The 40,632-nt window shown below is 62.8% G+C and carries 40 protein-coding genes; 19 read left to right on the top strand and 21 right to left on the bottom strand.

From position 1 onward, the window contains the following. The 4 genes from QMX85_RS17610 to yacG all read left to right on the top strand — a co-directional run. Positions 1 to 477: type II secretion system F family protein (locus QMX85_RS17610; protein ID WP_282343025.1), on the top strand; the 477-nt coding region annotated here is incomplete at its 5' end. Then, positions 477 to 1,349, top strand: a complete 873-nt coding sequence (locus tag QMX85_RS17605) for an A24 family peptidase (RefSeq protein WP_282343024.1) — start codon at positions 477 to 479, stop codon at positions 1,347 to 1,349. The genes QMX85_RS17610 and QMX85_RS17605, both read left to right, overlap by 1 nt. A 115-nt stretch (positions 1,350 to 1,464) precedes the next feature. Continuing rightward, positions 1,465 to 2,073: a dephospho-CoA kinase gene (gene coaE / locus QMX85_RS17600; protein WP_282343023.1), complete on the top strand. Its 609-nt coding sequence runs from the start codon at positions 1,465 to 1,467 to the stop codon at positions 2,071 to 2,073. Further along, positions 2,070 to 2,270 carry a DNA gyrase inhibitor YacG gene (gene yacG, locus QMX85_RS17595; protein WP_282343022.1) on the top strand — a complete coding sequence of 67 codons (201 nt, stop codon included), beginning with the start codon at positions 2,070 to 2,072 and terminating at the stop codon, positions 2,268 to 2,270. The genes coaE and yacG overlap by 4 nt, the downstream gene beginning before the upstream one ends. Positions 2,271 to 2,339: 69 nt before the next feature. Here the strand turns inward: yacG and pgeF are convergent, their stop codons facing one another. Both pgeF and rluD read right to left on the bottom strand, forming a co-directional pair. Next, entirely contained in the window at positions 2,340 to 3,062 is a 723-nt protein-coding gene (pgeF, locus tag QMX85_RS17590) for a peptidoglycan editing factor PgeF (RefSeq protein WP_282343029.1), read from the bottom strand. Further along, the gene (gene rluD / locus QMX85_RS17585; protein WP_282343021.1) at positions 3,059 to 4,030 is read right to left on the bottom strand and encodes a 23S rRNA pseudouridine(1911/1915/1917) synthase RluD; all 972 of its coding nucleotides are present in this window, start codon (positions 4,028 to 4,030) and stop codon (positions 3,059 to 3,061) included. Before rluD ends, pgeF begins: the two co-directional genes overlap by 4 nt. Before the next feature lie 144 nt (positions 4,031 to 4,174). Between rluD and QMX85_RS17580 the strand changes: the two genes are divergently transcribed. Beyond that, a complete protein-coding gene (locus QMX85_RS17580) occupies positions 4,175 to 5,185 on the top strand; it encodes an outer membrane protein assembly factor BamD (RefSeq protein ID WP_282343019.1) in 1,011 nt (336 codons plus the stop codon). A 145-nt stretch (positions 5,186 to 5,330) separates the two neighbouring features. Here QMX85_RS17580 and QMX85_RS17575 read toward each other — a convergent pair whose 3' ends face one another. After that, positions 5,331 to 6,623 (bottom strand): MFS family transporter, encoded by a 1,293-nt coding sequence (locus QMX85_RS17575; protein WP_282343017.1) that lies wholly within the window; start codon positions 6,621 to 6,623, stop codon positions 5,331 to 5,333. Between the two features lie 124 nt (positions 6,624 to 6,747). After that, on the bottom strand, positions 6,748 to 8,379 hold the full coding sequence (locus QMX85_RS17570; RefSeq protein WP_282343015.1) for an NAD+ synthase: 1,632 nt from the start codon (positions 8,377 to 8,379) through the stop codon (positions 6,748 to 6,750). 192 nt (positions 8,380 to 8,571) lie between these two features. On the opposite strand from QMX85_RS17570, the gene QMX85_RS17565 reads away from it, so the two are divergent. The 3 genes from QMX85_RS17565 to QMX85_RS17555 are packed head-to-tail and all read left to right on the top strand — an operon-like array spanning position 8,572 to position 11,718. After that, positions 8,572 to 8,799: a PP0621 family protein gene (locus QMX85_RS17565; RefSeq protein WP_090226272.1), complete on the top strand. Its 228-nt coding sequence runs from the start codon at positions 8,572 to 8,574 to the stop codon at positions 8,797 to 8,799. Between the two features lie 34 nt (positions 8,800 to 8,833). After that, a complete protein-coding gene (locus QMX85_RS17560; protein ID WP_282343027.1) occupies positions 8,834 to 10,381 on the top strand; it encodes an ATP-binding protein in 1,548 nt (515 codons plus the stop codon). 2 nt (positions 10,382 to 10,383) lie between these two features. Continuing rightward, positions 10,384 to 11,718 carry a sigma-54 dependent transcriptional regulator gene (locus QMX85_RS17555; RefSeq protein ID WP_282343012.1) on the top strand — a complete coding sequence of 445 codons (1,335 nt, stop codon included), beginning with the start codon at positions 10,384 to 10,386 and terminating at the stop codon, positions 11,716 to 11,718. Positions 11,719 to 11,755: 37 nt separating this feature from the next. On the opposite strand, the gene thiO is transcribed toward QMX85_RS17555, so the two are convergent. Beyond that, positions 11,756 to 12,853 (bottom strand): glycine oxidase ThiO, encoded by a 1,098-nt coding sequence (gene thiO / locus QMX85_RS17550; RefSeq protein ID WP_282343011.1) that lies wholly within the window; start codon positions 12,851 to 12,853, stop codon positions 11,756 to 11,758. 110 nt (positions 12,854 to 12,963) lie between these two features. Between thiO and QMX85_RS17545 the strand changes: the two genes are divergently transcribed. The 7 genes from QMX85_RS17545 (at position 12,964) to QMX85_RS17515 (ending at position 21,524) form a co-directional block, all read left to right on the top strand. Continuing rightward, positions 12,964 to 13,479 carry a GspH/FimT family pseudopilin gene (locus tag QMX85_RS17545; RefSeq protein ID WP_282343010.1) on the top strand — a complete coding sequence of 172 codons (516 nt, stop codon included), beginning with the start codon at positions 12,964 to 12,966 and terminating at the stop codon, positions 13,477 to 13,479. Between the two features lie 107 nt (positions 13,480 to 13,586). Next, a complete protein-coding gene (locus QMX85_RS17540; RefSeq protein ID WP_282343009.1) occupies positions 13,587 to 14,075 on the top strand; it encodes a GspH/FimT family pseudopilin in 489 nt (162 codons plus the stop codon). Further along, positions 14,072 to 14,620 carry a type IV pilus modification protein PilV gene (gene pilV / locus QMX85_RS17535; RefSeq protein ID WP_282343008.1) on the top strand — a complete coding sequence of 183 codons (549 nt, stop codon included), beginning with the start codon at positions 14,072 to 14,074 and terminating at the stop codon, positions 14,618 to 14,620. Before QMX85_RS17540 ends, pilV begins: the two co-directional genes overlap by 4 nt. Then, positions 14,610 to 15,422, top strand: coding sequence for a PilW family protein (locus QMX85_RS17530; RefSeq protein ID WP_282343007.1), 813 nt, complete (start codon positions 14,610 to 14,612; stop codon positions 15,420 to 15,422). The genes pilV and QMX85_RS17530 overlap by 11 nt, the downstream gene beginning before the upstream one ends. Continuing rightward, positions 15,419 to 15,970 carry a PilX N-terminal domain-containing pilus assembly protein gene (locus tag QMX85_RS17525; protein WP_090226255.1) on the top strand — a complete coding sequence of 184 codons (552 nt, stop codon included), beginning with the start codon at positions 15,419 to 15,421 and terminating at the stop codon, positions 15,968 to 15,970. The genes QMX85_RS17530 and QMX85_RS17525 overlap by 4 nt, the downstream gene beginning before the upstream one ends. 23 nt (positions 15,971 to 15,993) lie before the next feature. Beyond that, entirely contained in the window at positions 15,994 to 21,057 is a 5,064-nt protein-coding gene (locus QMX85_RS17520) for a PilC/PilY family type IV pilus protein (RefSeq protein WP_282343004.1), read from the top strand. Further along, positions 21,057 to 21,524: a type IV pilin protein gene (locus QMX85_RS17515; RefSeq protein ID WP_282343002.1), complete on the top strand. Its 468-nt coding sequence runs from the start codon at positions 21,057 to 21,059 to the stop codon at positions 21,522 to 21,524. Before QMX85_RS17520 ends, QMX85_RS17515 begins: the two co-directional genes overlap by 1 nt. A gap of 21 nt (positions 21,525 to 21,545) precedes the next feature. On the opposite strand, the gene ispH is transcribed toward QMX85_RS17515, so the two are convergent. The 6 genes from ispH to murJ form a co-directional block, all read right to left on the bottom strand. Then, on the bottom strand, positions 21,546 to 22,490 hold the full coding sequence (gene ispH, locus QMX85_RS17510; RefSeq protein WP_282343001.1) for a 4-hydroxy-3-methylbut-2-enyl diphosphate reductase: 945 nt from the start codon (positions 22,488 to 22,490) through the stop codon (positions 21,546 to 21,548). A 107-nt stretch (positions 22,491 to 22,597) separates the two neighbouring features. Then, entirely contained in the window at positions 22,598 to 23,035 is a 438-nt protein-coding gene (locus QMX85_RS17505; protein WP_282342999.1) for a peptidylprolyl isomerase, read from the bottom strand. Next, complete coding sequence (gene lspA, locus QMX85_RS17500; RefSeq protein ID WP_282342997.1) at positions 23,028 to 23,531, bottom strand: signal peptidase II; 504 nt, start codon at positions 23,529 to 23,531, stop codon at positions 23,028 to 23,030. The genes QMX85_RS17505 and lspA overlap by 8 nt, the downstream gene beginning before the upstream one ends. A 68-nt stretch (positions 23,532 to 23,599) precedes the next feature. After that, positions 23,600 to 26,434 carry an isoleucine--tRNA ligase gene (gene ileS / locus QMX85_RS17495; RefSeq protein WP_282342995.1) on the bottom strand — a complete coding sequence of 945 codons (2,835 nt, stop codon included), beginning with the start codon at positions 26,432 to 26,434 and terminating at the stop codon, positions 23,600 to 23,602. A 90-nt stretch (positions 26,435 to 26,524) separates the two neighbouring features. Next, positions 26,525 to 27,463, bottom strand: coding sequence for a bifunctional riboflavin kinase/FAD synthetase (ribF, locus tag QMX85_RS17490; protein ID WP_282342994.1), 939 nt, complete (start codon positions 27,461 to 27,463; stop codon positions 26,525 to 26,527). Between the two features lie 105 nt (positions 27,464 to 27,568). Then, the gene (murJ, locus tag QMX85_RS17485; RefSeq protein ID WP_282342993.1) at positions 27,569 to 29,107 is read right to left on the bottom strand and encodes a murein biosynthesis integral membrane protein MurJ; all 1,539 of its coding nucleotides are present in this window, start codon (positions 29,105 to 29,107) and stop codon (positions 27,569 to 27,571) included. Positions 29,108 to 29,390: 283 nt separating this feature from the next. On the opposite strand from murJ, the gene rpsT reads away from it, so the two are divergent. Then, positions 29,391 to 29,669: a 30S ribosomal protein S20 gene (gene rpsT / locus QMX85_RS17480; protein WP_090226234.1), complete on the top strand. Its 279-nt coding sequence runs from the start codon at positions 29,391 to 29,393 to the stop codon at positions 29,667 to 29,669. A 182-nt stretch (positions 29,670 to 29,851) separates the two neighbouring features. On the opposite strand, the gene QMX85_RS17475 is transcribed toward rpsT, so the two are convergent. The 5 genes from QMX85_RS17475 to rplU form a co-directional block, all read right to left on the bottom strand. Next, entirely contained in the window at positions 29,852 to 30,301 is a 450-nt protein-coding gene (locus QMX85_RS17475; RefSeq protein ID WP_282342992.1) for a CreA family protein, read from the bottom strand. Beyond that, on the bottom strand, positions 30,298 to 31,428 hold the full coding sequence (gene proB / locus QMX85_RS17470) for a glutamate 5-kinase (protein WP_282342990.1): 1,131 nt from the start codon (positions 31,426 to 31,428) through the stop codon (positions 30,298 to 30,300). The genes QMX85_RS17475 and proB overlap by 4 nt, the downstream gene beginning before the upstream one ends. A 62-nt stretch (positions 31,429 to 31,490) precedes the next feature. Continuing rightward, positions 31,491 to 32,711 carry an Obg family GTPase CgtA gene (gene cgtA, locus QMX85_RS17465; RefSeq protein ID WP_282342988.1) on the bottom strand — a complete coding sequence of 407 codons (1,221 nt, stop codon included), beginning with the start codon at positions 32,709 to 32,711 and terminating at the stop codon, positions 31,491 to 31,493. A gap of 97 nt (positions 32,712 to 32,808) precedes the next feature. Then, the gene (gene rpmA / locus QMX85_RS17460) at positions 32,809 to 33,066 is read right to left on the bottom strand and encodes a 50S ribosomal protein L27 (RefSeq protein WP_090226226.1); all 258 of its coding nucleotides are present in this window, start codon (positions 33,064 to 33,066) and stop codon (positions 32,809 to 32,811) included. A 23-nt stretch (positions 33,067 to 33,089) separates the two neighbouring features. Continuing rightward, positions 33,090 to 33,401: a 50S ribosomal protein L21 gene (gene rplU, locus QMX85_RS17455; RefSeq protein WP_090226225.1), complete on the bottom strand. Its 312-nt coding sequence runs from the start codon at positions 33,399 to 33,401 to the stop codon at positions 33,090 to 33,092. Positions 33,402 to 33,642: 241 nt separating this feature from the next. Here rplU and QMX85_RS17450 point away from each other — a divergent pair, with 241 nt between their 5' ends. Beyond that, a complete protein-coding gene (locus QMX85_RS17450; RefSeq protein ID WP_282342986.1) occupies positions 33,643 to 34,611 on the top strand; it encodes a polyprenyl synthetase family protein in 969 nt (322 codons plus the stop codon). A 192-nt stretch (positions 34,612 to 34,803) separates the two neighbouring features. After that, complete coding sequence (locus QMX85_RS17445) at positions 34,804 to 35,112, top strand: hypothetical protein (RefSeq protein ID WP_282342984.1); 309 nt, start codon at positions 34,804 to 34,806, stop codon at positions 35,110 to 35,112. 38 nt (positions 35,113 to 35,150) lie between these two features. On the opposite strand, the gene QMX85_RS17440 is transcribed toward QMX85_RS17445, so the two are convergent. From QMX85_RS17440 to QMX85_RS17420, 5 genes are all read right to left on the bottom strand, one after another. Further along, positions 35,151 to 35,768: an FKBP-type peptidyl-prolyl cis-trans isomerase gene (locus QMX85_RS17440; RefSeq protein ID WP_282342981.1), complete on the bottom strand. Its 618-nt coding sequence runs from the start codon at positions 35,766 to 35,768 to the stop codon at positions 35,151 to 35,153. Positions 35,769 to 35,820: 52 nt separating this feature from the next. Then, entirely contained in the window at positions 35,821 to 36,129 is a 309-nt protein-coding gene (locus tag QMX85_RS17435) for a DUF6482 family protein (protein ID WP_282342980.1), read from the bottom strand. 45 nt (positions 36,130 to 36,174) lie between these two features. After that, complete coding sequence (locus QMX85_RS17430) at positions 36,175 to 36,663, bottom strand: TIGR00645 family protein (RefSeq protein ID WP_282342959.1); 489 nt, start codon at positions 36,661 to 36,663, stop codon at positions 36,175 to 36,177. Positions 36,664 to 36,817: 154 nt separating this feature from the next. Next, a complete protein-coding gene (locus QMX85_RS17425; protein ID WP_282342957.1) occupies positions 36,818 to 37,159 on the bottom strand; it encodes a hypothetical protein in 342 nt (113 codons plus the stop codon). A gap of 181 nt (positions 37,160 to 37,340) precedes the next feature. Then, positions 37,341 to 39,761, bottom strand: coding sequence for an ATP-binding protein (locus tag QMX85_RS17420; protein ID WP_282342955.1), 2,421 nt, complete (start codon positions 39,759 to 39,761; stop codon positions 37,341 to 37,343). Positions 39,762 to 40,040: 279 nt separating this feature from the next. Here QMX85_RS17420 and QMX85_RS17415 point away from each other — a divergent pair, with 279 nt between their 5' ends. Continuing rightward, positions 40,041 to 40,532, top strand: a complete 492-nt coding sequence (locus QMX85_RS17415; RefSeq protein ID WP_090226208.1) for a DUF3015 domain-containing protein — start codon at positions 40,041 to 40,043, stop codon at positions 40,530 to 40,532. Positions 40,533 to 40,632 lie beyond the last annotated feature (100 nt).

The following is a 40,632-nucleotide window of genomic DNA, read 5'->3' as shown; positions in this document are numbered from 1 at the left end:
TGCGGGTCTGCTTGCGCTTGCCGGCGTACTCGGCGTCGGCGAAGGTCATTTGCTTCATCGGGAAACTCGGGCAACGGGATCGGCGTATTTCACCAGATTCGGGAAGTCTTTTTCAGACCATCCCTAGTGGACGCCCTGGACTCCGTATCCGGCGCAACCGGCAACGTGGTGTTCAAAAATGCGGTGAACAAGGTAAAAGCCGACGTCTCTACCGGCATGCAGCTCAACTTCGCCATGCGTACCACAGGTGTGTTTCCGGCGATGGCTGTTCAGATGACCGCCATTGGCGAAGAGTCCGGCGCGCTTGATTCGATGCTGGACAAGGTTGCGACCTTCTACGAAGAGGAGGTCGACAACAAGGTCGACGGCCTGACGGCGCTCATGGAACCCATGATCATGGCCGTGCTGGGCGTGCTGGTAGGTGGCTTGATCATTGCGATGTATTTGCCGATCTTCCAACTGGGCTCCGTCGTCTGATGCCGTTGCTCGACTTCCTGGCCAGCCATGCGCTGGCCTTTGTTTTGTGTGCCGGGGTGTTGGGGCTGCTGGTGGGCAGCTTTCTCAACGTAGTGGTTTATCGCCTGCCCGTGATGCTGGAGCGGGAGTGGAAGGCACAGGCCCGGGAAATCCTGGAATTGCCCACCGAAACGCCACAAAAACCCTTCAACCTCGTGCTGCCGAACTCCCACTGCCCTCACTGCGCGCATGAAATAAAGGCCTGGGAAAACATTCCGCTGCTCAGTTATCTGGCGCTGGGCGGAAAGTGTTCCAGCTGCAAATCGCCGATCAGCAAGCGCTACCCCCTGGTGGAGTTGGCTTGCGGTCTACTGTCGGGCTACGTGGCGTGGCACTTCGGACTGTCCTGGCAAACCGGCGGGATGTTGCTGCTGACCTGGGGCCTGCTGGCGATGAGCCTGATCGATGCCGATCACCAACTCCTTCCGGACGTGATCGTTCTGCCCTTGCTATGGCTGGGCCTCATCGCGAACAGCTATGGGCTCTTCGCGAACGCAACGGACGCGCTCTGGGGCGCCATTGCCGGGTACCTGAGCCTGTGGTCGGTGTACTGGCTGTTCAAGCTCGTCACCGGCAAGGAAGGCATGGGCTACGGAGACTTCAAACTGCTGGCGATGCTGGGCGCCTGGGGTGGCTGGCAGATACTGCCGTTGACCATTCTGCTGTCGTCGCTGGTGGGCGCCATTCTTGGCATCATCACGCTGCGCCTGCGCAAGTCCGAGGCCAGTACACCGATTCCCTTTGGTCCGTATCTCGCGATTGCCGGTTGGATTGCCCTGCTCTGGGGTGATCAAATAACGGCCTCCTATCTGCAATTCGCCGGGTTCCGATGACTTCCCCGCTCTCCCTGGTTCTCTTCAAGGCCATGTCCACCTACGATGACGAAGTACGCCACGCAAAGGCGCCCGCCCTTGCCCTACGTGCCTTCGACCACGCCACGGCAGCCCGATGAAACCCTGGATCCTCGGACTTACCGGCGGAATCGGTAGCGGCAAGAGTGCGGTGGCCGAGCATTTCGTCGACCTGGGCGTCCACCTGATCGACGCCGACCACGTCGCACGCTGGGTCGTGGAGCCTGGGCGCCCCGCGCTGGCACGAATCGCCGAGCATTTTGGCCCGACCGTTCTGCAGGCCGACGGAACACTGGACCGCGGCGCGCTGCGCTCAAGGGTTTTCCAGGACGCCGAGCAGCGACGCTGGCTGGAGAGCCTGTTGCATCCGCTGATCGGCGAGGAGATCGTCAGCTATCTCGCGCAGGCCAAGTCGCCCTACGCGATCCTGGTTTCGCCCCTGCTGATCGAGTCCGGCCAACACCGTCTTACCCAACGGGTGCTGGTCGTGGATGCGCCCGAACAGCTGCAACTGCAGCGCACCATGAGCCGGGACAAGGCGTCCGAGGAGCAGGTCCGCGCCATTCTTCAGGCCCAGGCTCATCGCGAAGAGCGACTGCGCCACGCGGACGACGTACTGATCAACGACAGAGATCTGCCCTGGCTGCGCTCGGAAGTCGAGCGTCTGCACCATTTTTACCTGACATTGCGCGGAGGCCAGCCATGAGCAACCCGATGACCGTCGAATGCCCCACCTGCGGAGCGTCCGTCGAGTGGAGTGCGAAGAGCCCGTCGCGCCCGTTCTGCTCGGAGCGCTGCAAGCTCATCGACTTGGGCGCATGGGCATCCGAGGAGCATGCGATCCCCGGAGACCAGGTGGATGACGAGCTGTTTTCCGGGGAATTGCCGCCGAGAGCGCATTGAGTCCCGCGGGATACCGCCGAAAGGCAGCCGTCGATCGCAAGCGGAAACCTCTCGGGCAGCGGGTCTCCCCTAGTCCAGCCAGACCAGGCTGGCGAAGCGACCGGTAGGGTTGGCGCGGCGGTAGGAGTAGAAGCGCGGATCGCTGAAGGTACAGAAGCCGCCGCCATACACCGCGGTCACGCCACGGGCAGCCAGGCGGATACGCGCCAACTGGTAGATGTCGGCGATGTAGCGCCCGGCGTTGGCGCTCGGCACGAAGGCCCGCTCGGCCTCGCCGTGAGTCCCGATGAACGCGTCGCGAACTTCGGCCCCCACTTCGAATACCTGCGCGCCGATCGCAGGACCGAGCCAGACCAGCAACTCGTCCCCGTCCACCTCAAGCGCATCCAGCGTCGCCTCCAGCACGCCGCCAGCCAGGCCTCGCCAGCCGGCATGAGCCGCCGCCACGCGGGTGCCCGCGCGGTCGCAGAAGAGCGCGGGCAGGCAGTCGGCGGTAAGCACGGCGCAGGCGACACCGCGGCGGGCGGTCCAGCTGGCGTCGGCACGGTGGACGGTCTGCAGGTCGGCCTCCACCGCACGCACCGAATGCACCTGGGACAACCAGGCCGGCGCGCAGCCCAACGTTTGGTTCAAAACACCGCGGTTCGCGGCGACCGCGGACGGATCGTCGCCGACGTGATCGCCGAGGTTGAAGCCGTCATACGGGGGAAGACTGAAGCCGCCGGAGCGGGTGGTGACGCAGGCACGAACGCCGGCGGGCGCCGGCCAGTCGGGGGTCAGCCAGTCGTTCAGACGAACGCCTCGTTGTCCTGGCGCAGCAGGGTCAGCAGCCAGACCAGATCGTCGGGCAGTGGCGACTCCCACTTCATGCGCTTGCCGGTGACCGGATGGTCCAGCTCGAGAAAGCGCGCGTGCAGGGCCTGACGGGGAAACTGCTTGAGGGTTTCCACCAGGGTGGCGCTGGCGGCCGGCGGAATGCGGAAGCGGCCGGCGTACACCGGATCGCCCACCAGCGGGAAACCGACGTGGGTCATGTGCACACGGATCTGGTGAGTGCGCCCGGTTTCCAGCTTGATGCGGGCATGCGTGTGCGAGCGGAAGCGTTCCAGCACGCGGTAGTGGCTGACCGCCGGCTTGCCACCGTCGATCACCGCCATGCGCTGACGCTGCGCGGAGCTGCGTCCGATCGGAGCATCGATCTTCCCGCCGGAAGTGATCACGCCGATGACGATGGCCTCGTAGATGCGGCTGACGCTGCGCGCCTGCAGCTGCGCGACCAGTTTGGTCTGCGCCTCGAGCGTCTTGGCGACCACCATCAGGCCGGTGGTGTCCTTGTCCAGGCGATGGACGATGCCGGCACGCGGTACGTTCACCAGGTCCGGCGCATGGTGCAGCAGCGCATTGAGCAGCGTGCCATCGGCGTGCCCGGCCGCCGGGTGAACGACCAGGCCGGAGGGCTTGTCCAGCACCAGCAGATGCTCATCCTCGTAGACGATGTTCAGCGCGATGTCCTGCGCCACCCAGTCGCCCTGAGCTTCCTGCTCGGCGTTGAGTTCGAGCACGGCGCCGCCGTAAACGATGTCCCGCGGACGCAGCACACCGCCGTCTACGGTGAGCGAGCCGTCCTTGATCCACGCGGAAAGGCGCGAACGCGAATGTTCGGGAAAGACCTGGGCCGCGACCTGATCGAGACGTTGCCCGCCGAGTTCGGTGGGGACCGAAGCGTGCAGTTGGATGGCTTGCTTGCTGATAGGAGACATGCTCGGAAAGGCAGGGCGTAGCCTTTGGTTCGGCTGCGCGCTTGTGGTTAAATACGGCGTCTTTGCCCCGGCACAACCGGGGCGTCCACTATAACAGGACGGCCGCGCACGAGACAGCCAGCCGTCACAGGGACGCAAGCCGATATGCAAGTGAAACACCTGCTGCTGATCGCCACCCTCGCCCTCACCGCAGCCTGTTCCTCGAACAAGGAAGTGGTCGACGAGAATCTGAGCGAGGCCGAGCTGTACCAGCAGGCCCAGGAAGCCCTCAGCGATAACAGCTACAACAGCGCAATCGCCAAACTCAAGGCCCTGGAGTCACGCTACCCGTTCGGCCGCTATGCCGAGCAGGCGCAGTTGGAGCTGATCTACGCCAACTACAAGAACGTCGAGCCGGAAGCCGCCAAGTCCTCGGCGGAGCGCTTCATTCGTCTGCACCCGCAGCACCCGAACGTCGACTACGCCTATTACCTCAAGGGCCTGGCCTCGTTCGACCAGGATCGCGGCCTGCTGGCGCGCTTCCTGCCGCTGGACATGACCAAGCGTGACCCCGGCGCCGCGCGCGATTCGTACAACGAGTTCGCCCAGCTGACCAGCCGCTACCCGAACAGCCGCTACGCGCCCGACGCCAAGCAGCGCATGATTTACCTGCGCAACCTGCTGGCCGCTTACGAAGTGCACGTCGCCCACTATTACCTGACCCGCGAGGCCTATGTGGCCGCCGCCAACCGCGGCCGTTACGTGGTGGAGAACTTCCAGGAAACCCCGTCGGTAGGCGATGGCCTGGCGATCATGGTCGAGTCCTACCAGCGCCTCGGCCTGGACGACCTGGCTGCCACCAGCCTGGAAACCCTGAAGCTGAACTATCCGGACAACGCCAGCCTGGTCGATGGCAAGTTCGTGCCGCGCGAAGAGGAGGCCGACAACCGCTCCTGGCTGGCCAAGGCCACCCTCGGCTTCATCGAAAGCGACACGCCGCTGCCGCCGGGCGAGACCCGCGCCAGCCAGGACGTGATCAAGCAGTACGAGGACGCCCAGGAATCGATTCCGCAGGAACTGATCAACCAGGACGGTGCCGATGCACAAGCCCCTGAAGCCGAGGCGCCGAAGAAGCGCTCCTGGTTAAGCCGCCTGACCTTCGGCCTGTTCGACTGAGTCGACTGCGCTGAGAGAAAAAAGGGCCCGCGAGGGCCCTTTTTCTTTTCCTGTCATTAGCGCCCGGACTGCCGGACGCAGACTCTCGCGGAGCAGCGGTGCCCTGGGTTTTCCCGCCGGCGAGATCGCCCGTGCCCCCTCGGCCTCAGTGATCGTGGTGCAGGTAACTCGCCTGCTTCGGCAGGCGCAGGCTGACGAAGAAGGTCAGTACCAGCATGCCCGACACGTACCAGTAGAACGTCTCCTCCATGCCGATGCTCTTCAGGCCGAGGGCGACGTATTCCGCCGAACCACCGAACAGGGCGTTGGCCACCGCGTAGGACAGGCCGACGCCGAGCGCGCGGATTTCCGCAGGGAACATCTCGGCCTTCACCAGACCGGCGATCGAGGTGTACAGGCTGACGATGGCCATCGCCAGGATGATCAGGCCGAACGCCGCGAACGGGCTGCTGACTTCCTTAAGCGCGGTCAGGATCGGATAGGTGCAGAGCGCTCCGAGGGCGCCGAACCAGAGCATCGAGGCGCGCCGACCGATCCTGTCCGACAGCATGCCGAACAGCGGTTGCATCAGCATGTAGACGAACAATGCGAAGGTCATCACGGCGCTGGCGGTCTTCGCGCTCATGCCGCTGGTATTGACCAGGTACTTCTGCATGTAGGTGGTGAACGTGTAGAAGATCAGCGAGCCCCCGGCGGTGTAGCCAAGCACGGTGAAGAACGCTGCCTTGTGGTGCCGGAACAATTCGCCGAGGGTGCCGGCCTCCTTGCGCCCCAGGTCTTCGGTCTTCGCCGTTTCATTCAGCGAGCGGCGGAGGTACAGCGAGATCAGTGCCGCCAGCGCGCCAACCACGAAGGGGATCCGCCAGCCCCAGGCCCGCAGTTCGTCCTCGCTCAGCACCTGCTGCAGGATCACCACCACCAGCACGGCGAGCAACTGGCCGCCGATCAGGGTGACGTACTGGAACGAGGAGAAGAAACCACGTTGCCCGCGCAGCGCCACCTCGCTCATATAGGTTGCGGTGGTGCCGTACTCGCCGCCTACCGACAGCCCCTGGAACAGACGCGCGAGCAGCAGCAGCAAAGGCGCGAGCGCGCCGATGGTCTCGTAGGTCGGCAGGCAGGCGACCACCAGCGAGCCGCCGCACATCATCAGCACCGAGATCATCATCGAGGTCTTGCGCCCGCGCTTGTCGGCGATGCGGCCGAACAGCCAGCCGCCGATGGGGCGCATCAGGAAGCCCGCGGCGAACACCCCGGCGGTATTCAGCAACTGGACTGTGGGGTCGTCCTTGGGAAAGAACGCCTGGGCGAAGTAGATCGCGCAGAAGGCGTAGACGTAGAAATCGAACCATTCGACCAGGTTGCCGGAGGAGGCGCCGACGATGGCGAAGATGCGCTTGCGGCGCTCCTCCGACGAGTAATGCGGGGTGTCGGTCATCGGGAAGTCCCTTTAAGAGGCTGTTCTTACCCTGACCTGTAACGGGATATGTCGTTCAACGCAGACATGGATGTGCGGTCCGCAGCGGCGGATATCTTCCGTCGCCATGGACCGCTCCGAGGGCTCAGTCGCCGATCTGCCAGCCCGAGGTGATCGGGTAACGGCGGTCGCGGCCGAAGCCGCGCTGGGTCACGCGCACGCCAACGGCCGCCTGGCGCCGCTTGTACTCGTTGAGATCGACCAGGCGCAGCACCCGGCGCACCGTCTGCTCGTCGAAACCCTCGGCGATGATCGCGTTGGCCGACAGGTCATGCTCGACGTACAGACGCAGGATCTCGTCGAGCACCGGATACGGCGGCAGCGAATCCTCGTCCTTCTGGTCCGGCGCCAGTTCGGCGGACGGCGGACGGTCGATGACCCGCTGCGGGATCACCGGGCCGAGCGTGTTGCGGTACTCGCAGAGGCGGAACACCAGGGTCTTCGGCACATCCTTGAGCACGTCGAAGCCGCCGGCCATGTCGCCATAGAGCGTCGCATAACCGACTGCCATCTCGCTCTTGTTGCCGGTGGTCAGCACCAGATAGCCCTTCTTGTTGGAGATCGCCATCAGCAAGGTGCCGCGGCAACGCGCCTGCAGGTTCTCTTCCGTGGTGTCGCGACCGAGGCCTTCGAACACCGGCGCCAGGGTGGCGAGGAACGATTCCACCATCGGCGCGATGGGCAGCACGCTGTACTTCACGCCAAGCGCGTCGGCCTCTTCCTCGGCATCTTCCAGGCTCATCTGCGCGGTGTAGTGATACGGCATCATCACCGCCTCGACCTGCGCCGCACCGAGCGCATCCACCGCCACCGCCAGCGTCAGCGCCGAATCGATGCCGCCGGAGAGGCCGAGCACCACGCCCTTGAAGCCGTTCTTGCGCACATAGTCGCGCACCCCGACGACCAGCGCCTGGTAGACGCTGGCTTCGATGCCGGGCAACGCCGCGCAGGCGGCCGGCAGCGGCTGCAGGCGCTCGCCATCGAACGTCAGTTCGACCGGCAGCAGCACGTCGGCGAAGGGCTCGGCGCGCTGGGTCACCTGCCCGTCGGCGGAAATCACGCAACTGCCGCCGTCGAACACCAGCTCGTCCTGCCCGCCGACCTGGTTCACGTAGATGATCGGCATGCAGCAGTCGGTGGCGCGACCGGCCAGCAGGCGCTCGCGTTCGGCCTGTTTGTCGAGGTGGAAAGGCGAAGCGTTGAGACTGAGCATCAGCTTGGCACCCGCTGCCCTGGCCTGGGCGATCGGCTCGGGGAACCAGATGTCCTCGCAGATCGTCACCGCCACTGGCACGCCCTTCACTTCGATCACACAGGGCCGCGCGCCGGATTCGAAATAGCGTTTCTCGTCGAAGACCCGGTAGTTGGGCAGCTTCTGCTTGTAGTAACGCGCCAGCAGCACGCCATCGGCGAGCACCCCGCAGGCGTTGTAGCGGGTTTCGCCCACCTGCCAGGGGTAACCGACCACCAGGTAGATGCCGCTGACCTCGTCCTTGATGCGCTGCAGGCCCTGCTCGATGCGTGCCTGCATGCTCGAGCGCAGCAGCAGGTCTTCCGGCGGATAGCCGCACATGGCCAGCTCGGGGAAGACGATCAGATCGGCCTTCATCCGGTCGCGCGCATCGAGCGCGGCGGCGATGATCCGCTCGACATTGCCGTGTATGTCGCCCACCGGCAGATTCATCTGGGCCATCACGACCCGCAGGGTTTGGCTCATGCCGCCTCCACGATTCCATTGATCTTGCATGCCGCTGCGAAAAGAGGCACCCGCTGGGCGTATTCTCCCGTATCCCGCCAGCCGGTAACAGCGCTTCGGCCACAACCTCCGCCGGCGATGCGTTCATCGCTGTGCTCGCCCCGCGGGCTTGGCTAAACTGCCTGCCTTTCCTCACCAAGCGAGCGTCATCGCATGTTTCGTCTGCTGCTATGGGCCGCGCTGATCGCGGCGGCTTACTGGTTGTGGCGACGGGCCACACGCCCTGCCCGTCCGGTTGAAAAGCCGGAAAGCGCCACGCCGATGGTCCGTTGCGCGCACTGCGACATCCACCTTCCGCGCGAACATGCACTGGCACAGGGCGAACGCTGGTACTGCAGCCAGAAACACCTGGAACAAGGCGCCAAGCCCGGTGCCCGATAGTTCCCTGCCGCTGAGCAGCGCCGCCAGCCCACGGATGCTGCGCCTCTATCACCTGTACCGGCTGACCATCGGCCTGGTCCTGGTGCTGCTCATCTCCAGCGACCTCGACGACCAGTTGCTCGACCTGGCCCAGGGGCCGCTGTTCCGCTACGGCAGTTGGCTGTACCTGATCGTCAACATCGTCATTGCGGTACTGCTGCAACGCCCGCGCCACCTGCTGCAAGTGTTCAGCCTGGCGATGTTCGACGTGACCATGCTGTCGGCGCTGTTCTATGCAGCCGGCGGTACGCCAAGCGGCATCGGCAACCTGATGATCGTCGCCGTGGCGATCGCCAACATCCTGTTGCGCGGGCGCATCGGCCTGCTGATCGCGGCCGTGGCCTCGATCGGCATGATCTACCTGACCTTCTACCTGAGCCTCGCCCGCCCCGCGGCAGCCTCGCAGTTCGTCCAGGTAGGCGCACTCGGCGCGCTGTGCTTCGCCGCCGCGCTGTTCGTCCAGACCCTGAGCAAGCGCCTGCGCCATTCCGAAACCCTGGCCGAACAACGCGCCAGCGACGTCGCCAGCCTGGAGACGCTCAATGCCCTGATCCTGCAGCGCATGCGTACCGGCATTCTGGTGCTCGACGAACAGCGCCAGGTGCTGCTGGCCAACCAGGGCGCGCTGAACCTGCTCGGCAGCGACCACCTCGCCGGCGAATCCCTGGCGGCACGCTGCCCGACGCTGGTCGAGCGCCTCCAGCAATGGCGCGACAACCCGACGATGCTGCCGCGCAGCATCGTCGCGGTGCCCGGCGGGCCGATCCTGCAACCCAGCTTCATCGCCCTGCAGCGCGGCGAGGAGCAGCAGGTGCTGGTGTTCCTCGAGGACATTTCGCAGATCGCCCAGCAGGCGCAGCAGCTCAAGCTGGCATCGCTCGGCCGCCTGACCGCCGGCATCGCCCACGAGATCCGCAACCCGCTCGGCGCCGTCAGCCATGCCGCGCAGTTGCTGCAGGAGTCGGAAGGCCTGGAGGCGCCGGACAAGCGCCTGGCGCAGATCATCCAGGACCATTCGCGGCGGATGAACCTGGTGATCGAGAACGTGCTGCAACTGTCCCGCCGACGCCAGGCCGAGCCGCAACTGCTCGACCTGAAGTACTGGCTGCACCGTTTCGTCGGCGAATACCGCAGCGCGTCCGGACCGAACCAGACGCTGCACATCGAGACCCACGGCAGCAGCCTGCAAACGCGCATGGACCCTCACCAGCTGAGCCAGGTGCTGACCAACCTGATCGAGAACGGACTGCGCTACAGTGCACAGAACAACGATCGGGGCCAGGTCTGGCTGCGGCTGTTCCGCGATGCCGACAGCGACCTGCCCGTCCTCGAAGTGCTGGACGACGGGCCAGGCGTGCCCCAGGAGCAGATCGAGCATATTTTCGAGCCGTTCTACACCACCGAAAACAAGGGCACCGGCCTGGGCCTGTATATTTCCCGTGAGCTGTGCGAGAGCAACCAGGCGCGCCTCGACTACAAACCCCGCGAAGAGGGCGGCAGCTGCTTCCGCGTCACCTTCGCCCACCCGCGCAAACTGAGCTGACCATGACCGCTCGACAGAGAGCCCTGATCGTCGACGACGAGCCCGATATCCGCGAACTCCTGGAGATCACCCTGGGGCGGATGAAACTCGATACGCGCAGCGCCCGCAATGTCAAGGAGGCGCGCGAATGGCTGGCGCGCGAGCCCTTCGACCTGTGCCTCACCGACATGCGCCTGGCCGACGGCACCGGCCAGGATCTGGTGCACTACATCCAGCAGCGCCACCCGCAGGTCCCGGTGGCGATGATCACTGCCTACGGCAGCCTGGATACCGCGATCAATGCGCTGAAGGCCGGCGCCTTCGACTTCCTCACCAAACCCGTGGACCTCGCCCGCCTGCGCGAACTGGTCGCCACCGCGCTGCGCCTGCATGCACCGGGCAACGACCCGGCCAGCGTCGACGAGCGACTGATCGGCGACTCGCCGCCGATGCGCACCTTGCGCAAGCAGATCGAGAAGCTCGCGCGCAGTCAGGCGCCGGTCTATATCAGCGGCGAATCCGGCACCGGCAAGGAGCTGGTCGCACGGCTGATCCACGAACGCGGCCCGCGCGGCGAGCAGCCATTCGTCCCGGTGAACTGCGGCGCAATCCCCTCCGAGCTGATGGAAAGCGAATTCTTCGGCCACAGGAAAGGCAGCTTCACCGGCGCCATCGAGGACAAGCTGGGGCTCTTCCAGGCGGCCAACGGCGGAACGCTGTTCCTCGACGAGGTGGCCGACCTGCCGCTACCGATGCAGGTCAAGCTGCTGCGCGCGATCCAGGAAAAAGCCGTGCGCGCCGTGGGTGGCCAGCAGGAAGTAGTGCTCGACGTGCGCGTGCTCTGCGCCACCCACAAGGACCTCGCCGCCGAGGTCGCCGCCGGACGTTTCCGCCAGGACCTGTACTACCGGCTGAACGTCATCGAACTGCGCGTGCCGTCCTTGCGCGAACGCCGCGAGGACATTCCGCAGTTGGCGACGAACATGCTCAGCCAACTGGCGGCGGGCAGCCAGCCCGCCACGCTGCACGGCGAAGCCCTGGAGAAGCTCAAGAGCTACCGCTTCCCCGGCAACGTCCGTGAGCTGGAGAACATGCTCGAGCGCGCCTACACGCTGTGTGAGGACGATCAGATCAGGCCGGAGGACCTTCGCCTCGCCGATGCCCCGGGCGCGGGCGATACGGCCGACGGCAACCTGGCGCAGGTGGACAACCTCGAGGACCATCTGGAGGAGATCGAGCGCAAGCTGATCATGCAGGCACTCGAGGAAACGCGCTGGAATCGCACCGCCGCGGCGCAACGCCTCGGCCTGACCTTCCGTTCGATGCGCTATCGGCTGAAGAAGCTGGGGCTGGACTGAAGCGATCGATGGGCTCGCGCCCATCGATCGGCTGTCCTCAGATGCGCCCGGCAGGCATGTAGGGCGTGGGATCGATGATCGGCTCGCGCCCAGCCATCAGATCCGCCAATAGCTGACACGAGGCCGGGGCCAGCACCAGACCGTTGCGGAAATGCCCGCAGTTCAGCCAGAGCCCGTCGTGCCCCGGCAGCGGACCGATGAACGGAATGCCCTCCGGCGAACCGGGACGCAAACCCGCCCAGTGCCCCACCACCTCGGCATCGGCCAGCGCCGGCAGCAGCTCGATGGCCGACGCCTTCAGGCTCGCCAGCGCCTCGTCGGTGGGCGTCTTGTCGAAGCCTTCGTACTCCAGCGTGCTGCCGATCAGGACGTGCCCGTCACGGCGCGGAATCGCGTAGCGCCCCTTGGCCAGGACCATGCTCGGCAGGAAGTCCTCGGCGCACTTGAACAGGATCATCTGCCCCTTGACCGGCTCGACGGGCAACTCGATGCCGAGGGTCGCCAGCAACTCGGCACTCCAGGCCCCCGCGGCGAGCACGACCTGGTCCGCGCGAATCTCGCCCTGCTCGGTCAGCACGCCGCGAATCCTGGCGTTCTCGCGGATGAACCCCGTCACAGGGCAATGCTCAAGCAGTGTCACGTTGGGCATCCCCAGCACGGCCGCCCGCAGCGAGCGCACCAGACGCGGGTTGCGGATGTTTGCCACGCCGCTCATGTGAATCGCGCTGGAGAAGCCCGAGCCCAAGGGCGGGACGGCGTCGTGCACCGCCGCGATGTCCACCGACTGCAGCGGCCGACCCTGCTCCCGCGCCCAGGCCAGCGCCAGCGGCTCGTCATCAAGGTCCAGCCAGTAGAGCCCGGTAACGTGCACTTCGGGATCGATCGCTGTCTCCTCGAAGAGCCGTTCGGCCAGATGCGGGTAATAGTCCTGCGACCAGTGCGCCAGCGCCGTCACCGCCGCGCTGTAGCGCCACGGATAGAGCGGCGAAACGATCCCGCCGCCGGCCCATGAAGACTCGCGCCCGACATCGCCCTTCTCTAGCAGGCTCACGTCATAACCCTGCTCGGCCAACAACCGCGCGCTGAGCAAGCCGATTGCGCCGCCACCTACCACCAGAACCTTGTTCAAAACCATCCTCCACGCGTCAACGGGTCACCCCCGCGCCGATTGAAATCGCTCCGTCGCGAACTACAAAAACAGAGCAGCCAGGAGTGCTGCGAAATTTTCTCAAGGAAGAACACGATATGAACAGCACTGATTCGCTCGGCTTCACATTAATAGAGCTGCTGATAACCCTCAGCGTCCTTTCAGTCGCCGCGAGTATCGGCGTGCCGTCGTTCATCCATTTGATCGAAAGCAACCAACAGCAAACATTACGCAACACCCTGCTCGCCCAGTTGCAAACGGCGCGTGGGCAGGCCGTGTTCAGGGGAAGGAACATCGAGCTTTGCGGATCCGGCCAAGCCAACGACTGCGACAACGCCTGGGCGAGCGGGTTGATGGTACGAGATGCAGATACGGGCGAGGTCCTCGTGTTCCAACCGCTGAAGGCAACCGGCACCCTGAAGTGGACGGGTTCGATCAACCACCAAAGCGTCGTCTACAACAGCAGCGGTGCCAGCCCGGCGAGCAATGGCCGGTTCGTTTACTGCAGCAAGGATTCAAAAGCGCTCTGGCAAATCGTGATCAACAGACAAGGGCGCTTCCGCCAGGCAGAGGGGCTGGAAAGCGGACAGAGCCACAGCACCCTGTGTGGCTGATATCAACGCGTTACCAGTCATCCCTCTGGCTGTCCCGCCTGTCCCGACGAGTACGACAGGCCGCGCCTCCCAGGCAAGAATATCCAATCGTAACTTGGAGATTTTTCATGCCGAAGCGCGCCCGTCTGTCAGGCTTCACCTTGATAGAGCTCATGGTGGTAGTGACACTACTCGGCATCTTCGCAGCTATAGCGGTGCCCAGCTTCACCACCCTGATCAATAACAACCGCGTGCAGGGAGCCAGCGCAGAATTCCATGCACTTCTGCAGTTCGCTCGGAGCACCGCCGTCAGCAGACGCACGCCAGTGACTGTCAGCGCCTCCAGCGGCACCTGGTCAGCCACCATCGGCAGTTCGACGGTCACCAGCTTGCGCACCTTCACTCCCACCTACGTGGCGGTATCGGCGAATCCGGCAAGCATCGAATTCAAGCCCGACGGCACCGCGGCCAACGCGACCTACACGATCTGCGCGAACGATGAAGCGGCCAACGGCTTTCAGATCATCGTTCAAACCACAGGCATGAGCCGAATGTCCGCCAGAGGCAAGAGCGCCTCCAACTCCTCGACCGCCCTCACGAGTTGCACATCATCATGAATGACATATCTCGCCAGTCTGGTTTCAGCATGATCGAGGTGTTGGTGACCTTTCTTCTGATAACCATCGGGATTCTCGGGATGGTCGCGTTGCAGGGAAAGACGATCGCCTACACGAAAGACTCCTCCCAGCGAAACACTGCGGCGATGCTCGCTGACGATCTATTCGAACTCATACGCGCTAATCCCGACGCCATACTATCGGCCGACGGAAATCTGAAGGCGAGCACTGGCGATTACTACAAGGCCAAAGGAAGCGATTTCCCCAGCGCTCCAAGTTCCTGCGCCACGACGCCCTCTTCGGCCTCGCAGCAACTCGCCTGCTGGGCGCAAGAGGCCAGCAAGCTGCTTCCGGGTGCCGCCGACTTACTGAACAGCGAATTCTACGTCTGCCGCTCTACATCCCCGGGACCCTCGGGATGTGGCTCCGCCGGTTCGGCTATTGAGATCCAACTGGCGTGGAAAGTTAAAAACGGTGAATGCCTTGAGGAAACGCCGTCAGAAGACACAACCATTTGCTACTACCGACTGCGTAGTGAGCCATGAGGACGCCGAAATGAGAGGACATGGCCAGGACGGTTTATCTTTGGTGGAGCTGATGGTGGCGTTGGCGATCAGCAGCTTCCTGATTCTTGGCGTAACCCAGATTTATCTGGATAACAAACGCAACTACCTCTTCCAGCAGGGGCAGTCAGAAAACCAGGAAAATGGCCGCTTCACACTTCAGTTGCTTGAACAGCAACTGGCGAAAGCAGGTTTTCGACGCCGACCGGATGATCAGCTCGACTTTGCCTTCCCCGCAGTCACGGCCTCCCAAACCGGGATAACGGACTGCGCTTTCGCTGCAGGTGAAGTCGTGAAAAGCGTGAACGCGAAAACGCTATGCATCCGATATCAACCCCGAGATACCGCCGAAGTAGATTGTCTGGGTAACGGCCGCTCCGCAAACAACGCCGCCATCGCGCAGCCCTACACCTCCCCTGTAGAAAACTTCGTCGAAAAAATTGGCGTGAATGATAGCGGCCAGCTCATCTGCACCAGTAAGAACGCTTCAGGCGAAACCTCGGGTGTTCTTGTCGATGGAATAACCGACATACGTTTCGACTACGGGGTAAATACAACCGAGGACAGAGAGGTAACGAGCTTCAAAGTTACCCCTGCCGGCGGAGACTTCATTCGAGTCGTTCGCTACTCCGCACTGATGTCCACATCCCAGGGAAATATCAGCCAGGACGTGCAGTTCAAAACCTATAAAGAGTGGTATGGCGAAGACGCTACAGCGCCGAACGATGGGAAGATTTACCAGATTGCGAAAAGCACCATGACATTACGGAATCAGATGCCATGAAAACACCATCAAGCATAAAGAATAACCAGAACGGCGCCGCGCTTTTTATCGCGCTGATCATGCTCCTGGTTATCACGTTGCTCGCCGTTTCCAGCATGCGAGAAACGACGCTGGAGGCCCGAATCACCGCGAACCGACTCGAGAGCAAACGGCTCATGGGCAGCGCGGAAGCAGGATTGAGAGAAGGTGAAAGGAGACTATCAGCCACGATCGCTCCTCCGGAAACCTGCGGCTCCATTCCCTGCATACAAGGAATCGTGACCAACTACAGCACCGACTTCTCCAGCGCTCACGCCTACAGCGGGCTCAAAGGAAATACGTCAATGAACAGGAATGTCCATTGGTACATGAAAAACATCAATGCTGGCGGGGCCAACAACGAAGCAGAGGATCCGGAATACGGCGCCTATGCACAAGGGATTGGAAAGTATTACTACGAAATAAACAGCCAGGCCTATAACGCTCCCTCCGGCACGACCTCGGCCACTACCTGTACTGCGGATGTCGTGTGCTTACGCTCCGTTGTAGCGCGCGTCTACAACAAATGACCATCACTCCAACGGAGAGCAAAATGAAAGCACTTTTCTCTGCAGTTGCAGTCATGGGCATCTTTTCTTTGACGCCGAATGCCCATGCAAATATCGACATTGCCCAAAGCCCGGTTTTTGTAAGCGCTGCCGTACCTCCGCTCAACATGCTCGTCATGGGTCGCGACCACAAGCTGTATTACGAAGCCTACAACGACGCTTCCGATCTCAATGGAGACGGAAAGCTGGATGTTGGATATCGGGGCTACCTGACGAAAGCAAATGGCGGAATCGACTATTACGGCTACTTCAATTCAAAAGTATGTTACACCCATAACGGTACGTACTTCGCACCGGCGCAACTGGGAAGCGGCGATAACGGCAAAGAATGTTCGGGGCAATGGAGTGGAGATTTCCTGAACTATCTGACCACTTCGCGCATGGATGCACTTAGAAAGGTTCTTTATGGCGGCTATCGCTCCACCGACAGCAGCAGCCAGACAATCCTCCAAGGCGCCTTCATTCCTCAGGATGCGCACAGTTGGGGTAAGGAATACCAGAGTGTAGCCAGGGATGGTTACGATATCAGGCGCTATACAAACCTGGCTCTCCCCAGCAACGGGTTCTACCACCTGTTTGCCGTAACCTCCACAACCGACAACACCGCCCCCAAGTTACGGGTCTTGAATAACACCTCCTTCCGAATCTGGAACTGGGTTTCCAAGGAGCGCACCGTTGCGGACAGCACATGCGTGAGCAGCACTCGCGCGACAGTTTCTTGCACCACCGGGGGGCCGGCGACGGGTTGGGCAGTAGTGCCGAGCAGCGAATTCGTAACCAGCACAAGCTCAGGAACAGGGACGGGCGCCGAAGTGAGTCGGCCGCTAACATTGACGACTTGGAAGGACGATATTGGAAGCCCCAACAACACAGCTGATATGAACGCCTTATTTAATTCGACAAACTCCAGCGATAGTAATAAGTGCGGCACACAAGAAGTAACAACCATAAAGTCCTCGGGAACCAAAAACAGCAACCCATTTAACGGCATAAAGGGATGCACACAAGATAAATATCACACACTTATCGAGGGAACACTTAGACCCACCGTAAGCGGAAGCTACTTATTTTCAATTGACGGGGACGATGCTGTCGACGTCTATATAAACGGAACGCTTAAAGCAAGCTGGTATGGCGGCCATGGCGCTAACCATAACGGCAGCGACACCTATTTCTTCACAATGGACTTGGTAGCCAACCAGAACTACACAATCAAGTTCCGCCACGAGGAAGGCAGCGGCGACGACGAGTGGGGTTTCTACTGGAAGCCCGCCGATGCCGTAGCTTCACGAATGGTCGATTACGACATCAGGGTTGAAGCTTGCCCTAGCAACGAAACACTTAGAGAGTCGAACTGCAAAGCGTATCCAAGTGGCGCATACAAGCCTACGGGAATACTCCACGACTACGGCGAAACCAACAGGATGTATTTCGGGCTCCTTTCCGGCTCCTACAAGAAAAACATGAGTGGCGGGACATTGCGCAGCAACATTCAGAGCTTCGCCAACGAGTTGGACCTGCAGAACGGCCAATTCAGAAGCAATGTATCTGGTATCGTCGACACCATAAACAAGTTTAGAACCTATGACTTTCGATATAGTGATCACTTATATGGCTGCGGCTTCATAAGCGACCGAGCGATGACTCAGAGTGACACCTGCTATATGTGGGGAAACCCCATAGGCGAAATGATGTATGAAACCATGCGCTATTTCGCAGGCGCCACGACACCCACCAGCGCTTATGACTATACGAACAGTGGAAGCCCAGACGAGGCCATTGGCCTGCCCAAGCCCAACTGGACCCCGCCATACGCCAATATAAATGGCGGTCGAAATGCGTATCCGGGCTGCGCCGTTCCCGCCATGACGGTTATCAGTGACATCAACCCCTCCTACGATGTCAAACTGCCGGGCGCGAAACAAAGCTGGCAAGCAGGGAATACCGCGTTTTCCAGCACGGGCAATCCGACCGGGATCAGCACGCTCAATGTTTCCGAAGAAGTCGACGCGATCTGGGAGGCAGAGGGCGGCGGAACGCGGTCGATCTTCATCGGAGAATCGAATGGTGTAAGCGACGGTGCACCCACGGAGAAAGAGGTCAGCAACCTCTCCACCGTTAGAGGGCTTGCTCCTGAGGAGCCTACGAAAAGCGGCACATACTACTCGGCCGGGGTATCTCGATTTGGCGCCAGGCATAACATTGGTGGCGATAAAAAACTTTTGACGTATTCCGTCGCTCTCGCCTCACCACTGCCGAAGATCGAATTCCCCGTAGATGGGAAAAAAGTCACGGTCGTTCCGTTCGCAAAATCCGTGCAAACTTCCTATGCACCCACCAACCAAATCGTAGATTTTTATGTTGAACAAATAGCCAATACCGACACACAGAATGCAAACATATCGGTCAATAGCGGCCGCCCCTACGCAAAATTCAGGATCAACTACGAAGACGTAGAGCAGGGTGCCGACCATGATATGGATGCCATCGCGCTCTATACGCTGTCCGTCAACTCACAAGGTACGTTGGATATACGCTTGGATTCGGAGTACGCCGCAGGCAGCGCATTGCAGAACATGGGATATGTCATTTCGGGAACGACGCACGACGGCGTCTACCTCGAGATATGTGACCTGCAGAATGACAGCATCACTACCTGCAACAGCACCACGACATTCTACAAACTCAACACCCCTCCCGGCAGGGCTCCCAATTACTGCGTTGGACGAACGAATGATAATGAATGCAAGAACTTGCCGATAAGTACAACCCGAAATTTTTCAGCATCCAGCACGCCAAGTGCTTCTTTGCTCAAAGATCCGCTGTGGTACGCCGCCAAATACGGAACGACCGCAACCAACTGGGACTCGGATTCCGATGGGACACCGGACAACTATTTCCTCGTGACCAACGCGTTGACGCTCAAGGCTCAACTCGACAAGGCCTTCGGAGACTTGGATCAACGGCAGAAGTCCATTACTCGCCCTGCCGCGGGACGAGAGCCGCAATCCAACAGCACTGCGACCACGCAGGCAACTTACCGCACCGAGTTCGACACGGACGACTGGAGCGGCGACCTGATAAAGGAAACTCGCACCTCAGCAAATACTATTACCAGCGTATGGAAGGCAAGCGCCAACATACCGGCCACTCGCAACATATACATGAACAATGGAAGTAATACAGGCTCGAAGCTCAGCGACTTTAGCTGGGCAACGCTGGACGGAAAGTCCTTTGCCGGAGTTCCCCTGAGGGATTCGCTTAATATAAACCCCGTCACCAATCAGACGGACAGCGATAATGCCGGTGCATACGGCCAAGCTAGAGTGAAATTCATCAGGGGCGAAAGCTGTACCGGGCTTTCAGGCTGCGGCACCTTCCGCATACGCAACAAAAAGATCGGTGACATCGTAGGCTCCAGCCCTGTTCTGGTCAGCGGAGCCCAGTATCTGAACTATGTCGCAGACAGTTTGGACGGGGCTGCAGGGACTTATGCGTCATTCAAGACGGCACAGGCTGCGCGCACCCCGATGGTTTATGTCGGCTCGAATGACGGAATGCTGCATGGCTTCAATGCCAATACGGGTGCGGAAACCTTTGCATTCATACCCACCCCTGTTATTCCGACATTGAATCAACTGACCCGCAGCGACTACACGAGCCAGACCAACGACAACCACCGTTACTATGTGGATGGTTCAATAAGCGTGACGGATGTTTACTTTGGAAGCGCCTGGCACACCGTTCTTGTGGGCACACTTGGGGCCGGCGGCCGCGGCGTATTTGCTTTGGATGTGACGGACCCCGAGTCGATCAAACTGTTGTGGGAGTTCACCAGCGACACGGCGGCAAGCAAAAGCTGCGATGCGTCCAACAACTGCGTAAGCGATCTGGGGCAAACCCTGGCTACACCGGTGGTAGCGAGATTGCACTCCAACTCATGGGCAGCGGTCATTCCGAATGGCTACAACAGCCCCAACAACGGTTCAGGCAAGGCGGTCCTGTTTGTTCTCGATATTCAGACCGGAGCCCTCCTGAAAAAACTGGATGCGTTCGCAGCCACCGGGACCAACGGTTTGTCGACGCCGAAACTGGCGGACAACAATAGCGATGGCGTAGCGGACTATGCCTATGCAGGGGATCTGCAGGGCAACATGTGGCGATTCGATCTGTTAAAAGCCCCCTCAACTTCCACCCCCACCCCGTCGGCTCCATTCGCTCGAACAGAAGACGCAACCAGCATTGCGGAACAATTCAGAGTTTCCTTCGGTGGGGCTCCTCTTTATAGCGCCAAAGACTCGGACTCGAACGCACAGCCGATAACTTCGGCTCCTGCGCTGATTCGTCACCCGTCTCGACTGGGCTACATCGTGGCGTTCGGCACCGGCCGCTATCTGGGCACCACCGACAAGGTCAGCCCCTTCAAGATGCAGACGCTCTACGGCGTGTGGGATCGCCAGACAAAAGGCGAAGAGGCCGGAAGCACACCCACGCTGACGCGCTCGGATCTACAGGTACAAACCATTACCTCCGAGAGCCTGGGCGCGACTTTCGGTAGTGAAACCCAAGACGTGCGCATCCTGAGCAACACCGGAGTCAGTTGGTATTCGGCAACCAATACGTCAGGTAAATACGGCTGGAGACTGGATCTCTCGACCTCCACCAGTTCCAATGGGGAGAGGATCGTCGATGATCCGATCAAGCGCGGCGATGTCCTGATCGTTGGCAGCCGCACGCCAAACTCGGACCCCTGCGAATCGGGGATGGACGGTTTCTACTACGGAATCAACCCGGCGACGGGCGGCCGTACGACATTCAACGTGTTCGACTTGAACGGAGATGGCGTGGTGAATAGTCTGGACTCGTCCGGCACGCCTATTAGCGGCGTGGGAGCCTCCAACGTGGGCGGGAACACGCTCATTTCCGGCCCCAACATAACGGATGCTCCATGTTTGCTCGACTCAACGGGCAAATGCACCAATATCAATTTGGGTAGCGGGTCCAGCGGCCGTCAAAGCTGGCGTGTATTACCCGGGAGCGCACTCTGATGCTGATCACCGAACAAAACAAACGCCGTAGTGCGGGCTTCACGCTAATAGAGATGATGATCACAGTAGCGATCGTCGCCATCCTGGCGGCCATCGCCTATCCGAGTTATCAGCAATATGTATTGAGGGCCAACCGGACGGAGGCACAGGCTCTGCTGAACGATGCCGCCGCACGCCAGGAGCGTTATTTCGCACAGAACAATACGTACGTAACGGCGCAATCCGATATTGGAAAGCTACAACTCAAGAATACGACTGGTTCGGGGAACGACACCGTCGTCAAGTCCGAAACGGACAAGTACAAGCTCACCGTGAGCAACCCCAACGGCAGCGGTGGCTATCTGTTGACCGCCACCCCGCAGGGCTCCCAAACCGCGGACACCGCATGCGGGAACCTCACCCTAAATGCAATCGGCACCCGTGGCGTCAGTGCCTCCGGTGCCGACCCGAAGAACTGCTGGAAATAATCTGCGAGGCGGGTAAAGCGCTTAGATAGCCTTCACCCGCAACTCCTTAGGCATGGAGAACGTGATGTTCTCCGGCCTGCCGAGCAATTCCTCGGCGCCGCTGGCGCCCCACGCATGGAGCTGCTCGATTACCCCGCGCACAAGCACTTCCGGGGCCGAGGCGCCGGCGGTGATGCCGATCTTCTGGCAACCTTCGAACCACTCGCGCTTGAGGTCTTCGGCACCATCGATGAGATAGGCCGGAGTGCTCATGCGTTCTGCCAGCTCGCGCAGGCGGTTGGAGTTGGAGCTGTTGGGGCTACCCACCACCAGCACCAGGTCGCAGTCGGCAGCGAGCTGCTTGACCGCATCCTGGCGGTTTTGCGTGGCGTAGCAGATGTCGTCCTTGCGCGGGCCGCCGATGGCGGGAAACTTCTTCCGCAGGGCGTCGATCACTCGGCTGGTGTCATCCATCGACAGCGTGGTCTGGGTGACGAACGCCAGCGACTCGGGATCGCGCACGGTCAGGGAGGCGACGTCCTCCTCGTCTTCCACCAGGTAGATCGAGCCGCCGTTAGCGGTGTCGTACTGGCCCATGGTGCCCTCCACTTCCGGGTGCCCCTCGTGACCGATGAGGATGCACTCGCGGCCGTCGCGACTGTAGCGGGCGACCTCAAGATGCACCTTGGTCACCAGCGGGCAGGTCGCATCGAACACCTTCAGGCCGCGTCTTTCGGCTTCCTGGCGCACCGCCTGGGATACGCCGTGGGCGCTGAAGATGACGATGACGTTGTCTGGCACCTGATCCAGCTCGTCGACGAAGATTGCCCCGCGCGAACGCAGATCCTCCACCACGAACTTGTTGTGCACGACTTCATGGCGCACGTAGATCGGCGGACCGAACACCTCGAGGGCACGATTGACGATCTCGATGGCGCGGTCGACACCGGCACAGAAGCCACGGGGATTGGCGAGTTTGATGAGCATGACGAATCTCGGCGCGCGGGGCTTGGACGGGCAGTTTAACTGCCTCTGCTCCCCCTGGGTTCAAAGGGGCTGCGGCGGGACGATCGCCCCACCGTCTCGTAAAGGTGTTACAGGGCGACGACGTCGATGATCTCGACATCGAAGGTCAGCTGCTTGCCGGCCAGGGGGTGGTTGAAATCGACGGTCACCTGCCTGTCGTCGAAGGCTTTGACCACGCCCGGCAGTTCGGTATTGGCGGCGTCGTTGAAAATCACCAGCAGTCCCTCGGACAGCTCCATGCCCTCGAACTGCCCGCGCGGCATGACCTGCACGTTCTGCACGTTGGGCTGGCCGAAGCCATGCTCGGGCTCCACGGTCAGGCTGCGCTTGTCGCCCGCCTTGAGGCCGTAGAGCGCCTGCTCGAATCCCGGCAACAGGTTGCCGTCGCCGACGCTGAAGGTGGCGGGCTGCTTGTCGAAGGTCGTGTCGACCACATCGCCGCTCGCCAGCTTGAGGGCGAAATGCAGGGTGACGCGGGTGTCCGAGCCGATACGCTGCTCAGTCATGTACGGTTTCTCCAGACTTCTTGGTCTTGAACATGTCCAGCGCCAGCATGAGGGCGCCTACGGTGATCCCGCTATCGGCGAGGTTGAAGGCCGGGAAGTACCAACGGTTCTGCCAGTGCACCAGGATGAAGTCGACCACGTGGCCGAGCAGCATGCGATCGAGCAGGTTGCCCAGCGCGCCGCCCAGCACCAGCGCGAGCGCGATCGCCAGCCAGGTTTCGTCGTGCTTCAGGCGTTTCATCCAGACCACCAGCACGGCGCTGACGCCGACCGCGATCAGCGCGAACAGCCAGCGCTGCCAACCGGACTCGTCGGCCAGGAAACTGAACGCGGCGCCGGTGTTGTAGGCCAGGGTCCAGCTGAAATAGTCAGGGATCACCACGACCTGCTGATACAGCCGCAGGGTTCCCTCGAAGTAGAACTTCGTCGCCTGGTCCAGAACGAACACCAGCACGCTGATCCATAGCCAGGGGAGTTTGCCGAAGCGGGACGTCATACAGTCTCCAGATGCAACCAAGGGTCCTGGGGCACGCGTGCGCGCCCCGTCTATCGGACGATGCTCGATCAGGCGAAGTGCCGGATCTCACCCAAACCGAACGCATTGCTTGCGCAACGTCCACAGATGTCCGGATGCGCCGGGTCGACGCCGATGTCGTCGCGGAAGTGCCAGCAGCGCGGGCATTTCTCGAAGGTCGACTTGCGCACCAGCAGCTTGAGGCCCTGCAATTCGCTCTGCACCGCCTCGGCCGGCGCCTGCTCCAGCGGCTGTACCTCGACGCGCGAGGTGATCAGCACGAAGCGCAGGTCCTCGCCCAGCTTGTTCAGCACCTCGACCAGCGCCCCTTCGCCGAACAGCACGATGTCCGCCTGCAGGTTGCCGCCAATCGTCTTGGCGTTGCGCTGGTTTTCCAGCTCCTTGTTGACCGCAACCTTCACGGCCATGACCTGCTCCCAGAAGGCGCGGTCCAGGTCGAAGCCCAGCGGCAACTCGGCAAGGCCCTCGTACCAGGTGTTGAGCATCACGGACTCGTTGCGTTCGCCCGGCAGGTACTGCCAGATCTCGTCGGCGGTGAAGGAAAGGATCGGCGCGATCCAGCGCACCAGCGCTTCGGCGATGTGGTACATCGCGGTCTGACAGGAACGCCGCGCCACGCTGTCCGCCGCGGTGGTGTACTGGCGGTCCTTGATGATGTCGAGGTAGAAGCCGCCCAGCTCCTGCACGCAGAAGTTGTGCACCTTCTGGTAGACGTTCCAGAAACGGTACTCGTCGTAGGCCTCGACGATCTCGCGCTGCAGCAAAAGTGTGCGGTCGACCGCCCAGCGATCCAGTGCGAGCATGTCCTCGGCCGGCAGCAGGTGCTGCTGCGGGTCGAAGCCATTGAGGTTCGAGAGCAGGAAGCGCGCGGTGTTGCGGATGCGCCGGTAGGCGTCGGCGCTGCGCTGGAGAATCTGGTCGGACACCGCCATCTCGCCCGAATAGTCGGTGGACGAGACCCACAAGCGCAGGATGTCGGCACCCAGGCTGTCGATGACTTTCTGCGGCGCGACCACGTTGCCCAGGGATTTGGATTGCTTGCGGCCCTGCTCGTCGACGGTGAAACCGTGGGTCAGCAGCTCCTTGTACGGCGCGTGGCCGTCGATGGCGCAGCCGGTGAGCAGCGAGGAATGGAACCAGCCGCGATGCTGGTCGGAGCCTTCCAGGTAGAGGTCGGCCGCCGGACCGTCGCGGTGCGCCAGGTCGGCATGCGAGCCGCGCAGCACGTGCCAGTGGGTGGTGCCGGAGTCGAACCACACGTCCAGGGTATCGCGGCTCTTGTCGTACTGGCCGGCCTCGTCGCCAAGCAACTCGGCAGCGTCGAGCTTGAACCAGGCCTCGATGCCTTCCTGCTCGACGCGCTTGGCGACTTCCTCCATCAGTTCGACGGTGCGCGGGTGCAGCTCGCCGCTGTCCTTGTGGGTGAAGAACGGAATCGGCACGCCCCAGTTGCGCTGGCGCGAGATGCACCAGTCAGGACGGCCAGCGATCATGCTATGCAGGCGCGCCTGGCCCCAGGCCGGGACGAACTTGGTGTCTTCGATGGCAGCCAGCGAGCGCTCACGCAATGTGGCGCCGTCTTTCGGCTTGGTATCCATGCCGACGAACCACTGCGCCGTGGCGCGATAGATCAGCGGCGTCTTGTGCCGCCAGCAATGCATGTAGCTGTGGTTGATCACGTCGTGCCGGAGCAGCGCGCCGACTTCCTCGAGCTTGGCGACGACCGCCGGGTTGGCCTTCCAGATGAACTGGCCGCCGAAGAACGGCAGCGAGTCGACGTAGACGCCGTTGCTCTGCACCGGATTGAGGATCTCGTCGTTGCTCATGCCGTAGCGCTTGCAACTGTAGAAGTCGTCCTCGCCATAGGCCGGCGCCGAGTGAACCACGCCGGTGCCGGCGCCCAGCTCGACATAATCGGCCAGGTACAACGGCGACAGGCGCTCGTAGAACGGATGGCGGAAGCGGATCAGCTCCAGCGCGGCACCCGGCGCCGTGGCGACGACCTCACCCTGCAGTCCATAGCGCTGCAGGCAGCTTTCGACCAGTTCTTCGGCGAGCAGCAGCAGACGATCACCGACATCCACCAATGCATAGGTGAATTCAGGATGCACGTTGAGCGCCTGGTTGGCCGGAATGGTCCATGGCGTGGTGGTCCAGATGACGATGCTGGTCGGCTTCGACAGGCGTTCCAGGCCGAACGCAGCGGCCAGCTTGTCGGCGTCTTCGATCGGGAAGGCCACGTCGATGGCATCGGACTTCTTGTCCTGATACTCCACTTCGGCCTCGGCCAGCGCCGAGCCGCAATCGAAGCAGAAGTTGACCGGCTTCAGGCCCTTGAACACGAAGCCGTTGCCGACCATCTCGGCCAGCGCGCGGATCTCGCCGGCTTCGTTGGCGAAGTTCATGGTCAGGTACGGGTTGTCCCACTCACCCAACACGCCGAGGCGGATGAAGCCGGCCTTCTGCTCGGCAACCTGCTCGGTGGCATAGGCGCGGCAACGCTCGCGCGTGAGGTCGGCCGGCTGGTTCTTGCCGAAGGTAGTCTCGACCTTGTGCTCGATCGGCAGGCCATGGCAATCCCAGCCCGGCACGTAGGGGGCGTCGAAACCGCTCAGGGTCTTGGAACGGGTGATGATGTCCTTGAGGATCTTGTTCAGCGCGTGACCGATATGGATGCTGCCGTTGGCGTACGGCGGGCCGTCGTGGAGCACGAACTTCGGACGCCCGGCGCCGATCTGGCGCAGCTTCTGGTACAGGCCGATCTCGTCCCAGCGCTGCAGGATCTGGGGTTCGCGCTGCGGCAAGCCGGCCTTCATCGGGAATGCCGTTTCCGGCAGGTTCAGCGTCGCTTTGTAATCGGTCATGTCATCGGCCTGTTCAAATTCAGTTCTGCTTGCACGGGGACGCGGCCCCGCCGGTGCTGCTGATCGTATGTATTGCGGATGCCGGCGCCCTCACTGCAGCGGCGCGCCCAGCCAGTAAACCTGGGCGGCGACGACATCGGCGGCGATCGCCGCCTTGAGCTCGTCCAGCGAGGCGAACCTGCGCTCGTTGCGCAGCTTGTGGTGAAAGGCCACGCGCATGCGCTTGCCGTAGAGGTCGCCGGCGAAGTTCAGCAGGTGTACCTCCAGATGCGCGTGGCCGTCGCCGTCGACGCTGGGCCGCGTACCGATGTTGGCCACACCCGGCCATTTGCGCCCGTCCACATAGGCGCTGACAAGATAAACCCCGGAAAACGGCGCACGGACGCGCTTGAGCTGCACGTTCGCCGTCGGCCAGCCCAACTGCCGGGCCAGCTTCTGCCCGTGCAGCACGCGACCGTCGATGACGTAATGGCGTCCGAGCAGACGCTGGGCCTGCGGGAAGTCGCCCTCGGCCAGTGCCTCGCGAACCCGCGTGCTGCTGACCCGCCGGCCGTCCACCTCGATGGTGGTCGCCGCCTCCACGGTGAAACCGGCCGCCGCGCCGGCACGCTGGAGAAACGCGAAGTCGCCGGCGCGATCGCAGCCGAAACGGAAATCGTCGCCGACCTCCAGATGGCGCACGCCGAGCCCGTCGATCAGCACCTGGCGGACGAACGCCTCGGCGCTCAGCTCGCGCAAGCGCGGGTTGAAAGCCAGGCACAGGACACGGTCCACGCCTTCCGCGGCGAACAGTTCGAGCTTGTCACGCAGGCGGGCCAGACGCGGCGGCGCCGTATTCGGGGTGAAGAACTCACGCGGCTGCGGCTCGAAAATCACCACGCAGCTAGGCAGCGACAATTCCGCGGCGCGCTCACGCAAACGCATCAGGATGGCCTGATGGCCGCGGTGGACACCGTCGAAATTCCCGATCGTGGCGACGCAACCCCGATGTTGGGGCCGCAGATTGTGTAGGCCTCGAACCAGCTGCATAGCGCGCATCTTGCTCACAAAGTGGTCGATTATACGCACAGCGGGCGCCGGGTGACAGGCGCAGCGGCGGCATTCGGCCCGCTCGCCACGCAGGGCAACAACGCTTCAGTGCAGCGAGCGGCGCGCAAAATGGTGCAGGCGAAAGCCAAGCAGGAGCAGGCTGCCGAAATAGGCGAGCACACCGGCGGCAACCAGCAAACCCAGGCGCAGCAGGCGCAGCAGCATGTCGCCCTGATCCCAGTCCGGCAGAAGCCGGATGCCCGCGAGCAGCACCCCGGACATCACCAGAACGGCGACCACCAGCTTGACCAGGAACGGCGTCCAGCCCGGCTGCAAGTCGAACATCTGCTGCTTGCGCATCTGCCAGTAGAGCAAGCCGGCGTTCAGGCAGGCACCCAAGCTGATCGCCAGGGCCAGCCCGGCATGCCGCAATGGCACGATGAACGCCAGGTTCATCAGTTGGGTGACGACAAGAATGAAGAGGGCGATGCGCACCGGCGTGCGGATGTTCTGCCGCGCATAGAAACCCGGTGCGAGGATCTTGATCAGGATCAGACCTACCAGCCCTATCGAATAGGCGATCAGTGCGCGCTGGGTCATCGCGGCGTCGTGGGCGCTGAATGCGCCGTACTGGAACAAAGAGGCGGTCAGCGGCTCGGCGATGATCGCCAGCGCCAGCGCGCACGGCAGCGCCAGCAACAGGCACAGGCGCAGGCCCCAGTCGAGCAGCCGCGAATACTCGCCGCGATCGCCCAGCGCATGCGTCTTGGAAAGTGCAGGCAGCAGGATGGTACCCAGCGCCACGCCGAGCACGCCGGTGGGCAGCTCCATCAGGCGATCGGCGTAGTACATCCAGGACACCGACCCGGTCGGCAGGAAGGAGGCGAATGCCGTATTGATGATCAGCGAGACCTGCGCCACGGACACCCCGAGGATCGCCGGCCCCATCTGCCGCATCACCCGCCACACGCCGCTGTCGCGAAGGTTCAGGCGCGGCAGCACCAGCATGCCGATCTTCCTAAGGTGCGGCAGTTGGTAGAGCAGCTGCAACAGGCCGCCGGCGAGCACCGCCCAGCCGAGCGCCATGACCGGCGGATCGAAGTACGGCGTGAGGAACACGGCGAAGAAGATCATGCTCAGGTTGAGCAGCGTCGGCACGAAGGCCGGTACGGCGAAGCGATTCCAGGTATTGAGGATCGCTCCGGCCAGCGACGACAGCGAGATCAGCAGGATGTAGGGGAAGGTCACCCGCAGCAGCGAGCTGGTGAGCTCGAAGCGCTGCGCATCGTCGGCGAACCCAGGCGCGCTGATCCACACCACCCAGGGCGCGGCGAGCACGCCCAGCGCGGTGACCAGCGCCAGTACCAGCGTGAGCAGCCCGGACACGTAGGCCACGAAGGTGCGTGCCGCCTCATCGCCGCGCTGGCTCTTGTACTCCGCGAGGATCGGCACGAACGCCTGGGAGAACGCCCCCTCGGCGAAGATGCGCCGCAGCAGGTTGGGCAGCTTGAAGGCCACGACGAAGGCATCGGTGGCCACGCCGGCGCCGAAGATGCGCGCCATGATGGTGTCGCGCACGAAGCCCAGCACACGGGACACCATGGTCAGCGAACTCACCGCAGCCAGGGATTTGAGTAGATTCATAGGGTATGGATAGCCATGCAGTTCGACCGCGCTGCGCAGCGTGAAACTCGCGACGCCGCGCCGAAAGAAGCCGCCGAGTTTAGGGCTGGCCTGGAAATAAAGCACCCGTTACAGTGCGCGCCGTCGCCAGCGCAGTGATCTCGAAGCGAAGCCATTGCCGACGGACGACGCTCGTCGGCCAACTCCAGATAGCCTCCGATCGCGCTTGACAAGCGCCCCCTGCGGCGGCAAGATTCGCGGCCTTATTTGTTTGCATCCCCCCAAAGTTTCGAGGAGTTCGACGGTGGCCAACAGCCCTTCCGCCAAAAAACGCGCAAAACAGGCTGAGAAGCGTCGCAGCCACAATGCCAGCCTGCGCTCCATGGTTCGCACCTACATCAAGAACGTAGTCAAGGCGCTCGACGCCAAAGACCTGGAAAAATCCCAGGCTGCCTACACCTTGGCTGTACCGGTAATCGACCGCATGGCCGACAAAGGCATCATCCACAAGAACAAGGCTGCTCGTCACAAGAGCCGTCTGAACGCTCACATCAAGGCACTCGGCGAAGCCGCTGCAGCCTGAGCGTGATGTTCTTGAAAAAACCGGCCACTGGCCGGTTTTTTTATGCCCGCGCACATAGCCCTTGCGAGCAGAGCGAAGACAGGCGCTGCGCCTGAGCGAGCGCCCTGTCGATCAATGCATCCCGAGAAACGTCGAGACGTGGGCAGCTCGCACCCGGCGAGCCCACACCGAGACCGATCGACTCACTTCCAGGGAAGAATCGGAATGGCGGTCACCGCATTCTGCGGACTGCCTTCAATGATGCGGTCGCTGTAAACCAGGTAGACCAGCGTGTTGCGCTTCTCGTCGAAGAAACGCACCACCTGCATGCTCTTGAACACCAGCGAGGTGCGCTCCTTGAACACCTCCTCGCCATCTTTGAGCTCGCCTTTGAAGCGGATGGCGCCGACCTGACGACAGGCAATGGACGCCTCCGCACGATCCTCGGCCAGGCCCAGCCCACCTTTCACACCGCCGGTCTTGGCCCGCGACAGGTAGCAGGTCACGCCCTCAACCTTCGGATCGTCGAAGGCCTCGACGACGATCTTGTCGTTGGGGCCGACCCACTTGAAGACGGTAGCGACTTCGCCGATCTGCTCGGCCGCCGCCAGGGCGGGAACCGCCAAAAACACAGCAAGCCACAGGCTCTTCATTCGGCACTCCTCAGCAGGATCAGGTTGTCGCGATGCACCAGCTCAGGCTCATTCACGTAACCGAGCAGCGACTCGATGGCGTCGGACGAGCGACCGAGCATCTTCTGCGCCTCGATCGCACTGTAGTTGACCAGACCACGAGCCACTTCGCGCCCCTCGAGATCGACGCAGACCACCATCTCGCCCCGGCGAAAGCTGCCCTGGATCGCCTTCACACCCACCGAAAGCAGGCTCTTGTGATCCTGGCGCAGCGCCTTGACCGCACCGGCGTCCAGCACCAGCGTGCCACGGGTCTGCAGCTGGCCGGCCAGCCACTGCTTGCGCGCCGCCAGCGGATCACGCTCGGGCGCCAGCAGCGTACCGAGCAGCTCCCCCGCCTTGAGGCGCACCAGTACCTGCTCGATGCGCCCGCCGACGATGACGGTGTAGGCACCCGAACGCGCCGCCAGACGCGCCGCGCGCAGCTTGGTCTGCATGCCGCCACGCCCCAAGGCGCCGCCGGTACCGCCCGCGACGGCATCCAGCGCCGGATCGTCGGCACGGGCCTCCGAAATCAGTACGGCATCGGGATTCAGACGGGGATCGGCATCGAACATGCCGTCGCGGTCGGTGAGGATCACCAGCAGATCGGCCTCGACCAGGTTGGCGACCAGCGCCGCCAGCGTGTCGTTGTCGCCAAAACGGATTTCGTCGGTGACCACCGTGTCATTCTCGTTGATCACCGGGATCACGTCGACGTCGACCAGAGTGCGCAGAGTGCTGCGCGCGTTCAGGTAACGCTTGCGGTCGGACAGATCGTCATGCGTCAGCAGGATCTGCGCGGTCTGCCGCTCGTGCTCGGCGAAACTCGATTCCCAGGCTCGGATCAGGCTCATCTGCCCGACCGCAGCCGCCGCTTGCAGCTCGTTCATGGCCTTGGGACGAGCCGTCCAGCCGAGACGGCTCATGCCCGCCGCCACCGCGCCGGACGACACCAGCACCAGCTCCACGCCCGCCGCCCGCAGCGCGACCATCTGCTCGACCCACACCGCCATGGCCGCGCGATCCAGTCCACGCCCGTCGGCGGTCAGCAGCGCGCTGCCGATCTTCACCACCCAGCGCTGCGCGCCGGTCACCTTGTCCCGCATGATTCCATCCCAGTCCAGATGCACACAGCGGAAAGGACCGGCCATCCCGCTCCCGAGAAATCTCAGCGCACGTAGAAGATTTCCGGCCCGTCGCCATCATCCTCGTCATCGTCGAAGTCGTCTTCGTCCTCTACGGTGTCGGCGCTCTTCAGCCCTGCACGGCGCAGGGCACGCTGGTCGTCCAGCGCCTGCAGACGGGCGCGCGCCTCATCCTCGATGCGCTGATCGAGCTCGGCCAGCGCCTCGGCGTACTCCGGCTCCTCGGCCAGGCGCACGGTACGCTCGTCGAGGTAACGCATGATGTCCTGGCTGAGCGCCTCGGTCCCTTCGCGCGCCAGCGCGGAAATCACGTACACCGGGCCTTTCCAGTCGAGCCGTTCGACCACCGCCTTGACGCGAGCCTCGCGCTCCTCCTCAAGGACCTGGTCAGCCTTGTTCAGCACCAGCCAACGGTCGCGCTCGGCCAGCGACGGGCTGAACTTCTCCAACTCGTGGATGATCACCGCAGCCGCCTCGGCCGGATCGCTCTCGTCCAGCGGCGCCATGTCCACCAGATGCAGCAGCAGGCGCGTGCGCGCCAGATGCTTGAGAAAACGGATACCCAGACCGGCACCCTCGGCGGCACCTTCGATCAGGCCGGGGATGTCGGCGATGACGAAGCTCTTGTAGCGACCGACGCTAACCACGCCCAGGTTCGGCACCAGCGTGGTGAAGGGGTAGTCCGCCACCTTCGGCTTGGCCGCCGACACCGAGCGGATGAAAGTGCTCTTGCCGGCATTCGGCAGGCCGAGCAAGCCAACATCGGCAAGCACCTTCAGCTCCAGCTTGAGATCGCGCATCTCGCCCGGCTTACCCGGGGAGGTCTGCCGCGGCGCCCGATTGGTGCTCGACTTGAAGCGGGTATTGCCCAGACCGTGCCAGCCGCCCTGCGCCACCAACAGCCGCTGGCCGGGCTTGGTCAGGTCGCCGATGATTTCCTGGGTATTGGCATCGATGACCGTGGTGCCCACCGGGACCGGCAGCACCAGATCGTCACCCTTGTGCCCGGTGCAGTCCTTGCTGCCACCGTTCTCGCCGCGCTGCGCATCAAAGCGACGGGTATAGCGGTAGTCGACCAGCGTGTTGAGATTCTCGTCGGCCTCCATATAGATGGAGCCTCCGTCACCGCCATCGCCGCCGTTGGGGCCACCCTTCTCGATGAATTTTTCGCGGCGGAAGCTCATCAAGCCATTGCCGCCATCACCTGCTTTTACAACGATCGATACTTCATCGACGAATTTCATGGAACGCCTCCCGCCCTCGGGCGGGCTGAAAAAAACGATAGGATACAGAAACGAAAAAGCCCCGTCGCAAGACAGGGCTTCTTCAGCAACGCCGCGATCAGGCCGCGACGACGCTCACGTAGCGACGGCCGAACTCGCCCTTCACTTCGAACTTGACCACGCCGGCCACTTTCGCGAACAGGGTGTGATCCTTGCCCATGCCAACGCCATAACCGGCGTGGAACTGGGTACCGCGCTGACGCACGATGATGTTACCGGCCTTGATGACCTGGCCGCCGAACAGCTTAACGCCAAGGCGTTTGCTTTCTGAGTCGCGACCGTTGCGGGTAGAACCGCCAGCTTTTTTGTGTGCCATGAGTCATAGCCTCCTAAAAGGGATCAGGCCTGAATGCCAGTGATCTTGATTTCGGTGAACCACTGACGGTGGCCCTGACGTTTCATGTGGTGCTTACGACGACGGAACTTGATGATACGGATCTTATCGTGACGGCCTTGAGAGACCACTTCAGCGACGACCTTGGCACCGTCGACTACCGGCGCACCGATGGTGACGTCGTCACCATTGCCGACCAGCAGAACGCGATCGAAAGTCACGGATTCGCCAGTGGCGATTTCCAGCTTCTCGACCTTGAGGAATTCACCTTCGGCGACTTTGTATTGCTTGCCACCGGTAACGATTACAGCGTACATGGAATATCTCCGTTGATCCTGCTCACCCAGCGCTTTGTAGGAAGAGTTGGCGGCTGGCATGGCTGCCTGGGGCCGGATAGACACCAGGCAATTGCGTAAGGCAGGGAAATGCCCAGGGAAGTTCGGGGTGCGCGATTGTACGCAAGCCAGGTTGTACGCGCAAGCACCGTCCGGCCTCGCCTTGACAGTGCCGGACCCGGCCCCTAGCATGCCGCGCAATCCATAGGAGTACGACTCGCCAATGCAACCCCAGGCCTTCTATAACGTGGTGGCGGACGATTTTACCGCTGTCGACGGAATCATCCGTAAACAGCTCAGCTCCCGCGTCCCCCTGGTGGAAAAGATCGGCGACTACATCATCTCCGCGGGCGGCAAACGCATGCGCCCCCTGCTAGTGCTGCTGTCCGGCAAGGCCCTCGGCCTGGAAGGCGACTCGCTGCGCCTGCTGGCAGCCACCATCGAATTCCTGCACACCTCGACCCTGCTGCACGATGACGTCGTCGACATGTCGGGCATGCGCCGCGGCCGCTCGACCGCGAACGCCATGTGGGGCAATGCGCCCAGCGTGCTGGTCGGCGACTTTCTTTATGCACGCTCCTTCGAAATGATGGTGGAGCTGGGCTCGATGCAGGTCATGCGCATCATCTCCCAGGCGACACGCGTGATCGCCGAAGGCGAAGTGCTGCAGCTCTCGAAGATCCGCGACGCCAGCACCACCGAAGAGACCTACATGGAAGTCATCCGCGGCAAGACCGCGATGCTCTTCGAGGCCTCGACCCACAGCGCCGCAGCACTGGCCGAAGCGAGCCCCGAGCAGAGCGAGGCCCTGCAGACGTTTGGCGATCATCTGGGAATCGCCTTCCAGCTGGTCGACGACCTGCTCGACTACAAGGGCGACGCCGAAACCCTCGGCAAGAACGTCGGCGACGACCTCGCCGAAGGCAAGCCGACACTGCCACTGATCTACACCCTGCGCGAAGGCACCGCCGAGCAGGCCGCCCTGGTGCGCCATGCGATCCAGAAAGGCGGCATCGAAGACCTCGACAGCATCCGTGAAGCCGTCGAGGCCTCCGGCGCCCTCGACTACACCGCCCGCCTCGCGCGCGAACACGCGGATCGCGCCATCACCTGCCTGGAAGCGCTGCCCGCCAGCGTCTACCGCGATGCGCTGGTCGAACTGACCCGCTTCGCCGTCGCCCGCACGCACTGAATCCAACCGCTCATCACACCGCGCCCGGTGGCACTCACGCCTGGTATTTCCGGGCGTGACATCCGGGCGCACGCCCGAAAGCGCGCGCCTGCAAAGGGTTTGGCGCGCACGGATGGCGGATTGTGAAATAGACGCTTGCTATTCCAGCAATAGGAATTATTCTCATCTCCAACCACTCACCGGAGATGAACCATGACCTATCTGATTGATGCCTGGCTGGAACGCCCACACCCTTACCTGCGCATCCTGCATCGGGAAACCGGGGAAGTCTGTGCGGTACTGGAGGAGGAAGCGCTCGACGAGCTGCGGGATCAGGGCGACCTCGACCTGGCCGGCCTGAATTCCTGCGAACCCATGATCGTCAAGGAGCTGGTGCGCAACCTGTTCCTGTTCTGCTACGCGCGGGCATTGCGCCCCAATAGCGAACTGAACTGCGCCAGCTGCGGCAGGCGTCAATGCCAGGAATCCGAAGGTGCTCTGCTGAGCCGCCTGCCTGCCTGAGCGATGACCGTCGGCGGACGGTCATCGGAGGATTCGACTCAGAGGATGTCGAGCAGCTCGACGTCGAACACCAGCACACTGTGCGGCGGAATGCTGCCCGCCGCCTGGCCGCCGTAGGCCAGTTCGCTCGGTACGTGCAGACGCCATTTGCTGCCGGTACCCATCAGTTGCAGCGCCTCGGTCCAGCCGGCGATCACGCCGCCCACCGGAAACTCGGCCGGCTCGCCACGGGCGTAGGAGCTGTCGAACACGCTGCCGTCGATCAGGGTGCCGTGGTAGTGGGTGCGAACGCTGTCCTCACGCGTAGGCTTGGCGCCCTCGCCCGCTGTCAGCACTTCGTACTGCAGCCCGGAAGGCAGCGTAATCACGCCTTCGCGCTTGGCGTTCTCCACAAGATAGGCACGACCTTCGCCAGCGGCGGCGTCGGCCTTCGCCTGGGCCTCGGCCTGCATGCGCTCGCGAATCACCTTGAAGCTGGCGGCCATGGCGGCCTGGTCGACACGGCTCGGCTGGCCGGCGAAGGCGTCGGTCAGACCGGCGAGCACCGCGTCGATACTCACGCCGGGCGGCGGGTTGTCACGCAGCTGGTCGCCGAGCTGGCGGCCGATGCCGTAACTGACGCGGGTTTCGTCGCTGTTCAGGTCCACTGTGCTCATCTGCTGTCTCCGTAAAAAAAGGCCCGCAGACTACCACACCCGCCACGCGCGCTCAGCCGTCGAGGGCGCGGGCGCTGACCTTCACCTTGAGCGGCGACTCGCTGCGCGGGGCCATGCCGACCATTTCGTCGTAGGCGGAGAACTGCAACAGGTACAGCGGCAGCTCGGGCACCTCGCGCAGCACGAAGCGCGCGTGGTCCAGCGAGCGCAGGTGCGACACGCGCCCCTGATCGTCCTCGAGACGCGCATTGCCGTCGGCGGTGAGTGCCTGCAGGACGTAGAAACCGCCCTCGAGCGAGAGCAGGTTCAGCTCATGGATGTCACCGGCCAAGGCCAGTTGCTGCAGTTGGGCGAGGGTCATCGCGGTCTCCTGGCAGGTGGGACGATAGCCATGAGACCGGAGAAATCAGTGTTTGGTCAGTCGGTCCAGGTAACCCATGGCGAAGGCGGACAGGACGAAGGTCATGTGGATCACCACGTACCAGAGCAGCTTATCGTTTTCGATCTTCTGCGCGTCCATGAACACCCGCAGCAGGTGGATCGAGGAAATCGCCACGATCGAAGCCGCCACCTTCATCTTCAGCGAGCTGGAATCCATCTTGCCCAGCCAGTCGAGCTTTTCCTTGCCCTCTTCGATGTCCAGTTGCGAGACGAAGTTCTCGTAGCCGGAGATCATCACCATCACGATCAGGCCGCCGACCAGCGCCATGTCGATCAGCGAGAGCAACACCAGGATCAGGTCGGATTCGGCCTTCTCGAAGACGTTCGGGAGGATGTGATAGACCTCCTGGAAGAACTTCAGGCACAGCGCAAGCAGGGCGAACGACAGGCCGAAATAGATGGGCGCCAGCAGCCAGCGCGTGGCGTACATAGCATTCTCGAAAAAGCGTTCCATGGTTCAGCTCCGCGAAAAATGCCGCGAGTATACCCAGCAAAGCGCCAGCGGCAAGGCGTGCGGAGCGTCGCCTCGCCTCTCGCCGGGAGCGGTTATCGGGACGAACAAAATCGGCGGAGCGGAAACGGCTCCGCCCGAAGTGCTCGGAAGAAGATCAGTTTTCAGGCTGGAGCGCGTAGCTACCCGCCTGAGACTGGCGCGGCCGGGTCAGCTTGCGCAGCTCGCCCTGCATGTGCAGGCGCCAGATCTGCGGTTCCTCGCAGACGGCGTAGCCCTGAACCGCCAGGCATTCGGCAATGGCATCGAGCACGCCCTCGGCGACGAAGGGACCGTGGAACGGCCCCTGTACCTTGATGGCGGAAGGTTGTGCACCGGACACGCCGGCGGCGCAGAGAAGCGTCCAAAGCCCGTTGTCGCCGTTGAGGGGACGGATCACGCATTCGATGCGGGTCGTCATCCCAAGGCATTCGCGGGTGAGGCAGAGGGTGCGCGACATGGCGGCGTTCCTCGCTGGGTCCTTGGTTCTGCCACACACCGCGAGCGGTGAACACATGGCGCAGAAGTGGCCCGCCGGATTATCCGCGCGGCCCTGATGGAACAGCGACGGACAGCGCCGTCGCCGCTTCATCCTGTGACCAGCAATTGCGCCGAGCATTCCCAAGGCAGCCGAACGTCGATCAGCCTTGCGTCGGTTTGTCCTTCTCCGCGGCGTCCTTGCTGTCGTCTTCCATGCCCATCTCGGCGATTTCCCGCAGCCGCTGGACCACGCGCGCGTTGACGCTGCCGGTCGGAAAGCGCCCTTGCTCGTCCGGTGAGCCGGCCGGCTCGCCGAGCAACAGGCTCAGCGCCTCGTCCACGTGGCGCACCGCGTAGACGTTGAACTGGCCGGAGCGCACGGCCTGCAGCACGCGCTCGTCGAGCATCAGGGTGGCGATGTTGGCGTAGGGAATGATCGCGCCCTGCTCGCCGGTCAGCCCGCGCGCTTCGCAGAGGCGGAAGAAGCCCTCGATCTTCTCGTTGACCCCGCCGACGGCCTGCACCTCGCCGAACTGGTTGATCGACCCGGTGATGGCGAAGCACTGCTTGAGCGGTGTCCGCGAGAGCGCGGATATCAGCGTACAGACCTCGCCGAGCGAAGCGCTGTCGCCGTCGACATAGCCGTAGGACTGTTCCAGGGCGATGCTCGCGGAGATTTCCAGGGGAAACTCCTGGGCGTAGCGGCTGCCCAGGTAGCCGGTGAGGATCATCACGCCCTTGGAGTGGATCGGCTGGCCGAGGTTGACCTCGCGCTCGATGTCGACGATGCCGCTGCCGCCCGGGTAGACCGTGGCGGAGATCCGCGCCGGCACGCCGAATGCCGAATCGCCGACCTCCAGCACCGTGAGCCCGTTGCACTTGCCGATGGCCGCGCCTTCGGTATCGATGAGGATGATCCCGGCGAGCATGTCGTCGAGAATCCGTGCCGAGACCCGCCCGGTGCGCGTCGCCTTGGCACGCAGCGCACGCTCGATGTGACCGGCGTCGGTAGTCGCCTCACCGGCCAGTTGGCGGATGAAGTCAGCCTCGCTGACCAGCTGGAACAGGTCGCCGATCTTCGCCGAGAGTCGCCCCTGGTGCTCGGCGAGGCGCGCACTGTAGGTCGCCAGGCGCGCGACGGCGGCAGCGGTCAGCGGCGCGAGGCCTTCTTCCGAGGTGCGCGTCTTGAGCAACTGGGCGAACTGCTCGAGGCTCTCGTCGGCGAGCATGATGTCTTCGTCGAAGTCGACCAGCACGCGGAACATCTCCTGGAAGTCCGGATCGACGTCCTGCAGCGTGTAGTAGAGCTGGCGCGAACCGATGATGATCACCTTGAGCTGCAGCGGGATCACCTGCGGCGCCAAGGTCACCGTGGCCAGCCGGCCAAGCTCGGCCAGCGGCGATTCCATCTTCAGCTGGCGCGAATGAATGGCGCGCTTGAGCGCCTCCCAGACGAAGGGCTCGCTGAGCATCTTCTCCGCTTCCAGCACCAGGAAGCCGCCGTTGGCGCGGTGCAGCGCGCCCGGGCGCAACTGGCGGTAGCTGGTGTAGAGCGCCCCCTGATCGGTGCCGTACTCGATGCGGCCGAACAGGTTGTCGTAGGTCGGATGCGGCTCGAACACCACCGGTGCGCCGCCGTTGGCGTGGTGCGCCACCACCAGGCTGGGGCTGTACTGGTCTTCCAGGCCCTGGCGGCGCTGCGCGTCGGTGCGGTTGTCGTCGATCAGCTGATCGACCACGGTTTTCAGCAGGTCGACCTGCATCGCCTGCAGATAGGCGCAGACACCGGCGTTCTCAGCGTACTTCTCCGACAGCGGCGCAAGCACCGGCTGCAGCGCCAGGGTGATGGTCTCTTCGTTGAGCTGGCGCAGCTGGTTGCTTGACTCGCGTTTCCATTGCGGCAGGCTGGCGAGCTCCTCGTTGAGGCGCTCCTCCAGCTCGGCGATGTCCTGGTGATAGCGCTCGCGCTCGGCTTCCGGCAACTGGGCGAACTCGGCTTCGTCCAGTGCCTTGCCGTCCTTCATCGGAGTGAAGGCGATGTTGGTGTTGTCGCGGTAGAGGGCGATGTCCTTCTCCAGCGACAGCCGCTCGATGACGTCCAGGGCGCGGTCGTAGCGCTGGTTGAAGGCGCGGTCGATGGCGCTCTTCTTCTGCTGGTAGGCGGGATGCTCGAAGACCGCGGGAAAGGTCGCCAGAAGGTTGTCGATCAAGTGGTCGAGGTCGCCGACGAAGGCGTCCGCGCTGCCCGGCGGCAGCTGCAGCACGCGCGGCTCGCGCGGTTCGTCGAAATGGTTGACGTACACCCAGTCGGCCGGCGTTTCCAGGCGCTTGGCCTCGGCCTTCAGGTAGCGCTGGACGAAGGAGAAGCGACCGGTGCCGGGCTCGCCCATGACGAACACGTTGTAGCCTGCACGCGGCATGGCGACGCCGAACTGCAGTGCCTCGACGGCACGCTCCTGCCCGAGCACGCCGCGGAACGGCTCCAGGTCATCGGTGGTGGTGAAGTTGAATTGATCGGGAGCGAACGGACGGGTTAGCGCATCGGGCGCGAGACGCAGCACGGCAGCGAAGGGCTGGGGCATCGGGAATCCTTTTCGAGCGGCGCGCGCCGCGGGGAATGACGCCCGCATTCTGGCGCTGGGCGGACGACACTGGCAAGCGCCCGCCCGCCCGGCTCGCGTCATCCACCGGATAGTTGCCGTCGCACGGAACCGCAGCGCTCGGCTAACCTCAAAAGCGTGCGCCTCCGTCGGATTTCCGACGGTTGCGCCGTGTTGCCCGAGGGTGATCGCCTTCCCGTCGTAGCGATCGTCGTGCAGCTCAACCCGGTTCCATCCTTCCGATACGGTAGAGAAATAATCATGAATAAAATTCTGCTCGGTAGTCTGCTCGCTGCGGTTTCCTTCAACGCCCTGGCCGAAGCGCCCGGCGGCCCGAATTGCGGCTGGGGCAACATGCTCTTCGAAGGCCAGCGCGGCACGCCTTCGCACATCGTCGCCTCGATCACCAACGGCACCTCCGGCAACGCCACCTTCGGCATGACCTCCGGCACCAACGGCTGCTCCACCGACGGCAAGCTGACCTACGGCGGCAAGTCGCTGATTGCCCTGAGCGGCATGCTCGACGAAGTCTCCGAGGACATGGCCAAGGGCGAAGGCGAGGCGCTGACCAGCTACGCCGTCGTGCTCGGCATCAAGCCGGAGGATCGCGCCTACTTCTCCAGCGTCACCCACGAGCACTTCAACCAGATATTCAGCAACGCCAATGCCACCGCGGCGGATGTCCACGCGGCCACACTGGAAGTCATGAAGAACGACCCGCGCCTGTCCAAGTACGTGGTCGAACAGGCCTGACGCTTGATGCTTGCCCCGCCCGCCCCCCCCGGGGGGGGGGGGGCGCGGTGGAGCAAAGCGGTGGGGGGCGGGAATCACAGCCGCGGGGGGGGTTAAAAAA

Source organism: Pseudomonas sp. PS02288, assembly GCF_029959715.1.
Classification (GTDB): Bacteria; Pseudomonadota; Gammaproteobacteria; order Pseudomonadales; family Pseudomonadaceae; genus Pseudomonas_O; species Pseudomonas_O kuykendallii.
This window is presented reverse-complemented; position numbering and strand designations above follow the sequence as displayed.

Excerpts from the sequence above, each read along its gene's own strand:
- QMX85_RS17605 (WP_282343024.1), top strand. The coding sequence starts at position 477 with ATGCCGTTGCTCGACTTCCTGGCCAGCCATGCGCTGGCCTTTGTTTTG.
- coaE (WP_282343023.1), top strand. The coding sequence starts at position 1,465 with ATGAAACCCTGGATCCTCGGACTTACCGGCGGAATCGGTAGCGGCAAG.
- yacG (WP_282343022.1), top strand. The coding sequence starts at position 2,070 with ATGAGCAACCCGATGACCGTCGAATGCCCCACCTGCGGAGCGTCCGTC.
- rluD (WP_282343021.1), bottom strand. The coding sequence starts at position 4,030 with ATGTCTCCTATCAGCAAGCAAGCCATCCAACTGCACGCTTCGGTCCCC.
- QMX85_RS17580 (WP_282343019.1), top strand. The coding sequence starts at position 4,175 with ATGCAAGTGAAACACCTGCTGCTGATCGCCACCCTCGCCCTCACCGCA.
- QMX85_RS17575 (WP_282343017.1), bottom strand. The coding sequence starts at position 6,623 with ATGACCGACACCCCGCATTACTCGTCGGAGGAGCGCCGCAAGCGCATC.
- QMX85_RS17570 (WP_282343015.1), bottom strand. The coding sequence starts at position 8,379 with ATGAGCCAAACCCTGCGGGTCGTGATGGCCCAGATGAATCTGCCGGTG.
- QMX85_RS17565 (WP_090226272.1), top strand. The coding sequence starts at position 8,572 with ATGTTTCGTCTGCTGCTATGGGCCGCGCTGATCGCGGCGGCTTACTGG.
- QMX85_RS17560 (WP_282343027.1), top strand. The coding sequence starts at position 8,834 with ATGCTGCGCCTCTATCACCTGTACCGGCTGACCATCGGCCTGGTCCTG.
- QMX85_RS17555 (WP_282343012.1), top strand. The coding sequence starts at position 10,384 with ATGACCGCTCGACAGAGAGCCCTGATCGTCGACGACGAGCCCGATATC.
- thiO (WP_282343011.1), bottom strand. The coding sequence starts at position 12,853 with ATGGTTTTGAACAAGGTTCTGGTGGTAGGTGGCGGCGCAATCGGCTTG.
- QMX85_RS17545 (WP_282343010.1), top strand. The coding sequence starts at position 12,964 with ATGAACAGCACTGATTCGCTCGGCTTCACATTAATAGAGCTGCTGATA.
- QMX85_RS17540 (WP_282343009.1), top strand. The coding sequence starts at position 13,587 with ATGCCGAAGCGCGCCCGTCTGTCAGGCTTCACCTTGATAGAGCTCATG.
- pilV (WP_282343008.1), top strand. The coding sequence starts at position 14,072 with ATGAATGACATATCTCGCCAGTCTGGTTTCAGCATGATCGAGGTGTTG.
- QMX85_RS17525 (WP_090226255.1), top strand. The coding sequence starts at position 15,419 with ATGAAAACACCATCAAGCATAAAGAATAACCAGAACGGCGCCGCGCTT.
- QMX85_RS17520 (WP_282343004.1), top strand. The coding sequence starts at position 15,994 with ATGAAAGCACTTTTCTCTGCAGTTGCAGTCATGGGCATCTTTTCTTTG.
- QMX85_RS17515 (WP_282343002.1), top strand. The coding sequence starts at position 21,057 with ATGCTGATCACCGAACAAAACAAACGCCGTAGTGCGGGCTTCACGCTA.
- ispH (WP_282343001.1), bottom strand. The coding sequence starts at position 22,490 with ATGCTCATCAAACTCGCCAATCCCCGTGGCTTCTGTGCCGGTGTCGAC.
- QMX85_RS17505 (WP_282342999.1), bottom strand. The coding sequence starts at position 23,035 with ATGACTGAGCAGCGTATCGGCTCGGACACCCGCGTCACCCTGCATTTC.
- lspA (WP_282342997.1), bottom strand. The coding sequence starts at position 23,531 with ATGACGTCCCGCTTCGGCAAACTCCCCTGGCTATGGATCAGCGTGCTG.
- ileS (WP_282342995.1), bottom strand. The coding sequence starts at position 26,434 with ATGACCGATTACAAAGCGACGCTGAACCTGCCGGAAACGGCATTCCCG.
- ribF (WP_282342994.1), bottom strand. The coding sequence starts at position 27,463 with ATGCAGCTGGTTCGAGGCCTACACAATCTGCGGCCCCAACATCGGGGT.
- murJ (WP_282342993.1), bottom strand. The coding sequence starts at position 29,107 with ATGAATCTACTCAAATCCCTGGCTGCGGTGAGTTCGCTGACCATGGTG.
- QMX85_RS17475 (WP_282342992.1), bottom strand. The coding sequence starts at position 30,301 with ATGAAGAGCCTGTGGCTTGCTGTGTTTTTGGCGGTTCCCGCCCTGGCG.
- proB (WP_282342990.1), bottom strand. The coding sequence starts at position 31,428 with ATGCGGGACAAGGTGACCGGCGCGCAGCGCTGGGTGGTGAAGATCGGC.
- cgtA (WP_282342988.1), bottom strand. The coding sequence starts at position 32,711 with ATGAAATTCGTCGATGAAGTATCGATCGTTGTAAAAGCAGGTGATGGC.
- rpmA (WP_090226226.1), bottom strand. The coding sequence starts at position 33,066 with ATGGCACACAAAAAAGCTGGCGGTTCTACCCGCAACGGTCGCGACTCA.
- rplU (WP_090226225.1), bottom strand. The coding sequence starts at position 33,401 with ATGTACGCTGTAATCGTTACCGGTGGCAAGCAATACAAAGTCGCCGAA.
- QMX85_RS17450 (WP_282342986.1), top strand. The coding sequence starts at position 33,643 with ATGCAACCCCAGGCCTTCTATAACGTGGTGGCGGACGATTTTACCGCT.
- QMX85_RS17445 (WP_282342984.1), top strand. The coding sequence starts at position 34,804 with ATGACCTATCTGATTGATGCCTGGCTGGAACGCCCACACCCTTACCTG.
- QMX85_RS17440 (WP_282342981.1), bottom strand. The coding sequence starts at position 35,768 with ATGAGCACAGTGGACCTGAACAGCGACGAAACCCGCGTCAGTTACGGC.
- QMX85_RS17435 (WP_282342980.1), bottom strand. The coding sequence starts at position 36,129 with ATGACCCTCGCCCAACTGCAGCAACTGGCCTTGGCCGGTGACATCCAT.
- QMX85_RS17430 (WP_282342959.1), bottom strand. The coding sequence starts at position 36,663 with ATGGAACGCTTTTTCGAGAATGCTATGTACGCCACGCGCTGGCTGCTG.
- QMX85_RS17425 (WP_282342957.1), bottom strand. The coding sequence starts at position 37,159 with ATGTCGCGCACCCTCTGCCTCACCCGCGAATGCCTTGGGATGACGACC.
- QMX85_RS17420 (WP_282342955.1), bottom strand. The coding sequence starts at position 39,761 with ATGCCCCAGCCCTTCGCTGCCGTGCTGCGTCTCGCGCCCGATGCGCTA.
- QMX85_RS17415 (WP_090226208.1), top strand. The coding sequence starts at position 40,041 with ATGAATAAAATTCTGCTCGGTAGTCTGCTCGCTGCGGTTTCCTTCAAC.